This window comes from Stenotrophomonas sp. STEN022 (assembly GCF_056760155.1).
In genome coordinates, this window is record NZ_JBRREG010000022.1 from 1 (window position 1) to 52314 (window position 52314).

Below are 52314 nucleotides of genomic sequence, written 5' to 3' on the forward strand. Positions count from 1 at the left end.
GGGGGTGTGGGGGGGGGGGGGGCCTCGGGCGCCCCCCCCCCGCGCCGCCTCGCCCCCCCCCCCCCCCCCCCCCCCCCCCCCCCCCCCCCCACTACAGCGAAGCGTGTCCCCGCCGAACGTTGCAGGCGGATCAGTCGCGCTGCGGACGCTTGTAGGCCACGCAATCCACTTCCACCTTGCAGTCCACCACCATGCGGCTTTCGACGCAGGCGCGGGCCGGCGGGTTTTCGCCGAAGTAATGCTTGAACACGCCATTGAAGGCGTAGAAGTCGCGGGCGTCGTCCAGCCACACGCCGCAGCGCACGACATGCTCGGGGCCGTAGCCGGCCTCGGCCAGGATCGCCAGTACGTTGCCGATCACCACATGCGACTGTTCGGTCACGGTGCCGGCGACCAGTTCGCCGTCGCGCATTGGTACCTGCCCGGACACGAACAGCCAGCCATCGGCTTCGACCGCGCGCGAGAACGGCATGTGCTGCTTGCCTTGGCCAACGCCGCCTTCGGCGCCATAGCGTTTGATGTCACTCATCGGTATTCCTTTGTAATGGGTACAGCGGTTGCAACTCAGGCTGCCGGGGCAGCCTCGGGGCAGACAAAGCGGCCGGCGCGGGCAACGACCTGCTTGCCGTCGTAGCTCAGGCAGCCGTTGACCCAGACCGCGCTGATGCCCTCGGCAGCGCGGATCGGGTCGTGGAAACTGGCGGTGTCGCGTACCCGTGCCGGGTCGAACAGCACAAGGTCGGCGCACCAGCCCGCACGGATGAAGCCGCGCGCGCCCATCGCGAAGCGCGACGCGGGCAGGCCGGTCATCTTGTGCACGGCGGTATGCAGCGGGAACAGCTGCTCATCACGGGCGTAATGGCCAAGCACACGCGGGAAGGTGCCCCATAGCCGCGGATGCGGGCGCGGATCACGTGGCAAGCCATCGGAGCCGATCATGGTCAGCGGATGGGCAAGGATCTGGCGTACATCGGCCTCGTCCATGCCGTGGTAGACCGCACCGGCCGGTTGCAGGCGAATTGCGGCATCCATCAGTGAGACATTCCAGTCGGCGGCGATCGCGGCCAGCAAGCGGCCACCTTGGCTGGGTTCGGGCTCGGACCAGGTGATCAGAATGTCGAAGGCGTCGGTGACCTGTTTCAAGTCCAGTGTCGAAGCGCTGGCAGCGTACGGATAACAGTCGCAGGCGACATCCTGGGTGGCCGAAGCGGCGTGCAGGCTGGCCAGCACTTCGCCACTGCGTCCCCAGTTATCGACACCGGCACACTTCAGGTGCGAGACGCGCACCGCTGCCTGCGGTGCACGAGCGGCATGGAAGGCTTCTTCCATTGCATCGAGGATGCCGCCGAATTCGTCGCGCAGGTGGGTGGCATACAGGCCATCGCGCGGCAGCTCTGCTGCCAGCGCATCCACTTCCGACGACGGGGCGCTGAAGGCCGATGCATAGGCCAGGCCGCTGCTCAGGCCGAGTGCGCCTTGGGCGAGGCTGTCACGCAGCTGCGTGCGCATCGCGTCGATCTCGTCGTCGCTGGCGGCACGGTCCAGCCGGTCCATGTGGTTCTGGCGCAGGGCAGTGTGGCCGACCAGCGCGGCGACGTTCACGGCAGGGCCGGCGAGGTCCACCGCCTTGCGGTAGCTGGCGAAATCCGCATAGCGGAAATCCTCGGCATCGCCGAGCAGGTTCATCGGGTCTGGCACCTGATCGCGGATCTGCACCGGACTGGCACTGATGCCGCAGTTGCCGACTACCACGGTGGTCACGCCCTGCGACAGCTTGCTGAGCATGTCCGGATTGCGAATAACTTCCAGGTCGTCATGGGTATGCACATCGATGAAGCCCGGTGCCAGGGCCAGGCCCTGCGCGTCTATGACATTGGCGGCCGCCGTGTCGCCAAGCTGGCCAACCGCGACGATGCGCCCGGCATAGATGGCCACATCACCCTGCACGCCAGCCTGGTCGCTGCCATCGAAGATCAGGGCATTGCGTATCAAGAAATCATGCATGGATCAGTCACCCAACGGCAGACGTGAATCACCGCCGCGATGGCGGTCCAGCGCCAGCTTGATACGGCGCAGGTGCTCGTGGTTGGCGTTGGCATCGCTGAGTGCGGTGGTGGTGGCGAGCACGTCGATCGCCAGCATCATCGCGTAGCGCGACGCTGAAGGTTTGAACACGAAATCCGTTTCCTCGATCTGGATCGGCAGCAGCCAGTCGCTGCGTTCGGCCAGGGCGGTGCCGGCCTGGGTGATGGCGCCGATGCGGGCGCCGTAGGTACGGGCGATATCGGCGGCGGAGACGATTTCCGGGGTGATACCGCTGACCGACAACACCAGCACCAGGTCTTCAGGGCCCAGCGTGGCGCCGATGATCTTCATCATCAGCGCGTCGCTGCAGGCCGAGACCGGGCGGCCGAAGCGCACCAGACGGCTCTGCAGTTCCTGCGCGAACACGGTGGAGCAACCGCCCAGGCCGAAGATGTGGATCATCCGCGCCTTGCACAGCGCGTCGGCCAGGCCCTGCACCACGTCCTCCTTCAGGTTGGCGATGTTGTGGCGCAGGCTTTCCTGGATGTCATCGCAGATCTGCGCGTACAGCGCGGACACTGGCGGTGCGTTCTGCTGCTCCAGGAAGCGCTTGCCGACCGCGCTGGCCGAGGCCAGGCGCGCGCGCAGTTCGCGGACATGCTCGCAGCCCAGTGCCTTGGCGAAGCGCGAAATGGCGGCCGCGCTTACTTCGGCGCGTTCGGCCAGCTCGCTGACGCCGTACTGCGCGGCGGCATCCACGTCGGCGAGGATGGCTGCAGCAATGCGCGCTTCCACCGGGCTGAACTCGTGCTGGCGCTGGCGCAGCTCATAGACGATATCGAACGTATTCTGCGACATGTTCAAAGCACCATGGAGAGGGCCATCACCAGCGAGAGGGCGATGACGGAAATAAGGGTTTCGAGCACCGTCCAGGTCTTGAAGGTCTGGGCGACAGTCATGTTGAAGTATTCCTTCACCAGCCAGAAGCCACCGTCATTGACATGTGACAGCACCACCGAGCCAGCGCCGGTGGCCAGCACCAGCAATTCGGGATGGGCATAGCCCATGGCAGCGGCAATCGGCGCGACGATGCCGGAGGCGGTGGTCATCGCTACGGTTGCCGAGCCGGTGGCGATACGCATCAGGGCGGCCATGGTCCAGCCCATCAACAGCGGTGACAGCTCGAAGCGCTGCGACAGGCCGATGATTTCCGCGGCAACGCCGGTATGCACGAGGATGCCATTGAGGCCGCCACCGGCACCGACCAGCAAGGTGATGGCGGCGGTAGGTGCCAGGCATTCCTGGGTGAACTTGAGGATCTGCTCACGGCTGAAGCCGCGCATCAGGCCCAGGGTGATGAAGCTCATCAGGGTCGCCAGCAGCAACGCCACCACCGAATGGCCGATGAAACGCAGGCCGTGGTTGAGCGCCGAGCCGGGCGTTGCGATCTGGTCGGCCCAGCCGCCCAGCAGCATCAGCACTACCGGCAGCAACAGGGTGGCCAGGGTGATGCCGAAGCTGGGCAGCTGCTCGTCGGGAATGCGGCCATGGCCTTCGTCCAGTAGCGCCGCTTCCATCGGGTTGTGCGCGGGCAGTTTGACCCGTGGCGCGACGAACTTGGCGAATACCGGGCCGGCGACAGCGGCGGTCGGCAAGCCGATCAACAGCGAATAGAACACCGTGCGGCCGACATCGGCGCCATAGGCATTCACCGCCAGCATCGCCGCCGGATGCGGCGGCACCAGGCCGTGCACCACCGACAAGCCGGCCACCATTGGCAGGCCGACCAGCAGCAGCGGTACGCCGGTGCGGCGGGCGACATTGAGCACGATCGGGATCAGCAGCACGAAGCCGACTTCGAAGAAGATCGGCAAGCCCACGCAGAAAGCGATCAGCATCATCGCCCAGTGCACGTTCTTGGTGCCGAAACGCGCGATCAAGGTGCGCGCGATGCGCTCGGCGCCGCCGGACTCGGCCATCATCTTGCCGAGCATGGTGCCCAGCGCGACGATCAATGCGATATGCCCCAGCGTCTTGCCGACACCTTGTTCATAGGCCGGCAGGATCTCCGGTGCCGGCATGCCGGCAAACAGCGCCAGGCCCACCGATACCAAGGTGACGCTGATGAAAGGGTTGAGTCGGAAGCGGGCGATCAGCACGATCAGTGCAAGGATCGACAGTGCGGCGTAGATCAACAGCAGATTACCGTCGGTCATGCGTACAGGCTCGATGGAAGCGGTTAGAACTGCGTGGAAACAGCACCGACAACGCGGTGCGCGTCATCGACCACCAGCAGGTGGCGCCATTTGTCGAAGGTCAGGCAGGGGTGGGAAATATCGAAACAGAGCATGTCGCCCACCTGCAGGTCATCGTCGGCCTGCAGTTCGAGGAAGGCGTGCTGGTCCATCATCGCAGTGACCTTCCAATGCGCGGCGGCGTTGCTCGGTGCCGCGTCGCCAGGGCGATAGTGCAGCGCAGGCACGGGGAAACCGGCATCGAAGGCTGCATCGCGCTTGCCCAGGCCGATGATGGCCTTGCCCGGTTCCGGCCGCGACTGCACGTAAGCCCATAGCCGCAGCGCCGGCTGCAGGCTGCTGCCCATCTCGCGCGCGACCGGATTGCTGGCGTGGATGCGCTCGGCGGCCTGCCGGTAGATGCCAACGTCATGGCTGAGATAGCAGCCCGGGCGCAGCACGATCTGCGCATCCGCATCATTGGCCAGCACGGAAAATTCCTCAGCGACCACATCGAACCACGCGGAACCGGCGCCGCTGAGGATGGCTGGTATCTGGCTGAAACCACCATTGGCACGGATCGCCTGCCACTGCGCAAGGCTGCGCTGCAGCATGGCGCGCACGCCGGGCTCATCGCCAGCGACACCTTCATAGACTTCCACGCCGACCAGCGCGACCGCATCCGGCCAACGCGCAATTTCGTCCAGCACGGCCTGCGCCTGGGCGTCATCGCGCACGCCGGTACGGCCACCAGCCAGGCCAATCTCCAGCAACACCTTGATCTGCTGCCCGCGCGCACTGAAGTAGCTGCCCAGCGCAGCTACATTGGCGGCAGAGTCCACCACGCAGGCGAACCAGAAGCCGGGATCGCGCTGCTGTAGGGAGGCAATCAGCTCGAAGTTGCCCTTGCCGACCAGCTGGTTGGCCAGCAGTACGCGCTGCACGCCCTCGGCATGGGCGGCAACGGTCTGTGGCGCGGTGGCCAGGGTGATGCCCCAGGCACCGGCATCAAGCTGCATGCGGAACAGGGTCGGGCTCATGGTGGTCTTGCCGTGCGGCGCCAGCTGGCAGCCATAGGCCTGCGCAAACTGACGCATCCACTGCAGGTTGTGCTGCAGCGCCGAGGCGCTGAGCACGGCGGCGGGCAGGCTCAGCTGCTCTGCAAGAATCGATGGCGCGGCTGCGGCAATCGATGCCGGGGTCCAGCGGCCACCACTGGGGAGCCCCTTGCCGCCTAGAACTGCTTCGGAATGAAAGTAATTTTCCTGCACGAATCCTGCCTCTTGCCGTGGTCACCCGGGATTATGGGTGGCTATTGGGGCGAAAGGTGGAGAATACGTGAAAATTATTTTCTTGTAAGCCTGATGCCTGTCAGTCCGAATCGAGCTGGGAGTCGGACGCTGGGGTTTGGAAGGGGCAGCAAGGCACGGCCGGCGAGTACGCCGGTGTAGCGCAGCGTCCGCCAGTGCAGTTCATCACGGCGCCGGCTGTCGGTCCAGTCCAGTCGGCTACCCCGCAACAGATCGGAGTGCTGCCGGCCCTCCGAAGATCCAGCGTAGTGCCGAGCCATGCTCGGCAGAGGCGTTACCGGCAATGCCCCAGCCGAGCATGGCTCGGCTCTACAGTGAAGGTTCTTCGGCAATGCCTCAGCCGAGCATGGCTCGGCTCTACAGTGAAAGGTTCTTCGGCAATGTCCCAGCCGAGCATGGCTCGGCTCTACAGTGGAAGGTTGTTCGACAATGCCCCAGCCGGGCATCGCCCGGCTCTACAAGCGCAGTTGTGCTCTTTGTGGTTGCGTGCGGGCAGGCGGTGCCGCGAGTTTTCAGGCGTCCCGGGCTTGTCATCGTCAGGGTGGAAACTTGCGGAGCTGCAGGCGCGCTGGGTGCTCGGAATTGTGCGGTTGCAGCATGACTGCGACAGCATAGCGACAGGTCCAACTGCCTTAACGGCGTTATCATCTCCCGTCCTTCTTGCCCATTAGCGCTCACAACTCGATGTCCAACGAAGATTTCAAGCAGGCCGCCCTCGAATATCACCGGATGTCGCCGCCCGGCAAGATCAAGGTGGTGGCTACCAAGCCCATGTTGACCCAGCGTGACCTGTCGCTGGCGTATTCGCCGGGTGTGGCCCATGCCTGCGAAGCGATCATGGAAGACCCGGCCATGGCCAGCGAGATGACCGCGCGCGGCAATCTGGTCGGCGTGATCACCAACGGCACTGCGGTGCTGGGCCTGGGCAACATCGGCCCGCTGGCCGGCAAGCCGGTGATGGAAGGCAAGGGTGTGCTGTTCCAGAAGTTCGCCGGCATCGATGTGTTCGACATCGAAGTCAACGAGAACGACCCGGACAAGCTGGTCGAGATCATCGCCTCGCTGGAGCCGACCTTCGGCGGCATCAACCTGGAAGACATCAAGGCACCGGAGTGCTTCGTCGTCGAGCGCAAGCTGCGCGAGCGGATGAACATCCCGGTGTTCCATGACGACCAGCACGGCACCGCGATCATCGTCGGTGCGGCTGTCCTCAACGCCATGGTGATCACCGGCAAGAAGATCGAAGAGGTCAAGCTGGCCACCACCGGCATGGGCGCTGCGGGTATCTCCTGCGTCAACATGCTGGTTTCGTTGGGTTTGAAGCCGGAAAACATCCTGGCCTATGACCGCGATGGGGTTATCCACACCGGCCGTACCGATCTGGACCCGGAAAAGGCCCGCTACGCCCGCGATACCGACAAGCGCACGCTGGCCGAGATCGTCGATGGCGCGGACATCTTCCTGGGCCTGTCGGCTGGCGGCATCCTCAGCAAGGACATGGTCGCCAGCATGGCGCGTGACCCGGTGATCTTCGCCCTGGCCAATCCCTATCCGGAAATCCTGCCGGAAGACGCCAATTCGGTGCGTTCGGACATCATCATGGGTACCGGCCGTTCGGACTACCCGAACCAGGTCAACAACGCGCTGTGCTTCCCGTACCTGTTCCGCGGTGCGCTGGATGTTGGCGCTACCACCATCAACGAAGAAATGAAGGTCGCCTGCGTGCGCGCGATTGCTGCGCTGGCCCGCAAGGAAGCTTCTGATCTTGGCGCCGCCTATGGCGGTGACGTGCCCAGCTTCGGCCGCGACTATGTGATCCCGCGTCCGTTCGATCGCCGCCTGCTGGTTGAGCTGTCGGCCGCCGTGGCCCAGGCCGCCATGGATTCGGGCGTTGCTACCCGCCCGATCGCCGACATGGGTGCTTACCGCGACAAACTGGCCCAGTTCGTCTACCGCACCAGTCTGTTCATGAAGCCGGTCTATGACCGTGCACGTTCGGACAAGCAGCGCGTGGTTTATGCCGAGGGCGAAGAAGAAGTGGTGCTGCAGGCGGTGCAGAACGTGATCGACGAAGGTGTTGCCTTCCCGATCCTGATCGGCCGTCCGGACGTGATCGAGGCCCGCATCGAGCGGCTGGCGCTGCGCATGCGTGCCGGTGTCGATTTCGAAATCACCAACATCAATGACGACCCCCGCTTCAACGAATACTGGCAGTACTACCACGAGATGACCGGCCGCAAGGGCGTCACCGTGGCCGCGGCCAAGAACCTGATGCGTTCGCGTCCAACCCTGATCGCGGCGGTGATGGTTGCCCGCGGTGAGGCCGATGCGATGTTGTCGGGCCTGGTTGGCCGCTTCCACAAGAAGCTGGGCTATGTGCGAAGCGTGATTCCGCTGGAGGCCAAGGTCAGCTCGACCTCGGCGATGACCGGCGTGATCAACAACCAGGGCGTGTTCTTCTTCGTCGACACGCACGTGCAGGAAGATCCCAGCGTCGAGCAGATCGTCGAATCCACGCTGCAGGCGGCGTTCCGCATGAAGCTGTTCGGTATCGAACCGAAGATCGCATTGCTGTCGCATTCGAACTTCGGCAGTCACGATTCCAAGGACGCGCTGAAAATGCGTCAGGTGCGCGAAGCGCTGCTCAAGCGCAACCCGCGCTTGAATGTGGACGGCGAGATGCAGGGCGACACCGCATGGGATGAGGCACTGCGCGAAAAGCTGCTGCCAAACAGCACGCTCAAGGGCCGTGCCAACCTGTTCGTGCTGCCCAATCTGGAAGCGGCCAACATCGCCTACAACCTGGTGCGCGTGTTCACCAATGGCGTGGCGATCGGCCCGATCCTGATGGGCATGACCAAGCCGGTGCACATCCTCACCAGCAGTGCCAGCTCGCGCCGCGTGCTGAACATGACCGCGATTGCCGCGGTCGATGCGCAGATCCGCAAGCAGATGGAAGCCGACCGCGCGGGTTGATTACCAACCCGCATGCGTCAAAGCAGAGCCGGCCTTGTGCCGGCTTTTCTTTGGCAGCTGATGCAGGAGTTGCCGACTTTTGTGGGAGCTGTGCCAGCCGCGAAGCGGGCGCCCAGTCAGAAGCAAGAATTGCCTTGATACATCCGGGATGCCAGCTCCACGGTTTACACCGCTCCCACAAGAAGTGGCATGCCTATCGGAAAGGCGGCGCCGATTGAACCCTCGGTCGCCGCCGAAGATCAGAACTGTGGAATCTTCTGCGCCTCCACTATCTGCAATACCAGTTTGCGGGTGGCTGCGCGGCAGGATCGATACGCGAGCAACAGCCTCCGCTCCGATGGATCGTCCACCAGCTCTGCATTCTCGCTGGGTATTGCAGCAGAGGTCGCTTCCAGTTCACCTCGTCCCGTTGCCAGCCATTCAAACGAAACGTCGGTCACCAACGCAATGGTGATCAAACGCATCGTGCTGGGCGATATGCCTGTCGGACTTTCCCAGTTTCCCACCGCGCTACGACTTACTTTCAGTTGGCCTGCCAACTCCGCCTGCGTCATCTTCATCTTTCTCCGCGCCTTGCGGATACGGATTCCCAGATGGTCATGCATAAATTTCTCCTCGAGCGTTGACCATGAGAGCCGACTAAAAGCCTAAGCCATTGCGAGCTTGCGCAGTCGGCAAAGACTTATTGTCAATGTTCATTACGTCCGTGGATTATCGGAACGAAACTCGTCATCGATATTGACGATTTTTGCCAATGTAAATTGCACCCTCTGTTCTCGCGGCTCGATGCCGTTAGGCTGCAGCGGAGGCAGTAATTCATGATGGATAGTCGTTGGTGCAACGCTGACACATTGATGAGTTTTTTTCTTAGGCGTTGAGCTCTTGGTGCATGCGTGGCGCAAACAGAATCGAATGAAAAACTGCAGGCTGTCGATCATCGTTGGTGGTCATGTATGGAATTGAAGCGGCCCGCAAAACTGTGCCTGTATTCAGGGGGTACATTCGTGCTGTTGGTTGTCGTGGCGATGGCACTGGTCATTCGCGGCGGCAACGAAGCCGCTGTGGTGGGTGGCAGGCTGGTTCCGGTGCAGGGAATGGCAACGGTGTTGGCGCCAGTGGGTGGTGTTGTGCGTTGGCTGGATGCTGACGATGGCAAGCGTGTGGTCGAAGGCGATGCGCTGGCCTTGGTCGCCACGCCGCGCGCGATGCCCGAACTCGGTGACGCCAACCTGGCCTTGGAACATGGCCTGCAGCAGAAGCAGGACAGCTTCGTACTGGCGCGCGATGCGCTCAAGGAGCAGTTGGCGGCACAGGCCACCGGCTTGCATGAGCAGATGCAGGCAGCCCGCGCCGAGGCACAGCAGATCGCACTGGAGATCGCCACGCGGCGAGAACAGATACGGGTCGCCGGCGATGTGCTGACGCGGCGGCGAGGGTTTGAATCAGCGTCCGCCGCTGGCCTTGCAGCAGCAGAACAGCAGGAGGCGCTGGTGTTGGAGTACACCGTGCAGCTGCAATCGCTGCGCCGGCAGCAGGCCGCAACCCAGCGCCTGATCGCGCAGCTGAAACAAGCCATGCAGGAGTTGCCGGGGCGGCAGAAGGCCAACGATGCCACTTATGCGGAGCATCTGGCGCAGTTGCGCCTGGATCAGGTTGAGAACGAAGCCAGTGCTGCGTTGCTGGTAAAAGCGCCGGTAGATGGTGTGGTGGTCGCACGGATGGTCAAGCCAGGGCAGTCGGTGCATTTGGGCCAGCCGCTGCTCAGCGTATTGCCGGGTGATGGCCGGCTCGAGGCCGAGCTGATGGTGCCGGGGCGCGCGATCGGTGCAATGGCGCCTGGCGACAGGGTGGTGCTGCGCTATCAGGCATTTCCGCATCAGAAGTTCGGTGCCCAGCACGGCACCATCGCGCACATCAGCCGGACCGCGGTGGATAGTGAAGAGGCCAGCTTCGCACCGGAACTACCGGCGATGAAGGAGGCCTTCTATCGCGTTACCGTCGAGTTGGCCAACCAGACCATTGTGGCCCATGGCCGCTTGGAGCCGCTCAAGCCGGGCATGATGCTGGATGCGCAGGTTACCGGCGAGCGCGAGCCGCTGAGTGATCGCTTGCTGCAGCCCATGTATTCGTTCGGGGGCTGGCTGGGCGGGCGCTGATGGCTGGTGGTTGCCGCCGTTGCAGAATCGCCTCAGTTGGATGCATGCGGATGCTGGACTGGCTGCGCCGGCACACAGGCTTGTCAGCTTTTGCGATGATTGGCGTTGCTGCCTGGCTGCACTCGATGCGACATCGAGGATGCCGCGCGCATGGATTTGTGCGTTGATCTAAAACCAACGAGGACTGGATTCCGATGATGAAGCTTTCGTTTTGTGGCTTGGCTGTAGCGCTTTCGTTGGCATTGACGCCACTGGCGCAGGCAAAGCCGGGCGTGGCGACCACGCCTGGCAGTGTGCAGGCAGGTCCCTGCGTCGAGGGTGTGTGTGAGTACCGCCTGCAGAATGGCCTGCGCGTGCTGCTATTCGCCGATGCCAGCAAGCCAACCGTTACCGTCAATCTGGTCTACGGCGTGGGCTCGCTGCATGAGAACTACGGCGAGACCGGCATGGCACATCTGCTTGAGCACCTGATGTTCAAGGGCACGCCAAAGCACCCGGACATCCCCGCTGAAATGCAACGGCGCGGGGTCAGCAAGAACGCGACCACATCGCTGGATCGCACCAATTATTTCGCCTCGTTCCCGGCCAATGACGACACTTTGGACTGGTTGCTGGGGCTGGAAGCTGACCGCATGCTCAACTCCAAGGTGGCCAAGGCTGACCTGGACAGCGAGATGACGGTTGTCCGCAACGAAATGGAAGCCGGCGATAACAGCCCGATCGGCGTGCTGATGAAGCGCATGCGCTCGGTGGCTTTTGATTGGCACAACTACGCCAACATGCCGATCGGGGCGCGCTCGGACGTGGAGAACGTGCCGATCGGGAATCTGCAGGCGTTCTATCGCACCTGGTATCAGCCGGACAACGCCTTGTTGATCGTGGCTGGCCGCATCGACAGCGAACAGGTGCTGGCGCGCGTTGCCGCGCATTTTGCGCCGCTGAAGAAGCCCGCGCGGGCCATGCCCACATTCCATACCGTGGAACCAGTGCAGGACGGTGAGCGGGAAGTCACCGTGCGCCGTAGTAGCGATTTGTCCTTGATTGCCGCCAGCTACCACGTGCCGGCGCTGGCACAGGCTGATAGCGCGCCGCTGGCAGTGTTGGGCAATGTGTTGGGGGACAACCCCAATGGCCGCCTTTACAAGGCGATGATGGAAACCAAGCTGGCGGCCTTTGCCGGCGCCAGCAGCGAAACCCTGCATGATCCGGGTTTGTTCACCCTGGTGTCGGTGCTGCCCAAGGACGGCGATCCGGGCAAGGTGGAGGCAGAGTTGCTGAAGCAGGCAGAAGCGATCGCTGTGGCACCGGTCACCGAGGCGGAAGTGAGCGCTGCCAGACAGCGTATCGACAACGCCATCGACAAGCGTGCCAGCGACGTCAACGCGATGGCGATGGCCTTGTCCGAGTACCAGGCCGCCGGTGATTGGCGTTTGTTGTTCGTGCAGCGCGACGCGATAGAGAGAGTGACTGCTGCCGATGTGAATCGCGTCGCGGCGGCCTATCTGAAGCCGCAGAACCGTACCTTGGGCCGCTTCGTGCCTACCGCCGTGCCGGACCGCGCGGTGATTCCGGCAGCACCTCCAATTGCAACACTGGTGGATGGCTACAAGGGCCGTGCTGCGGTCAGCGCAGGGGAAGCGTTTGATCCCAGCGTTGAAAATATTGCAGCGCGTACCGAGAGTTTTGTCATCGGTGACGGTCTACGGGTTTCATTGCTGCCCAAGCGTAATCGCGGGCAGACGGTGACGTTGACTGCCACGTTCCGCTTCGCCGATGAGCAGGCCATTACCGGGCGCAGCGAGGCCGGTAGCTGGGTGGGACCGATGCTGATGGCGGGCAGCAAGCGTCTGGATCGTGGCCAGATCGCGGCCCGCTTTGATGCGCTCAATACCCAGGCGCAGGTGAGTGGCGGTATGCAAGGTGCCAGCATCGGCCTCAACGGAAAGCGCGAGAACCTGATCGAAGCCCTGCGGCTGGCAGCCGACGTGCTGCGCAACCCCGCATTCCCGCAGGCCGAGTTCGAGCAGCTACGGCTGCAGGCGATCACTGGGCTGGAGTTCCAGCGCAAGGAGCCGGGCACCTTGGCGTCGCTGGCACTGAGCCAGTACTTCGATCCGTGGCCGATCGGGCACCCGCTGCACGTGCAATCGATCGATGAGTCGCTGGCACGGCTGAAAGCGCTCAAGCTGGAGGACGTGCGTGCCTATCATCAGGACTTCTACGGGACCGCCGTAGGGGAGATCGCGGTGGTGGGCGATTTCGATCCGGTGGCATTGAAGGCCGAATTGCAGTCCTTGTTTGCCGACTGGAAGTCGCCCAAGACCTACGCGCCGATCAGCACCCATTACCGGGATGTGGCCGCCACGCACGAACGTTTCGTCACCCCGGACAAGCCCAATGCGGTGCTGCTGGCACGGCAGAACATCTCGATCAACCTGGCCGATGCGGACTTCCCTGCGCTGAACATCGCCGTTGCCATCCTCGGTGGCGATCCGCTCAAGGCGCGTCTGGGCGAGCGCATCCGGCAGAAGGACGGCCTGAGTTACAACGTCGGCGCCGGGCTGAGTGCCGATGAAAGTCGCGTAGGCCGCGATGACAACGGCAGCCTGAGCATCCAGGCGATCGCCGCACCGGAAAACATGGGCAAGCTGGAGACCGCGCTGCGTGAGGAGCTGGCCCGGTTGGTTGCCGACGGCATCAGCGTGGAGGAGCTGCGCAGCGCGGTGGCCGAAAAGAAGGTGGCACGTGAACAGTCACGGGCGGCCGATGGCGCCATCGCCGGACTGTTGAGTGACCATCTGTACTACGGCCGCGACATGAGCTTTGAAGCGCAACGTGATGCTGCCTACCAGGCGCTGACGGTGGAGCAGGTCAATGCTGCCATCCGCAAGCACCTCAAGCCGGAGCGGCTGAGTGTGTTTGTCGCCGGTGACTTCAAGTAACGGCGGCTTCAAGTAGCCAGCCAACGGGGCGGCCGGTTGCCGCCCCGTTGCTGACAGCCATCAATGTTACCCAGGGCTGCTGGCCGGCCACCGCGGCGGTTGTGATCGTTTTGGGCTTCTTTTGCATTCTTCTTCTGGTGCAAAACCCAGCAAAATCAATGCGTTAGACTCAACCCCCTTACCTTACCTTCTCATGGAATCCGGCCCCGAAACACGGGACAAATGATGGGGCAGATTTCATGGCAAGACCTATCCACCGCCTGAGCGCCAGAGCGGTTCAGATCCTGACGAAGAAAGGTTACCACCCTGACGGTGCCGGCCTGTATCTGTTGGTGGGCCCCACTAGCGCCAAGTCCTGGGTGCTTCGATACCAGAACGCCAGCGCCGCCGCGAGAGGGGATTGCGGTCCGCCTCCCTCGTCAGCGTGGCTGAAGCGCGTCAGGCAGCCATGGCACAGTGCCGGATGCTCGTTGCCGACGAGGACCCGATTTCCACCCGCCGCGCCTCCCGGGCTGCAGGCGCCACCTTCGGTGATGCCGCGGACGCCTACATTGAATCTCACAGGACAGGCTGGAAGAACGACGCGCAGGCTGCCTAGTGGACCCGGTCCCTGAAGGACTACGGTCCCGCCCGCTCGTCCAAACCGATTGGTGACCAACGACGCGCCATTCGACCAGGACGAGGGTGGGCCACTGCGCTAGAACTTCCGATACTGGTCTGCGCTCAAGCCAGTGGTGCTTTGATATGTGATTGCGGACAACAGGCGCGTGCCTGTCGCGTCTTGCGCTTCTATCACAACGTAGTACATCGTGCTGTCCGCCACCACGGATCGCGTTAGCGGGACATTGGTTGGCGTCATTGACGACGAGCCCGGCACGATGCTGGCGTCATCCACTGCAAGCATGGCGCTGGCGATCAACACGTCACCGGTAAAGCCAGGCGCCTGCGCTTCCCAGGTTGCACCTAGGTGCCGAGCGTAGAACCAGGCGGTTACCTGCACGGTTCCAACGTCGTCGATGAGCGGGATAGTGACGCCGTCGACGGCCTTGCCTGTTGGAATGTCCTCCCCGCCAATTACACCGGTGGCCCAAGTGCAGTGCCCGTTGGCAATAGCGAACTCCAACTCGCCCGGAACACCAGCTACAGAGACGGGCGCACGAGAAATTACGAGGTTGATCGCCTCCTCGAAGGACTCAAGCGCGCTGGCGGGTGCGGCTAGGTCCGAAGATAGCACAAGGGTGGCAGCACCAATGCTCATAGCCATTGCTGAGCCTGCGCCAAGTTTTCTCCAGAATCCATAACTTGGCGAGGAACGGTAGTAACCCATGCGACGCTGCGACATACCAACTGCATTGAAGTAGCCCATTCCAAGTGCGATGGGTGTGTCTGCAGACGTGCGCGCATCAACAGTAATCAAGTGAGTGAACTTGGCATCAGCGACCAAGACCGGAATGGGCACCCACACCGTTGCAGCTACGCCAACAATCAGGTCAGTTTCGGCAATCGGAACGCTTCGCGTCGCAATGAGCAGATCACCGGCCAAGCTGGGGTCGGTACGATCCTGCATGGTGCTGGACAGCTGGCGGCGCCATACCTCCACATTCAAGTGGCTGGTGCCCGTCACCGCAGCCGGCTGGCTCCAGCGCTGATATGGGTCAGGCGAGAGTGGACAGGCATGGAAGAACCGCTCACCGCCGCTTCCTGGTGCCAACCCAGTCATGGCGGGTTGGAGCAGTACGGCAGCAAACGCTTCACAGCGTGCGACGGGCGTTGCGGTGCGGCGATGATCGGAGTTGAAACAAGAAAGCCCGGCTCTTGGCCGAGCTTGGCCTCACGTTGTTAGGAATATAGAGGCAAACGTGCGCAGGCGTCACCCGCGCACTACGGGGCAGTCGGCGGCAGACCTAGCTTGAGCCACGCTCTGGCACTTCTTGCCGAATCGCCTTCACGACAACAGAAGTCCTATGGTGCCAAGTCTGCCGACGCATAGCACTGCACCGGAGAATCGACATTGATGGGGGCTTGTCCAGAGAAGTCTCGCCTGAAAGCTTCTGCCGCCCACCGATCTGCATCAGCAATCTCGGCCGGGGAAAGAATTTCCTTCTTTTCGAAGTCAGAAAGGTAGCTTTCAAGGCGTGCGCGTTGTTCAGGAATAGCCCGCAGCGATGCCAAACGAGCAGCACGCCGAGTCAGAAGTGGATCATCCTTCGCCAGGTCATCTATGGGCGACGGGTGCACTGGAGGAGATGCGACATATCTGAAGAGAGCCCGAGCCGCCACACGTGGATCGGCACGTTCCAAGGCCTTCTGACTGAAAGCCGGCGCATACTTTAGATACCGGTTCAACTGAGACTCGGATTCCGCACTTGAATTAACCCCAGGAGTATCCCAAGGCGTTGGGCCGGCCAAAACAAAGCAAGCCTCCGCGTCGTGATTGCCTTGTAGCGCTGCCTCGAAGAGGGCACTGTTGAAGGCTGCGGCCAACCGCTTTTGGTCCGAGCCGTCGCAGAAGTCCTTCATCCGCTGTACAACCAATGCACTTCTGGCGGATGAAGCATCCATTCGCTTCAACGCCTCAGGAGTCAGGCTGGAGAGGTTGTTCCACTGCTCGTCACTCAGCATGTCCCTGACATCACCAAGCACCGTGTGGTAGACAAGACAATCGTTAGCCTCCTTGAAGGTAGCGACGACGGAGTCCAGGTCTTTTTTGCTCCCTGTTACAGTCCAACGACGTGACCATTCACTGGAATCTACGCTGTCAGCAACAGCGGCTCCATCATCTTTACTGCCGGAAGCCCCGCCGCTCTCATTTGATACGACATCAGGTGAAACAACCGCCTCTTTATCTTGCTTCTTCCACAGCCATACACCAATAGCCACAACGGCAACCGCGAGCAACCCTGCGCAGATCTTCTTGTACTGCATGTTTCGGACCTCAAGGATTCAATGGAAATAGTGCCACTTCCAGGCTAACTAGTTCACTTGTTGCTTTCGCATCGTGACCTAGTCCGACTTTCCGGCACACTTCGCGCCGCCGTCAGCCCGGTACTTCAACACGGCGTTGATACCGTACCAATCTGCCTTCGCTTCGTCGTTTTCATTGCCAAGCAGATGACTTGCCTCATGTGCTGCGGCATAGAGGGACTTCTCGAAGTCCGTGAGAATCCCACTAAGCGAATTTGGCGACGCGCCAAGCCTAGAACCTTGCAGCGAATAGTTTCCGCCTGTAAAAGCAAGCTTGTAGAGACGACCATATGCCGTTCCCGGCGTCGTACTGCCCGCAACGGGCACCCATCCAGAGCCTGCGGGCGGTGTATTTGTTGCACTAAACTCGTAACCCCAAACACCATAAACGTTCTTCTTCCCGAACGCGTAAACGTTGACTTTCTTCATCGTGCGACTAGCGCCCAACTTGATATCTTCATGCGAGTAATTGCTGAGTGCACACTCAAGCTTGGCTGATATGTTGCGATCGGTCTTGTCCAGCTGGGGAGCGGCACCTCCGCCGCCGTACCCCCAATCGTTGCCACCTTCGTAGCCACCAAGCCCATCGTCGAAGAAGTCACAATCAACCACATCGGGCATTTGATGCACAACGCCGTCCACTGTGACCTTTCCGCCCGGAGAGCTGCTGCAACTCACAGAAGTTCCAGCGTGAGTCCCACTGAAGAACACCGTGCCAATGAACACCAGAACTACCCCAAACCATATCTTTCGATCCATGAACTAGTTTCCCGCCTGGTCAAGAAGAAAGAAGACAAGAAGAAGAAAATCCGTGTGATCAAGCTCTCGTGCACCACCCCCAAGTTCCAATTGGACAGGAATTCAAAACCTCACTGGACAGTCCAGAAAGTTGCTTGGTCAATCAAAGCGAACGCATGCGCGTGAGGCGCTTTCTAACAAGATTGATTCAATGCACCAAAGATTCTGGCGAGAGAGTTCGGCGTTCCCCGAACGTGCATTTGCGACACGCTGCGCCCGCCCCCTGCCGCTGCAGCAGTTTAACCGCGCGGCGCTGGAAGGAGGGCAACATGGCTGACGGAATCGCGCTGTTGCTGAAGGAAGTGGGCAGAAGGTCGGCATCAGCACGGCCACCAATTATCGCATGATGGCGCGCGGGCAGTTCCCCAAGCCGCGCAAAATCGGGGCCAAGTCGCTCCGGTTCCAACCCTAAATCGACGCCTTCATCATGACTGTGGCGCATGGAACAAACTGGTCCCCAATGATGGGGAAAAGCATGGGGCAGGATATTGCGGCACGAAAAAACCACTGAAAATAGCGGCTTACACTAGTTCTTGGCGGAAAGAGTGACCGGCAGGGTCGTTGCCTGCTCGGCCCAATCCGGCCGTGGAAGCAGGGCAGGGAGCAGGACAGGGGGGTGTAACCGGCTTTTTGCCGTCCACGCTGCATCGAAGCGGCCGCATCGGCCCGGCGCTGCTAGAATTGCGCCGACCTGTTTTTCTGTGAATGACGCCATGAGCCATACCGCCACCGCGCCCGCCAACGCCGAGAAGCGTTACACCGTGCACCGCGCTGACCTGCCGCTGAGCTGCCCGACGCCGGAAATGGCGCTGTGGAACTCGCACCCGCGGGTTTACCTGCCGATCGAGAACGAACCCAATGGCGAGGCTGCCTGCCCGTATTGCGGTTCGGTATTCGTACTGGCCGATTGATCGCTGACCGATGCGCCGTTTGACGGTGGTGCAGTTGCTACCGGCGCTGCATTCCGGTGGCGTCGAGCGTTCCACGCTGGAAATTGCAGCGGCACTGGTGGCTGCCGGTCACCGGGCCATCGTCGTGTCCGCGGGCGGGCGCCTGCTGCAGCCGCTGCTGGACAGCGGTGCCGAACATCTGACCCTGGACATCGGCCGCAAGTCGCTGCTGACCCTGCGCCATGTGGCTTCGCTGCGGCGCCTGTTCAGTGAAACCGGCGCCGACATCGTGCACGCCCGTTCACGCTTGCCGGCCTGGCTGGGCTGGTATGCGCTGCGTGGCATGCCGGTCAGCAAGCGCCCGCATTGGATGACCACCATGCACGGGCTGAACTCGGCTGGTCGCTACAGCGGCATCATGGCCGGCGGTGAACGGGTGATCTGCGTATCGCAGACCGTGCGTGACTATCTGCTTGAACATTACCGGCACACCGATCCGGCCAAACTGCGGGTGATACCTCGTGGTGTGGATGTGGCCCAGTTCCCGCGCGTGGAGCGCAGCGACCGGCGGCCGCGTCTGGCCGTGGCCGCGCAGCATCCGCAGTTGGGCACGCAGGCGCCATTGCTGTTGTTGCCCGGGCGTGGCACCCGCCTCAAAGGGCACGCGCACGCCTTGCAGTTGCTGGCAGCGCTTCAGCGCGAAGGCCAACCTGCAATGTTGTGGATGCCCGGCGTGCGCGAGCCAGGACGCGAAGCCTATGTGCGCGAGCTGGAACAGCTGGCGCAGGCGTTGGGTGTGGCCGATCAAGTTGTCCTGAGTGAACCCACCAACCGTATTGCCGAGGCTTACGCCGCCAGCGATCTGGTGCTGCAGCTGTCGGACAAGCCAGAAGCATTCGGCCGCACCGTGCTGGAAGCGCTGTCGGTGGGGCGCCCGGTAGTTGGCTGGAATCATGGCGGGGTGGGCGAGCTGCTCAACCAACTGCAACCTTCAGGCGCGGTCGCGCAGGGTGACCTGCAGCAGTTGACGCAACGCGTGCTGCAGTTGCTGCAGAATCCGCCGTCGCTTCCGCGAAAAATTCCCTATACGTTGCAGGCCATGCAGCGTGCGACCCTGGATGTCTATGCAGAATTCGGTTAATGATCGGTCGTATGTAGCGACACCACGGCAGGCGGGCTGGTGGGCGCCGATCTGGGTGATCGCCTATGTCGCCTTGTTGCCGTTGCCAGGCATCGCCGAGTCGGTGTTGGTGCTGGGCGCCTTGTTTACCGTGCTGCGCTTGTTGCTGCTGCGGCTGAAAGAAGGCGACGGTATCCGCACCCTGTTGGGCGTGCCGGCATTGGCACTGACCAGCGTACTGTTCTGTGCGTACTGGTTGCCGCAGCTTGGCTCGGCGGTAGGTGCGGAGGATCCGGGCAAAGTCTGGGGCAAGGTCGCGGCGGGGCTGCGCTACCTGCCCTTCATGTGGTTGGTGGCGATAGCGGTGGGTAGCAGCCAGCGACGCCACACCACCTTTGCCGGGCTGGCGGTGATCACCGCGCTGTGGACGCTTGATGCTTTGCTGCAGGCGGGTATTGGAACCAGTCCCTTGTTCTGGAGCCTGGATCAGCTCAAATGGCTGAGCAGTGGGCACGGCCTGTGCACCGTGCAGGAAGTTGCCGCGGCCGATCGCCTGCCAGGTGTCTTCGGGCCATGCAATCTGAAATTCGGCCAGGTGCTGGCCAGTCTGTCGCCGTTCCTGTTGTTCTTTGTCGGCGCACGCTTTGGACATTGGGGTTGGTTGTTGAGCGCCGCTGCAGTCGGCGTGGTGCTGGTGCTTGCTGGTTCGCGCGCTTCACTGATTACCTATGCGCTGGTCCTGCTGATTTCGGGTTGGCGCCTGCTGGGGGCCAAGTGGCTGCTATTGGTGATGCTGGCCGGCATTGTCGGCATTGGCGCACTGGCGGCGGGCTCGGCGCAGGTGCGTGAGCGTTTTGCACGTACTGCGATGGCGTTCAGTGGCGGTGCAAGCGGGGTCAATGAGGCCTTGTCCGGGCGTAGTCAGATCTGGTCGGCTGCGCTGTGCATGGTGCGTGAGCACCCGATCAATGGCGTTGGCGCGCGCGGTTTCCGCGATGCCTATCCGGGCTGCAATCCGAGCCCGGAGCAGCATCCGGTCTGGGGCGAAGGCCCGGCCCTGCACGCCCACCAGATCGTGCTGGAGATCCTCGCCGAGACCGGTGTACTTGGCCTGTTGCTGTGGATTGCCGGTGCGGCGATGGCGCTGCGGGCCTGGATCTATTCCGGGCCGCAGGCGCGTGATCGGGCACGACCGGCGGCGCTGGCTTTGGCGGTAACGGTATTCCCGCTCAATACCCACCTTGCCTTCTATTCCGCCTTCTGGGGCGGGCTGACGGTGCTACTGGCGGCGCTGTACGCCGGTGCTTTGCTGGCCGAACCAAGCGAGCGCAACATCTGAGACGGCGGCCGCTTCAGTCGTAGAAGTGACTGCGGCCTTCGGGCTGGCGCTTGAAGCGGCGATGGATCCACAGGTACTGCGAAGGCGCTTCGCGCACCATCTGTTCGATGGCTGCGTTGACCTTGGCGGTATCTGCAACCGCGTCGTCGGTGGGGAAATCGGGTAGGGGCGGCGCAATCTTCAGCACATAGCTGCTGCCTTCGCGCCGATGGAAGTAGGGCACCACGGCACAACCGGTCATCCGCGCGAACTGATGGGTGGCGGTGATGGTGGAGGCCTGCATGCCAAAGAACGGCACGAACACCGAATCCTTGCCGCGCATGTCCTGGTCCGGCGCGTACCAGAGAAAGCCGCCCTTCTTCAGATGGCGCACCGTGGCGCGGATGTCTTCGTTGGCAAACATCGCGCAGGCGTACTTCAGCCGGCCGCTCTTCACCGCCCACTCCATCACCGGGTTGCGGTACTTGCGGTACATACCGGCCAACGGCACGTGATCGCAGAGCAGGCGGCCGCACATTTCCAAGGTCATGAAGTGCCCGGATACCAGCAGCACGCCGCGGCCTTCGGCCTGCAGTGCCTTGAGATGCTCCAGCCCTTCCCATTGCACCTGCGGGCGGATCACGTCGATCTTGCCCCACCAGGCCCGGGCAAATTCAAAGATCCCGACCCCGAGTGCGTCGAAGCTGTCGCGCAGCAGACGTTGCCGCCAGGCCTCGTCCTGCTCCGGGAAACACAGCCTGAGGTTGACCTCAGCTGCATGGCGGCGGCTACGGGCCAGGTGCAGGGCCAACCAGCCGATGCCGCGTCCTAATGCCCGCTGCAGCGTCCATGGCAGGCGCGCGCCGATGAGGGCGATGCCGAGCCAGGCAAAGGTGGGCCAATGACGTGGCTGCAGCAGCGAGGGCCGGGTCGCGGTGGAGGGTGAATCGGACATGGGTCGATTCTAAGCCACGCGAGTGACCGCAGGAGCACGGCAGGGTTTGCTGGAGTGGGTGGGGATGTGGAAGCTGGACGAGGGCGGGGACCTTGGAGGCGAGGGCGAACAAGCAAAAGCAGAGGCAGCCTTCCTCGATCCTCCTTCGCGTTGTGCGCAAGGGAGGAGGCGTAGCGAAGGCAGTGCGACAGCTCGGTTGGCAGGCGTTCGTCTCACGCAATTCCGGCGTTCTCCCGTATCCTTCGCCGATGCGTAAGGATCCAGTCGAATTTCTGCTGCGCGGCATCTATTCCGTCGTGCTCTATCTGCTGCTGCCCATCACCGTGTACCACCTGGTGTGGCGGGGGTTTCGTGTGCGCGAGTACTTCCGGCGTTGGGACGAGCGCTATGCCTCCTATCCGGAAAGTGGTGGCCAGCCGCGGGTCTGGTTGCATGCGGTATCGGTGGGCGAGGTCAATGCGGCGGCGCCCCTGGTCAATGCCTTGCGTGCGCAGCGCCCGGACATCCGCTGGATCATCACCACCATCACCCCGACCGGTTCGCAGCGCGTGCGCGCGCTGTGGGGCGATGCGGTCGATCATGTGTATCTGCCGTATGACGTGCCCGGCAGTGTCAGTCGTTTTCTGGGCCACTTCCAGCCCAGCCTGGCGCTGATCCTGGAGACCGAGCTGTGGCCGAACATGTTGTTCGGTTGCCGCGACCGTGGCATTCCCGTGTACATCCTCAATGCGCGTCTGTCGGCGCGTTCGCTCAAGGGTTACCGGGCGTTGAAGGCGCTGGTTGGGCGTGCCCTGCGCACGGTGACTTGTGTGGCGGCGCAGTCGCAGGCCGATGCCGATCGCTTCATCGAGCTGGGGGCGTTGCCCGAGCAGGTGCAGGCCTTGGGTAATTTGAAATTCGATATCCATCCACCGGACCCGACGGCGGTGTTGCAGGCATTCCATCAGCACGTGGCGGCGACGCGGCCGATATGGATTGCTGCCAGCACCCATGAAGGTGAAGAACAGGCGGTGATTGAAATCCATGCGCGCTTGTTGAAGAAGCATCCGGATGCCTTGCTGCTATGGGCGCCGCGTCACCCCGAGCGCTTTGCCAAGGTCGAGGCAGTGGCGCGCGAGGCGGGCTGGCGTGTGGCCACGCGCAAGGCGCAGCAATGGCCAGGTGCCGACGCCCAGGTATTCGTGATCGATACACTGGGTGAGTTGATGGCGTTCTACGCCTGCGCACAGGTGGCGTTTGTCGGCGGCAGTCTGCAGGCCATTGGCGGCCACAATCTGCTGGAGCCGGCAGCGATGGGTACGGCGGCGGTTACCGGTCCGCACCTGCACAATTTCGCCGAGATCTCGGGACGGATGGATGAGGCTGGAGCGCTGTGCATCTGTGCTGATGCGGCCGAAGTGGGTGTAGCCGTGTCACGTCTATTGCAGGACCAGACCGAGCGGGAGCGCATGGTGCAGGCCGGACGTGCACTGGTCGCCAATGGCCGTGGCGCGCTGGAGCATACGATCGCGTTGATCACGCCGCAGTTGCCGCCGCCGAGTGAGAGCGCTGCGTAGCCGAGGTAAGCGAAGCGCTGGGGCCTGTTTGTAGGAGCGGCTTAACCGCGAAGCTGATGGTGCATGAGTCCTCTGCACCCGTGCACGCTGATACGGTGCTTGCTTCGCGGCCTGCTCCGCTCCCGCAAAGAAGCAATGCTGTGCTGCACTGATGGTGCATCGATTGGGCGGTGGTGCTCGCGAGCAATGTCCCGGAAACAAGAAAGGCGGGCCGAGGCCCGCCTTTCTGCTTTGCGTTGCTGCGCGGCTTTACTGCGCGTTGTTCGGCTGCAGCTTTGCTGCGGCATCCACCGTCAGCAGGCGGTTGATGTCCTGGACCTCAGCGATTTCCAGATCACCCACGGCCTGGCTCAGCTGCAGGCGGCTCAGCAGGAAGTTGTAACGCGACTGTGCGTAGTCCAGCTGCGCCTGGAACAGGGTCTTCTGGTTCTGCACAACGTCCAGCACGGTACGGGTACCGACTTCCAGGCCTACCTGCGATGCGTCATACGCGCTCTGTGCCGAAACCACGGCCAGGCGACGCGCTTCTACTTCACTGATACCGGCAACCAACGCCTGATAAGCATTGCGGGTGTTGCGATCCAGTGCGCGCTTCTGCTGCTCGAAGGTGTCCTGGGCGATGTCACGGCGGGCCAACGCCTGACGCACGCCTGACTGGGTGGCGCCGCCGGCAAAGATCGGCACGCTCAAGGTCAGGCCGATGCTGTTGCTGGTGGTGTCGGGGGAGAGCGAGCTGCCGCCGATGCTGTCACCCCATTTGGCGCTCTTGCCCCAATTGCCACCCAGCGAGAGGGTCGGGTAGTGGCCGCCGCGGGCAGAGGAGACGTTGGACTCAGCGGCGCTGACCTGAAGTTCCTGTGCCTTCAGCGCCGGGTTGCGCGAAACCGCATCGCTGACCAACTGGTCGACGCTGGCACGGTTGGCCGGCACTTCCGGACGGAAGTCGACCGGCAGGCCGCGGACGTCACGCACCGGCTGACCGGTCAGCTCGGTAAGCGCCTGATAGGCGTCCTCCAGCGAGTTACGGGTCAGGATGGTGTTGGCGCGGGCCTGGTCGTACTGGGCACGGGCTTCATGCACGTCGGTGATCGGTGCCAGGCCGACTTCCAGGCGCTTGTCGGCGTAGTCGAACTGCTTCTTGGCAGCGGCTTCGTTGGTCTCGGCAGCGGTAAGCGATTCAATGCCGACCAATACGTTGAAATAGGTGGTCGCAGTGCGCACCACCAGGTCATCGTTGGCCGAGTCCAGGGTGAAATCGGCGGCCTTGCTGATATCGCGCTGCGCACGCAGATTCGCAAACTGCGACCAGTTGAACAGCGTCTGGCTGCCGGTGATGCCGTAGCTGCGGGTCTTGGTGGTAGCGCTGCCGCTGACGCCGTCAGCCTTGGAGTGGGCCCGGTCCAGCGAGGCCTCACCGCCGATCTGCGGCAGCAACGCGGCCCGTGCCTGTACCGCGCCTTCCTTGTCGAACAGGCGCGTGGATTCAGCCGCAGCCAGCTGCGTGTCACCGTTGCGGGCCATTTCGTAGACCTGCAGCAGGTCGGCGGCATGGGAAGTCAGCGGAGTGAGGGCGACTGCCAGCGCAAGGGTGAGGGATCGGCGGATCATTGCGGCTTCCTTGGACGGTTTTAGAGTTGGAATTGCGGTGCGGGCGCAGCGCCCTGCAGGTAATCAAGATCGGTTTCGAACAGCGAGGCGGTGCTGCCATCGGCCTGGACCAGCACCGCTTCCATCACCGGCGAGACGCCGCGGATGGCAAACAGGCGGCCGCCAGTGCGCAGCAGCTTCAGCAGTTCCACCGGAACAGTTTCTACCGCACCGGTGATGCAGATGGCGTCGAACTGACGCTGGCTCTGCCAATTCAGGCCGTCGGCCACTTCAATGCGGACATTGCTGCCCAGCTTGGCGGCGTCCAGGTTCTGGCGGGCGCGCTCGGCCAGTTCGGGCTGGATTTCCAGGCTCAGCACTTCGCGGGCCAGTTCGCCCATGCAGGCGCTCAGGAAGCCGCTGCCGGTGCCGATTTCCAGCACTTCGTCGGTCGGCTGCAGATCCATCGCCTGCAAGGTACGGCCTTCGATGACCGGCTTCATCATCTTCTGGCCATGACCCAGCGGCAGCTCGATATCGGCATAGGCCAGAGCACGGTGCGATTCGGCGACGAAGGCTTCACGCGGCAGGCGGGCCAGCACGTCCAGCACGCGGACCTCCAGCACATCCCAGGGCCGGATCTGCTGTTCAACCATCATTTCGCGGACGTGGGAGTAATCGATCGTCATGGGAAGCTCATCATTCCAGCGCAGTGGGCCGGCTATTTTACCGGTTACCAGACACAAAGTACGGGTCCAACATTGCGGCGAGGGCCGCGTTGGACGCAGTGCCGGAAGTCATTCGCACCTCCGGTTCATTCAGCTTGCGGGCGCGGGCCGTAGGCGCGCAGGAAAAAATCAACGCTGGCGGCAATATGCACGTCCACATTGAGCTGATCCGGGGCGGTGCACAGGCCACACATCATATGTGCATGAACCTCGCCCTTGATCAGGCAGAAGAACTGGCGGGATGCCAGGGGCAGGTCGTCGATGTCCAGCTGGCCACGGGCAACGCGGGCGCCGAGGAACTCGGTGAGCGCGGATTCGGTACGGGCCGGGCCTGCCTGCCAGAACATCTGCCGGACCCGGTCATCGGTATCCGGGGTCATCATCATGCGCTGGGTGGCAATGGCCGCATCACTGCTGATCAGGGCGAAAAACGCATGACCGATGCCCTGCAGCTGGCCGCGCAGCGGCGCCTCGTTGTCGGTGACAAATAGTTCATCAGGCATCATTTCCACGCACTTGGCCTGGATCGCCTCGCTGAACAAGGTGTCCTTGTCGCCAAAATGGCTGTAGACCGTCAGCTTGGAAACACTGGCGCGGGCGGCAATCTCGTCCATGCTGACGCCGTTGAAGCCCTGTTCGATGAATAACTCCTTGGCTGCGTCCAGGATGGCCGCACGCTTGCCCAGGTCCTTGGGGCGACCCGGACCGGAACTGCGTTGCGCCGCTGTGGCGGGGGCTGGGGAGGGTTTTTTCGGAGACATCCGGTAATACTAGACCAGCTGGTTCGATATTTATACTATACCGATGCGTTTAGTAATGGCGGTGAAATCCCGTCCCCTCTTTCCCTTGCGTCAGCGACCTTATTTATGACCCACCTTCGATGGATTGGCTGTTGCCTGCTGTTGCCCTTGCTTGCTGCCTGCGGCAAGCCCGAAACCGCGCCCGTACATGCTGTACCCGTGTTGGTGGAGCACCCGGCCGGCGACGGCGGGGTAGCGGTCGGCGCCTATCCGGGCGAGGTGCGTGCGCGCGAGGAAACCGCGCTGTCCTTCCGCGTCGGTGGCAAGCTGCTGCGGCGTGAGGTGGATGCCGGTCAGCGGGTCAGCAAGGGACAGTTGCTGGCCGAACTCGATGTTGCCGACTACAACCTGCAGGCGCGTGCGGCGCAGGCACAGTTCGCTGCCGCCGAGGCTGACCTGGTGCGGGCCCGCGACGAGCATAAGCGCTACCAGGCGCTGGCCAGCCAGCAGCTGGTCAGCCAATCCGCGCTGGACGCGCAGACTGCAGCATTGAAAGCAGCGCAAGGTCAGGCCGATGCGGCGCGGGCCAATCTCGATGTTGCGCGCAATCAATCCGGCTACGCCCAACTGCATGCGCCGGAAGGCGGCATGATCGCCAGCCGCGAGGCGGAGGCCGGGCAGGTGGTTGCTGCTGGCCAGACCATTTACACGCTGGCTGCAGACGGCGCGCGCGAGGTTGCGATTGCGCTGCCGGAAAGCACGATCCGCGATTTCAGCGTCGGCCAGGCGGTCGAGGTCGAGTTGTGGAACCAGGGAGGTAAGCGTCTGTCCGGCAGCATCCGTGAGATCGCGGCCGCTGCCGATCCGCAGGCGCGCACCTATGCCGCACGGGTCAGCCTGGCAGCCGATGCGCTGGATGCGGTTGAACTGGGCCAGAGCGCGCGGGTGTTCATCGCCCACGGCAAGCAGGGCGTGATGAGCGTGCCGCTGGCGGCGGTGCAGGCGGGCAAGCAGCCGCAGCAGGGCAGCGTCTGGGTGGTGAACCCGGCCGACGGCAAGTTGCAGGCGCGCACGGTGACGCTGGGTGCCTATGGCCCGGAGAGCGTGCCGGTGTTGGCGGGCTTGAAGGCTGAGGATTGGGTGGTCGCCGCCGGCGGACATCTGCTGCGCGAAGGCCAACAGGTGACTGCGGTTGATCGCAGCAATCGGCCGGTGCTTGCGCCTGCCGCTGCAGCCGCAAAGAAAGGGGAGTGAGGCGTGAAACGCTTCAATCTCTCCGAATGGGCGCTCGGTAACCGCCCGCTGGTGCTGTTCATGATGATCGCGATGGCGATCATCGGTGCCTGGTCGTACAAGCACCTGGGGCAGTCCGAAGATCCGCCGTTCACCTTCAAGGCGATGGTGGTGCAGACCATGTGGCCGGGGGCCACTGCCGAGCAAGTGTCCAAGCAGGTCACCGAGCCGATTGAAAAAGCATTGATGAACACCGGCGAATTCGAGTTCATCCAGGCCTATTCGCGCCCGGGTGAGTCGCAGGTGATCTTCATGGCACGCGACTCGATGCCGTCCAAGGACGTGCCCGAGCTGTTTTACCAGGTGCGCAAGAAGGTCGGCGACATCCATTCACAGCTGCCGGCCGAAGTGATCGGGCCGTTCTTCAACGACGAGTTCGGCGACACCTTCGGTAATATCTATGCGCTGACCGGCAAGGGCTTCGACTATGCGCTGATGCGCGACTATGCCGACCGCATCCAGCTGCAGCTGCAGCGCGTGGATGATGTCGGCAAGGTCGATCTGCTTGGCCTGCAGGACGAGAAGGTGTGGATCCAGCTGTCCAACACCAAGCTGGCGACGCTGGGCGTGTCGATGCAGCAGGTGCAGCAGGCACTGGCGCAGCAGAATGCGATTGCCCCGGCCAGCTGGTTCGAAACCCCGACCGACCGCGTGCAGCTGCGTGTCAGCGGTCAGTTCACTTCCGTCGAAGACATCCGCAACTTCCCCATCCAGGCCGGTGATCGCACCGTGCGGCTGGGCGACATCGCCGAGGTGAAGCGTGGTTTCGCCGATCCGGCCTCGGCCAAGATGCGCTTCATGGGCGAGGACGCCATCGGCATTGCGGTGGCGATGAAGAACGGCGGTGACATCCTCAAGCTGGGCAAGACCCTGGACAGCGAGTTCGAGCAGCTGCAGAAGACGCTGCCGGCCGGCATGCAGCTGCGCAAGGTCTCCGACCAGCCGCATGCGGTGAAGGAATCGGTGGGCGAGTTCGTCAAGGTGCTGACCGAGGCGGTGGTGATCGTGCTGCTGGTGAGCTTCTTCTCGTTGGGCTGGCGCACCGGCCTGGTGGTGGCGGTGTCGATCCCGCTGGTGTTGGCGATGACGTTCTTCGTCATGCATCAGTTCGACATCGGCCTGCACAAGATCTCGCTGGGCGCCCTGGTGCTGGCGCTGGGCCTGCTGGTGGACGACGCGATCATCGCGGTGGAGATGATGGCCACCAAGATGGAGCAGGGTTATGACCGCCTGCGTGCGGCCAGCTTTGCCTGGACATCCACCGCCTTCCCGATGTTGACCGGTACGCTGATTACCGCGGCCGGCTTCCTGCCGATTGCCACGGCTGCATCGAGCACCGGTGAATACACACGTTCCCTGTTCCAGGTGGTGACCATCGCACTGGTGGTGTCGTGGATTGCCGCGGTACTGTTCATTCCGTATCTCGGCGACAAGATGCTGCCGGACCTGCACAACCCGCAGCCACCCAAGCCGGGCAGTATTGCCGGGCGCTGGCACGCGCTGCGGCTGCGTTGGGCTGACCGCAATCCGGCCGTGGCCAACCTGATCAAGCCGAAGGAACTGGCGCACGATCATGACCCGTACAAGAGCGCGTTCTACCAGCGCTTCCGGGTGTTCCTGGATGCCTGCCTGCGTCGCCGCTGGCTGGTGATCCTGGCCACGATTGGGCTGTTTGTGTTCTCGCTGGTGATCTTCCGCTTCGTGCCGCAGCAGTTCTTCCCGGATTCAACCCGGCCCGAGTTGATGGTGGATATCGAACTGGCCGAAGGCGCGTCGCTGACCGCCACCCAGGCACAGGCGCAGAAGTTCGAAGCGCTGATCAAGGGGCACAAGGGCGTGGCCAACTTCGTCGGTTATGTCGGCAATGGCTCGCCGCGCTTCTACCTGCCGCTGGACCAGCAGTTGCCGGCCACCAACTTCGCCCAGTACGTGGTGCTGGCCGAGGACACCAAGGCGCGCGAGGAACTGCGTGACTGGCTGTTGAAGGAGGTGGTGCCGAAGTTCGGTGACGTGCAGCTGCGCGTGACCCGGCTGGAGAACGGCCCGCCGGTTGGCTACCCGGTGCAGTTCCGTATTTCCGGCGAGCATATCGAGCGCGTGCAGGCGATTGCCGCGCAGGTGGCAGATAAAGTGCGGCAGAACCCGCATACCACCAACGTCAACCTCAACTGGAGCGAGCCGAGCAAGGTGGTGCGCCTGGTCGTGGACCAGGACCGTGCCCGCGTACTGGGCGTGAGCAGTGCGCAGATCGCGCAGTTCCTGACCAGCTCGCTGTCGGGCATGAGCGTGAGCACCTACCGCGAAGGCAATCGCCAGATCGGTATGTTGCTGCGTGGCCCGGATGACGAGCGTGCGCGCCTGGACATGCTGGGCAGCCTGGCCATCCCGACCGCCAGCGGCAAGTCGGTGTCGTTGTCGCAGGTGGCCAAGCTGGAATATGCCTTCGAGGACGGCATCATCTGGCACCGCGACCGCCTGCCGACCGTCACCGTGCGTGCCGACATCGGCGACAGCATGCTGCCGGTGGGCGTGGTCGAGCAGATCGTGCCGACCTTGAGTGAAATCCGCGATGCCCTGCCCAGCGGCTATCTGCTGGAAACCGGCGGTACCGTCGAGGACTCGGCGCGCGGGCAGAACTCGATCAAGGCTGGCATGCCGCTGTTCCTGGTGGTGGTGGCGACCCTGCTGATGGTGCAGCTGCGCAGCTTCTCGCGGGCGGCGATGGTGTTCATCACCGCGCCGCTGGGCATCATCGGCGCGACCTGGTTCCTGCTGCTGTTCCAGGCCCCGTTCGGCTTCGTGGCGATGCTGGGCACGATTGCCCTGGCCGGCATGATCATGCGCAACTCGGTGATCCTGATCGACCAGATCCAGCAGGACATCGACGCCGGCCACGACCGCTGGCACGCGATCATCGACGCCACGGTGCGCCGCTTCCGGCCTATCGTGCTGACCGCGCTGGCGGCGGTGCTGGCGATGATCCCGCTGTCGCGCAGTGCCTTCTACGGCTCGATGGCGATCTCGATCATGGGCGGGCTGATCGTCGGCACGGTGTTGACCCTGGTGTTCCTGCCGGCGCTGTACGCGGCCTGGTTCCGGGTGCGCCCGGACGAAGCCGGCCACTGAGGGCAGGCTTCGGGTGATCCGTCGTCGGTGTACATGGCGCCAAGGCCGGTCGTACGGCCCGCCGTAAGATTCGACGACGGATTTCACGTTTGAGATGGTAAATTGGCGCGTCGGCGGGGGAGCCGGCGCGACCTGCGGAGGCGGGTTTGTACAGACGCCAGAGGATTGCTGACGCCACAGCTGCATGGTTTGCAGGCCGGAACCGGCTGGCGGCCGGGCTGTGCGCCTTGCTTGTAACCGCGCTGCTATGGACTGTGGCCTTGCCGCCGGCACAGGCCTCGCGGCATACCGTGGCCGGTTGGGGGATGGAACAGGGGCTGCCGCACAACCTGGTGCAGTCGGTGGCGCAGGGCAGTGACGGCTTCATCTGGCTTGGCACCTGGGAAGGCGTGGTCCGCTTCAACGGCCGCAGCTTCACCGTTTTCGATCGCCAGAACACGCCGGGCGTGGAGCTGTCCGGGGTGCTGAGCATCCTGCCCGAGGCCGATGGCGCAGTGCTGTTCGGGACGATCTCTGATGGCGTTTACCGCTACCACCGCGGGCGCTGGGAAGCCTTGGGTGGTGCCGATGCACGGCACTTGTCGGTTACCGCACTGCTGCGGGATCCGTCCGGGGACCTGTGGATCGCCGCCAAGGACAAGCTGCTGTGCCTGCTGCCGTCCGGGCAGCTGCTCGATGCCGGCGCCACGCTGGGCTTGCCCGAGGTGCCGGTCACCGCACTGCGCCTGATGGCCGACGGAGCGGTGCTTGTGGCTACCGAAAAAGGTGTCTACCAGTTGCAGCATGGACGCTTGGTGCCATGGAACGATACTGCTGGTTGGGTGGTGCGTGACCTGGTCGATGATGGCAACGATGGTTGGGTGGTTGCTGCCGACGACGGTGTTCATTGGCTGCATGGTGATGGTCAACGGCAGCATCTGCTGCCTGGCGAACGCGTGGATGCGGTGCGGCGTGATGCCAAAGGCGCGTTGTGGCTGAGTCTGTCAGCTGGCCGTTTGGTGCGCCTGGAGGGAGGCAAGACCGAGCGGATCGGGGTTCCCGGGCAGGTCAGCCCGGCCTTGTTGATCGACCGCGAAGGTCTGGTCTGGGCAGGCAGCACCGATGGCTTGTTCCGCATCGATGAGGGCGCCGCGCGCGGCCTGACCACTGAGGATGGCTTGGGTTCGGACTATGTGCGGGCACTGGTCCAGTCCGACAACGGCGATGTCTGGATTGGGCATTCCGAAGGCCTGAACCGCATGCGTGGTGATGCAATCAGCGCGGTGCGATTGTTGCCTGGTACAGGCCGTGACGCCTCGGTGCTGGCCTTGGCCGGGCGTGGCCAGGGCGTGTGGGCAGGCACGTACAACCAGGGTGTGCTTGGCCTGGATGTGGCCGGCCGGGTCGTGCAACGGATCAGCTTGCCCGGGACCGTGCAGCCATTGATCCGTAGTCTGTTGGGCGAAAGCGATGGCGGCCTGTGGATAGGCAGCTCGGAAGGACTGTTCCACTACCAGCAGGGCAAGCTGCATCACTACGGATTGGAAGAGGGTCTGCCGGGACTGGCGGTGCACGCGCTGTACCGCGACGCTGCGGGCGTACTCTGGATAGGCACCAACGGTGGCATGGCGGGGCTGGACAAGGACGGCAAGCTGCAGGCGTGGTCGCCTGATGTAGGGTTCCCGGGGCGCTATGTCTTCGACTTCCTTGGCGATGACAATGGTGATCTGTGGATTGCCAGTGACCATGGGCTGCTGCGCAAGCGTGGTTTGGACATTGTTGTCTTCGACCATCGCAATGGACTGCCGCGCGACAAGGTATTCCGGGTGATCGACGATGGTGCCGGCCATCTGTGGTTGCCCAGCAATCAAGGTGTGTTCCGGCTCGACCGCACTGACCTGATCGCCGTGGCTGCGGGCGCACGTACGCATCTTGCCGTGCAGGTGCTGGACCATACCGATGGCATGCCCAGCAGTCAGGGCAATGGCGCCTCGTCCCCTGCAGGATGGCTCACCCGCGAAGGTGAACTGTTGTTCCCAACCGGCGGTGGTCTGGCGGTGATCGATCCGCAGCGGGTCGATGGCAATACGCGCTTCCGCAAATTCCCTGTGGCCATCGAGAACGTGGTCATTGATGGTGATCCACAGCCGTTACGCAGCGCTTACTACCTGCCCGCGGGAGTGGATCGCATTGCCGTGGCCTACGCCGGCCTGGGCTTCCGTGCGCCGGACAAGATGCGTTACCGCTATCGACTCGAAGGTTTTGATGCCGATTGGGTGGACGCGGGCAGTCGCATTGAAGCGATCTATACCAATCTGCCGCCCGGGAAATATCGTCTGCGTATCCAGGCGATGTCCTTGCCATTGGATTGGGAAAACACAAGTCGTGGCGGCGAAGCATTGTTGGACCTGGAGATCGCTGCGCCGCTATGGCAACGCCCCTGGGTACGCTGGCTGAGCGCTATTGTCGCGCTCGGTCTGATTCTGTTGCTGGCAGGTTGGCGGGCGGCCAGCTATCGACGCGGGCAGCAGCGCTTGAGCAGCGAGATCGCTGCACGTACCCAGGAATTGAGCGAGAAGAACCGCGCGCTGGAACAGGCCGATTCCGAGCGCGCCAGTCTCTTGCGACGTCTGGAACATCAGGCGATGCACGATGCGCTGACCGGTCTGCCCAATCGGCGAGCGGGCGACGCCTATCTGCAGCAGGCGCTGCAGCGTGCCAGCGCCGGGGGAACGCCCCTGAACGTGGCGCTGGTGGATGTGGACCACTTCAAGCAGATCAATGACCGCTACGGCCATGATGCCGGCGATCAGGTGTTGCGCGACATTGCCAGCCTGTTGCAGCTACGGCTTGGCAAGGAGCAGTTCGTGGCTCGGCATGGTGGTGAGGAGTTCCTGGTGGTGATGCACGGCATATCGCTGCAGGAGGCAGTAGCAGCACTACAGGAGCTGCGCATCCGCCTGGCACGGCTGCGCTTCGAGGACGTGGATGCCGGGGTTAGTGTCACCGTCAGTATCGGCGTCGCAGCACTGGGGCCAGGTCAGGCTGACGGACGCACGTTGCTGGCGGCCGCTGACCGGCAGCTCTATCGCGCCAAGCGCGAAGGCCGCAATCGGGTGCTGTCGTAACGACGGCGCCCGCAGGCGCCGTCACTTTCAAACCCTGCGCGGGCAGGATGGCTCAATACAGGCCCTGCGCCAGCATCGCATCGGCAACCTTGACGAAACCGGCGATGTTGGCGCCGTCCACGTAGTTGACGCTGCCATCGGCACGTACGCCGTGCTGCACGCAGTTGGCGTGGATCTCTTTCATGATCACGTGCAGGCGCTCATCGACATCGGCATGGCGCCACGACAGGCGCAGCGCGTTCTGGCTCATTTCCAGACCCGAGGTGGCCACGCCGCCGGCATTGCTGGCCTTGCCAGGTGCGTACAGCGTGCCGGCCTGCAGGAATACATCCACCGCCTCCAGCGTTGATGGCATGTTGGCCCCTTCGGCCACGCACAGCACGCCGTTGTGGACCAGGGTGCGTGCGTCGGTTTCGTCCAGCTCGTTCTGGGTGGCGCAGGGCAGGGCGATATCGGCCGGGATATGCCAGGGGCGACGATCGGCGAGGAACTCGAAGCGGGCATCGTCGCCGAGCTCGGACAGCCGACCGCGACGTTCGTTCTTCAGCGCCATCACTTCCTGCAGGGCTTGTTCGTCGAAGCCATCACGCGCATACAGGGTGCCCTCGGAATCGGAGAAGGTCAGTACCTTGGCGCCGAGTTCGCTGGCCTTGATCGCAGCGTACTGGGCGACGTTGCCGGAGCCGGACACCAATACCTTGGCACCGTGGGTCTGGCGCTTGGCGTGGTGCAGCATCTGCTCGACGAAGTAAACCGTGCCGAAGCCGGTGGCTTCCGGCCGCATCAGGCTGCCGCCATAGGCCAGGCCCTTGCCGGTGAACACGCTGGAGGCATCATTGCTGAGCTTCTTCATCATGCCGGCCATGAAGCCGACCTCGCGTGCACCCACGCCGATATCGCCGGCCGGCACGTCGGTATCCGGGCCGAGGTGGCGGTACAGCTCCAGCATCAATGCCTGGCAGAAGCGCATCACTTCACCATCGCTCTTGCCCTTGGGGTCGAAGTCCGAGCCGCCCTTGCCGCCGCCCATCGGCAGCGTGGTCAACGCGTTCTTGAAGGTCTGCTCGAAGGCCAGGAACTTGAGGATGGACAGATTCACCGAGGGGTGGAAACGCATGCCGCCCTTGAACGGGCCAATCGCCGAGCTGTGCTGCACGCGCCAGGCGCGGTTGACGTGGGTTTGCCCCTTGTCATCGGCCCAGGCGACGCGGAACTGGATGACCCGCTCCGGCTCGACCAGACGCTCCAGCAACCCGTATTGCGTGTACTTCGGGTTCTGCTGCAGGAACGGCCACAGGCTGTGCGCCACTTCCTTGACTGCCTGCAGGAACTCGGATTGGTTGGGGTCGCGCTTGGCCACATAGGCCAGGAAGTCGTCGGGAGTGCGGTAGTTCAAGGTCATTCCTTTGTTGATGCGGGACCTGAAGTGACAGGTCCAATGAAGAAACGGCGTGGTATCCACCTGGCGGGAACAGCCCGCAAAAAAAAGACGCGGCCAAGGGCCGCGTCTGTCTACATCAGTTCAGCTGCGCAAGCACGGCTAGCCCGGCTTGCTGGGTGTTGAGTGCCTGTCCTTGTGCGGCCAGGTCGGCGGTGAAATGACCACTATCGAGTGCGTTGCTGACCGCTTGTTCGATCGCGGCTGCTTCCGTTTCCAGCCCCAATGAATGACGCAGCAACATCGCCGCGCTCAAGATGGTGGCGTAAGGATTGGCGATGCCCTTGCCGGCGATGTCCGGTGCCGAGCCGTGGATCGGCTCGTAGATGCCGACCTTGCCTTGTTCGCCCAGCGAGGCCGATGGCAGCAGGCCAAGCGAACCGGCCAGCATCGAGGCCTCATCGGTGAGGATGTCGCCGAACATGTTCTCGGTGACGATCACGTCGTAGACGCGCGGCTTGGCGATCAGGTGCATGGCCATGGAATCGACCAGCTGGTGCTCCAGTTCCACGTCCGGGAATTCCTCGCGGCCGATACGTGCGGCGATGTCACGCCACAGGCGCGAGGTTTCCAGCACATTGGCCTTGTCCACCGAGGTCAGCTTGCCGCGGCGCTGCTGGGCCAGGCGGAAGGCGCTGCGCAGCACGCGCTCGATCTCGACCACGGTGTAGCGGCACAGGTCGCTGGCGCTGTCGGCATCGCGGGTCTTGTCGCCGAAGTAGATGCCGCCGGTCAGCTCGCGCACCACCACGAAGTCCACGTCCTTGAGCAGTTCGGGTTTGATTGGCGAGGCGTTGAGCGCAGCCGGGTGGGTGCGTACCGGGCGCAGGTTGGCGTACAGACCCAGTGCCTTGCGGATGGCCAGCAGGCCTTGTTCCGGGCGCACCTTGGCGTTCGGGTCGGACCACTTGGGACCACCGACGGCGCCGAGCAGGACCGCATCAGCTTTGCTGCAGGCGTCCAGCGTGGCTGCCGGCAGTGGCTCGCCATGGTTGTCGATGGCGATGCCACCGATGTCGTGTTCGCTGAAGCTGAAGCTATGGCCGAATCGGGCAGCGATGGTCTTGAGCACGTCGACGGCAACGGCGGTGATTTCTGGACCGATGCCGTCACCCGGCAGTACGACGATGTTGGCTTGCATGTAAGGGTTCCAGTTGCTGTTTGTTTTGTTTGAAGCCCCTCTCCCTGCGGGAGAGGGGTTGGGGTGAGGGCAGGGAGCTACGGTGCACTACTTAACTGCGTGGCTTCGCCCCTACCCTCATCCGCCCCTTCAGGGCACCTGCATTCGGCACATCCATGTGCCTCACCTTACGGGCGGCTGCGCCGTGCAGTCCGGCAATCCTGCCGGACTGTCTCCCGGAGGGAGAAGGATTGAAGCATCACGCTGCGCGCGCAGCCTCATACCGCTCGATCTCATCCACCCGGCCCAGCAGCCAGCCCAGTTGATCCACGCCCTCCAGCAGGCAGGTCTGCGAGAAACCATCCAGCGGGAAGCTATAGGTCTTGCCGCTGGAAGTACGCAGCTCACGCGCCGCCACATCCACGGTCAGTTCGTCATCCGGATGCTGCATCAGTTCCTGCACGTCGGCTTCGTCCAGCACGATCGGCAGCAGGCCGTTCTTCAGCGAGTTGTTGCGGAAGATGTCGGCGATCTCGCTGCTGACGATTGCCTGCAGGCCCAGGTCGGTCAGCGCCCACGGCGCATGCTCGCGCGAGGAGCCGCAACCGAAATTGCGCCCGGCCAGCAAAATCGCGCGGCCCTGGTTGTGCGGCTGGTTGAAGGCGAACTCTGCATTTGGTGAACCATCGGCCTGCCAGCGCCAGTCATTGAACGCGTTCTTGCCCAGGCCTGCACGCTCGGTGGTGGACAGGAAACGCGCCGGGATGATCTGGTCGGTGTCGATGTTGGTCTGGCGCAGCACCACGCTGCACGAAACGATGCGGGTCAGTGCGGCCATCAGTACAGCTCCAGTGCGTAGCCCTTCTCCCACCGGGAGAAGGTGGCGCGCAGCGCCGGATGAGGGTGTGCTTGTGTAATTTTCATCACGCCACCTCCTTGGCAAACAGATCGCGGGTATCGGCAACACGGCCATTCACCGCTGCCCACGCCGCACTCATCGGCGAGGCCAGCAGGGTGCGCGAGCCCGGGCCCTGGCGGCCTTCGAAATTGCGGTTGCTGGTGCTCACCGCCAACTGGCCGGGTGCGACCAGGTCGCCGTTCATGGCGATGCACATCGAGCAGCCCGGCTCGCGCCACTCGGCACCGGCGGCACGCACGACCTCGTGGATACCTTCGGCCTCGGCGTCGCGCTTGACGATCTCCGAGCCCGGCACCACCAGCATGCGCACGCCATCGGCGACGTGGCGGCCGCGCAGCACCTGCGCTACTTCGCGCATGTCGCTCAGGCGGCCATTGGTGCAGGAGCCGACAAACACCACATCCACCGGCGTACCGATCAAACTGTGGCCGGCTTCGAACTTCATGTAGTCCAGGCCCTTCTGCGCGGCGGCATCGTTGGCGGCCGGGATCGGCGCATCAACCGCAATCGCGGTGCCCGGGTGCGTGCCCCAGGTCAGGGTCGGACGGATATCAGCGGCGTCGATCTGCACTTCGACATCGAAGCGAGCGCCTTCGTCGCTGTTCAACGAGGACCAATACGCAACGGCGGTGTCGAAGTCGGCACCCTTGGGGCCGCGCGGGGTCTTGGCGACCCAGTCGAAGGTGACCTGATCCGGTGCCACCATGCCGGCGCGGGCACCGGCTTCGATCGACATGTTGCACAGGGTCATGCGCTGTTCCATGTCCATCGCGCGGATCGCCGAGCCACGGAATTCCAGCACATGGCCGGTGCCACCGTTGACGCCGATCACGCCGATGATGTGCAGCACCACGTCCTTCGCACCCACGCCCGGCGCCAGTTCGCCATCGACGGTGATTGCCATGGTCCTGGCCTTGCGCTGCAGCAGGCACTGCGTGGCCAGCACGTGGCCGACTTCGCTGGTGCCGATGCCGAAGGCCAGCGAACCGAATGCGCCATGCGTGGAGGTGTGGCTGTCACCGCAGACGATGGTCATGCCGGGCTGGGTGAAACCCTGCTCCGGGGCGATGACGTGGACGATGCCGCGGTTGGCCGAAGACAGGTCGAACAGCTCGATGCCGTACTCGGCGCAATTCTTCGCCAGTGTTTCGACCTGCGCTTCGGAGGCCTTGCTGGCATACGGCAGCTTGCCGTCCGGGCCGGCCGGCAGGGTCGGCGTGGAGTGATCCATCGTCGCCTTGGTGCGATCGGTGCGGCGCGGCTTCAGGCCGCGCTCGCGCAGCTCGGTGAAGGCCTGCGGCGAGGTGACCTCATGGATCAGGTGCAGGTCGATATACAGCACGGCCGGCGCGTTGTCGGATTCGGGGACGACAACGTGGGCGTCCCACAGTTTGCCGTACAGGGTTTTGGGTGCGGAGCTCATTGGTTCGTTCCGTTGCCTATGTTCTGCCGTCGCGCTCAGGCGCTGACGGCTTCCTCGGTGGTGCTGCTTTCACGCTGGCGCAGCAGGCGGTTGGTGACATCCAGCCAGGCAAGCGCGCTGGCTTCGATGATGTCACGGCTGGTGCCGGTGCCTTCGAGGATTTCGCCTTCGTGACGCACGCTCAGGTTGGCTTCGCCGCGCGCATCGGCGCCGATGCCGACACTGTGCACGTGGTAACTGTCCAGGGTCAGCTGCACGCCGGTGGCGGCCGACAGCGCCGAGAACAAGGCATCGACCGGGCCATCGCCCTGCGCGGTCTCAGCGACGCGGTTGCCCTCCGGATCGGACAGCTCGACCAGCGCATTGGCACGGCTGCCGACGTCGCTGATGGTCATCGAAGCCAGGCGGTAGCCGTCGCTGCTGGAGGTGCCCTGCATCAGGGTCTGCAGGTCGGCATCGGTGACCACGCGCTGCTGTTCGCACAGTGCCTTGAACTGCTCGAAGATCAGCTTCAGTTCTTCTTCTTCCAGCCAGTAGCCCAGCGCACGCAGGCGTGCCTCGACCGCGGCACGGCCGCTGTGGCGGCCCAGCACCATCTGCGAGGACTCCCAGCCCACGTCTTCCGGACGCATGATTTCGTAGGTGTTGCGGTTGCGCAGCATGCCGTGCTGGTGGATGCCGGACTCATGCGCGAATGCATTGGCACCAACGATGGCCTTGTTGCGCTGCACCGGCATGCCGACCAGGCGCTGCAGCAGCTGCGAAGTGGGCACGATGCGGCGGGTGTCGAAGCCGGTGTCGAAGTTGTTGTAGAAGGCGTTGCGCACCTTCAGCACCATCGCGATTTCTTCAAGCGCGCAATTGCCGGCGCGCTCGCCGATGCCGTTGATCGAGCCTTCCACCTGGCGTGCACCACCTTCGATGGCGGCCAGTGAGTTGGCCACGGCCAGGCCCAGGTCGTTGTGGCAGTGGGTACTGAAGATGACCTTGTCGGCACCGGCGGCGTTGGCGATCACGTGCTGGAACATCGCGCGGATTTCCTCCGGCGTAGTGAAGCCAACCGTGTCGGGCAGGTTGATGGTGCGTGCGCCGGCGGCGATCGCGACCTGGGTGACTTCGGTCAGGAAGTCCAGTTCGGTGCGGGTTGCGTCTTCAGCGGAGAACTCGACATCGTCCAGGTAGCCGCGCGCCATGCTCACATGCTTGTGCACCGATTCCAGCACCTGCACCTTGCTCATGCGCAGCTTGTGCTCGCGATGCAGGGGGCTGGTGGACAGGAAAACGTGCAGGCGCGGGCGCGCTGCGGCTTCCAGGGCCTTGACCGAGGTTTCGATATCGCCGGCCAGGCAGCGCGACAGCACTGCCAGGACCGGCTGTCGTACCTCGCGGCCGATCAAGGCCATGGCTTCGCGGTCTGACTGCGAACTTGCGGGGAAACCGGTTTCGATCACGTCCACGCCCAGTTCCGCCAGCGCCCTTGCCATCACCAGCTTCTGTGGTGGCGTCATGCTGCAGCCGGGTGATTGCTCACCGTCGCGCAGGGTCGTGTCGAAGATGGTAATTCGCGGGGTGTTGTTGGTTGGAGTATTCACCAGAGGGTCTCCTCGACTGCGGCGGTAACGGAAATTTGGGGGGATTCGGATTTGGAGCTGCGCTGTGTCGATGCAACGACACGGCTTCTAAGTCGTTCGGCGTTACGCCGTCGAGGTTTGCGTGGTGGACTGGGGCGTACTTCAGACAACAAGGTCGACAATACCGTGGCATCGATGTTGCCGCCGGATACCACCGCACACTTGCGCTTGCCGGACACGCGGCGGCCCGCGGCCAGCGCCAGCGCGCCAGCCCCTTCGGCGATGACGTGTTCCTCCAGTGCCAGCCGCACCAGGGTTTCACGCAGCTCGGCTTCGCGCACGATGACCACATCGTCTAGCAGGCTGGCGCACAGGCGGCGGGTGAGGAAGCCTGGGATCTTGACCTTGACGCCATCGGCCAGGGTCGGCACCGGATCAACTTCGCGCACATCACCCTTGATCGCGCGTGCCATCGAGTCCACGCCTTCAACCTGCGCGCCGATGATGCGTACACCCTGTGATTTCAGGGCCAGCGCAACGCCAGAGGCCAGGCCACCGCCGCCGATCGGCACGATCACCACGTCCGGTGCATGCGGCGCCAACTCGATGCCCAGCGTACCCTGGCCAGCGATCACGTCAGGGTCGTCGAAGGCGGACAGGAAACGGTAACCGTTCTGCTCGGCCAGCTCGCGGGCGAAGGCGAATGCCTCGTCGTAGCTGTTGCCGTGCTGACGCACGGTGGCGCCCCAATGCTGGACGCCGGCGATCTTGGTGGCCGGTGCACCATGCGGCATCACCGTGATGGCCTGCACGCCCAGCCGGTGCGAGGCCCAGGCCACGCCCTGGGCGTGGTTGCCGGCCGAGGCGCAGATCACCGGGCGCTCGTCGCCGCGTTCGAGCGCTGCCAGCATCGCGTTCAAGGCGCCACGCACTTTGTAGGAGCCGGTGCGCTGCAGGTTTTCGAGCTTGAGCCAGGTGCCGAAACGCTCGGCGTAATGCAGCGGGGTAGGCGGCAGGAAACGGCGCAGGCGTGCCTGCGCGGCCAAGACGTCGGCAACGCTGACGTTCAAGGCGTCAGCGGGTGTTGCAACTGCGACGGTGCGGCCACGGTCAGGCATGTACGTGGCCGTCACCGGATACAAGCGAACTGCCTGCAGGCTGTTCGCGTTGAAGAAGACGCCTCCGTTGCTTGCGGCGGCGTACTACCGGTACGCCACTTACATCGCTGCTCATACGCTGGCACCTGCTACCGGTACCAGCCGCACGGATTCGCAGTCGTAGACTTTCTGCAGCTGGTGGCACAGGGTTTCCGGCGGGCGCGTGCCATGGATGTCCATCTGCACGTGCCAGCGGCCGGCATCGTCGGCATTGCGATTGCCGGCAATGTTGCTGAAGGCGAAGCCGCGCCGTTCAACCATGCCGATCACGCGCACCAGCGCGCCTTCGGCAGGCTTCAGCACCAGGTCAAGCCGGTATTGCATTGGAACTCTCCTGCGCTGCCTTGGCATGGGCTGGGTTGCTGTCCAGCATGGTGCTGTTGGCGTTGTTGGGTGGCACCAGCGGCCACACGTTGGCGCGCGCATCGATGGATACGTGCAGCAGCATCGGGCCGGCGGAATCGAACAGCTCGGCCAGCCCGTCTTCCACATCATTGCGGTCGACGATGCGCTTGGCCTTGATGCCGAAGACCTGTGCCAGTGCGACGAAGTCCGGATTGTCGGACAGGTCGATCTCGCTGTAGCGCTCGGCGTGGAACAGCTCCTGCCACTGCCGGACCATGCCCAGCGAGGAGTTGTCCAGCAGCACGATCTTGATCGGCAGCTTGCAGCGGGCGATGGTCACCAGCTCCTGCACGTTCATCATGAAACTACCATCACCGGAGACCAGCACCACGGTGCGATCGGGACAGGCGAACTGCGCGCCCATCGCCGCCGGCAGGCCGAAGCCCATGGTGCCCAGCGCGCCGGAGGTCAGGTGGTTGCGCGGGTGGTTGAAGCGGCAGTGCTGGGCAACCCACATCTGGTGCTGGCCGACGTCGCAGGCGATGACGGTGTCCGCCGGGGCCACTTCGCTCAGCCGCTTCAACAGGCGCGGGGCGTAGATCTGCTCGCCTGGTGCATCGTAGCGGGCGCTGAACTTCTCGCGGTTGGCGGCACAGCGGGCACGCCAGGTATTGCAGTTGGCGCGCTCGCCGGTCAACGCCAACAGGCCGTCGCGGACATTGCCGGGCAGCGAGATGTCGGCGCCGCGCAGCTTGGAGATTTCATAGATGTCGGCATCCAGGTGGATGACGCGGGCAAACGGAGCGAATTCGGCCAGTTTGCCGGTGGCACGGTCGTCGAAGCGCGCGCCGACCACGATCAGCAGGTCCGAATCCTGCACTGCCATGTTGGCGGCGCGGGTGCCGTGCATGCCCAGCATGCCCAGGTATTGCGGGTGGTTTGCGGGCAGCGCGCCCAAGCCACGCAGGGTCAGCACGGTGGGGATGCCGGTGGCTTCGACGAACTGGCGGAACTCGCCAACCGCATCACCCAGGGCAATGCCGCCGCCGCCGTAGATCACCGGCTTTTCGGCTTGGGCGATTGCCGCCAGTGCAGCGGCCAAGGCTTCGGCCGCCGGTGCCGGTATCGGGTCGACCGAGGCCGGCACGTGATCGGGCAGATGCGCGGCATTGGCCAGCTGCACGTCCTTGGGCAGGTCGATCAGCACCGGACCGGGCCGCCCTTCGCGGGCGACGCGGAACGCTTCGGCAACCACGTGCGGCAGTTCATCGACGCTGCGCACCAACCAGCTGTGCTTGACGATCGGCAAGGTCATGCCGAACACATCCAGTTCCTGGAACGCATCGGTACCCAGCAACGGCGTACCGACCTGGCCGGTCAGGCACACCATCGGTACCGAGTCGAGCATGGCGTCGGCGATGCCGGTGACCAGGTTGGACGCACCCGGGCCGGAGGTGGCCACGCATACGCCTACCTTGCCGCTGGCGCGGGCATACCCGTTGGCGGCCAGCGCCGCGCCCTGCTCGTGACGTACCAGGATGTGCTTGAGGCTGGAGTCCACCAATGCGTCGTAGAACGGCATGATGGTGCCGCCCGGGTAGCCGAACAGCGTTTGCACGCCTTCGGCTTCCAGAGCCTGCGTCAGCCAGCGTGCGCCATTGCGTGGCGCACCGGGGGTGGATGTGTTCATGGAGCGACCTTTGCCTGTTGCGGGTGGGGGACCGCGCGGTTACGCGTTCTGTGCTTGCAGCCAAACCATCTTGGCGCGGAGCTCCTTGCCCACCTTTTCAATCGGATGTTCCATGTCGGCCTGCTGGAACTTCTTGTAGTTCGGCAGGCCGGCGTCGTACTCGGCTTCCCAGTTCCTGGTGAAGGTGCCGTTCTGGATGTCGGTCAGCACGTCCTTCATGCGTGCCTTCACCGAGGCATCGATGACGCGCGGGCCGCTGACGAAATCGCCGTACTGCGCGGTCTCGGAGATGAACTCCAGCATGCGGGTGATGCCGCCTTCGTAGAACAGGTCGACGATCAGCTTCAGTTCGTGCAGCACTTCGTAATAAGCGATTTCCGGCTGGTAGCCAGCTTCGACCAGGGTTTCAAAGCCGGCCTGCACCAGCGAGGAAGCGCCGCCGCACAGCACGGCCTGCTCGCCGAACAGATCGGTTTCGGTCTCTTCCTTGAAGGTGGTCTTGATGATGTTGGCGCGGGCACCGCCCAGGCCAGCCGCATAAGCCAGCGCGAACTGCTCGGCCTTGCCGCTCTTGTCCTGGTAGACCGCGTAGATGCACGGCACGCCGCGGCCGATTTCATACTCGCGACGCACCAGAGCGCCCGGGCCCTTCGGCGCGACCAGCACCACGTCCAGATCGGCGCGCGGCTCGATCATGCCGAAATGCACGTTCAGGCCGTGCGCGAACAGCAGGCAGGCGCCCTGCTTCATGTTCGGTGCCAGCACCTCGTTGTACAGCTTCTTCTGCACCATGTCCGGGGTCAGCACGGCGACCAGGTCGGCGTCCTTGACCGCTTCGGCGGGGCTCTTGACGGTGAAGCCATCGGCCTGGGCCTTGACTTCAGTGGGGCCGCCAGCGCGCAGGCCGACAACCACGTCGAAGCCGGATTCACGCAGGTTCATGGCATGGGCGCGGCCCTGGCTGCCGTAACCGACGACGGCGATTTTGATCTGGGGCAGTTCGTTGGTGCTCATGGTGCTTGGTTTCCTTGCAATGAAGAGAGTCAGGCAGAAATAAAAACGGCCGTTGCGTCAGGACGCAGCGGCCGGGGCGGGCGGGGCAGGCACCATGCAGGCGGCAGCGCTGCGGCAGGCAGCGTTGGCGGTGTGTTTGTTGGAGGTGTCTGGGGTCGGGTACATGGTTTCAGATGAAATAGAAGCTGGAAACGAAAAACCCCGCGCCGGGGCCGGTGCGGGGTCTTTGTTCGAATCTGGCATTTTCTGCTACGCGCCAGCTCGCCCCGCCCCTGTAGGTTCGGTAATAAGTACGAGTACGAGCAGCGACGCCGCGGCGTGAGCCGGGGTCGAAGGCGTGTTGGCGGTGGCGTTGTGGCGTTGCAGCATCAGTCGAGATAACCACCGCCGCTGCGCGCTGTCAACGCTTGCAGGTGTGATTTTCCGGATTCGGTGCGTAAGCCCCGTCGTGGCGGCATGGTTGCGGTTGAAACCTACACGTACAAGCATCCGCTGAGGCTGGATTGCGCGGATTCGGGCCAGTCCGGCACCTTGGATTGGCGTGGGAGAGAAATTTTGTCCGCTGGTGATTGGATTGCGCCGCTTTCGCCGGTTTAGGAAGTAAGAGGCTCTTTTCTGGGCCGGCCGGAGGAAGGAAGCCATGATGCATTCAACAGAACAGGGCATCACGTGCGCAGGCGCACACTGCTGTGACGGCCCCAGCGGCGAGCCGACGACAGGCCTGGTGCAGCTGATGGGCCAGGGGGTTGGCCTACCGGCACCGCTGATCTATCGAAAGGGTTGGACCCTGCTCGGCTACCTGGCAATCGAGTCCAACCGGATGCATTCGCGGGCAGCGCTGGCGGCGTTGTTGTGGCCAACCCTGGGTGAGACCAGCGCCCTGACCAACCTGCGTCAGGTGCTGAGCAACCTCAATCGCTTCTGCACCCTGGCACTGGGGGAGGGCATTCTGCGCATCGAGCGCTCGGCGGTTGGTCTGATGCGTGGCAGTGAGCCACTGTTCGATGTCGATCTGCTGCAGCAGATGCCGTGTGAGTCGGCCCAACTGATGACCGAGCAACGGGTGTTCCTAGATGGAATGGAGGACATTGCCGATTCCAACTTCCAGAGCTGGCTGGCGAGCACCCGGCAATTGCTGGATGCGCAGCTGATCGACGCGGCGGCACGCTGCTGCGATGAAATGCTGGATACAGCGCGTTGGGAGCCTGCCGTAAAGCTGGCCAATGCCTTGAGCCAGCGCGACCCCTGGAATGAGGCACATACCCGGCGGGTGATGCGGGCCCATGCCGGCACCGGTATGCGTGCTGCGGCGCTGAAGGTCTACCAGCGATTCGAATCGGTACTGCGGCAGGAGCTGGGCCTGGATCCAGGCCAGGAGACGCGCGGCCTGCTGGAGCAGATCAGCGGCGGACACGAGGCAGCAGGCTTGATCGGAATGGCGTCTGCGCGGATGTAGGGCTTGGTTGCCAGTGGTGATCTGCGGGTCTGCTGTTTGTCTGTGGGAGCGGCGTGAGCCGCGAAGCTGAGCTTGCTCGAACCACTTCATCTGAAGATACCCCTGCTTCGCGGCTGACGCCGCTCCCACAAGGACAGCACGGTGCCCGCGGTCCAGCTCGGCTGGCTTGAACGCTTGGGTGAGGGGGAGTGAGTTGCGAGGCGCATGTGCAAGGCGTGCGTCAGCGCGGTGGCTGAGCTATCGTCCAGCCATTCCCTTGCTGGTTGTCCACCATGCTGCGTACCGCGTTGCTGCTTGCCTTATCTACTGTGCCGGTAACGGCGTTTGCCGCAGACCGCATCACCGGCCATGAATTTGCCACCCGTTCGGAAGTCATCGCGCCGCATGCAATGGCAGCCACCTCGCAGCCGCTGGCCACGCAGATCGCGCTGGACGTGATGAAGGGCGGCGGCTCGGCGATGGACGCAGCCATCGCTGCCAATGCTGCGCTGGGATTGATGGAGCCGACCGGCAATGGCATTGGCGGTGACCTGTTCGCGATCGTCTGGGACCCGAAGACGCAGAAGCTCCATGGTTACAACGGCTCGGGCCGTTCACCGCGTTCGTTGACGCTGGCGGAGTTGCAGCGGCGTGGTTTGAAGGAGATTCCTGCGACAGGACCACTGCCGGTGTCGGTGCCTGGCGCAGTAGATGGCTGGTTCGCATTGCACGAACGCTTCGGGCGCAAGCCCATGGCTGAAAACCTGGCGCCGGCAATCGCCTATGCGCGAGAAGGGCATCCGGTATCCGAGGTCATTGCCTACTACTGGGATCGCTCGGTGCCCAAGCTGTCGCAGTATCCGGGCTTCAAGGAGCAATTCACCATCGATGGGCATGCGCCACGCAAAGGGCAGATGTGGCGCAATCCAAACCTTGCAAACACCTTGCAGCAGATTGCTGACGGCGGCCGTGATGCGTTTTACAAAGGTGACATCGCTCGTGGCATCGGTGACTACTTCAAGGCCAATGGCGGCTATCTGAGCTACGAGGACATGGCAGCGCATCACGGCGAGTGGGTCGAGCCGGTCAGCAGCAACTACCGTGGTTATGACGTGTGGGAGCTGCCACCGAACAGCCAGGGAATCGCCGCACTGCAGATACTCAACGTGCTTGAAGGCTACGATTTCTCGAAGATTCCATTCGGCTCGGCCGAGCACATCCATCTGTTCGTTGAAGCCAAGAAACTGGCCTTCGCCGACCGTGCCCGTTTCTATGCGGACCCGGTGTTCTCGCCGGCGCCGGTGCAACGACTTGTTTCCAAGGAGTACGCCGCGCAGCGCCGCAGCCTGATCTCGATGGACAAGGCCTTAAAGGAAGTTCAGCCGGGCACGCCCAGGCAGCTGGAGGAGGGCGACACCATCTATATGACCGTGGCTGATGCCGACGGCATGATGGTGTCACTGATCCAGTCCAATTACCGCGGCATGGGCAGCGGCATGGCGCCGCCGGGGATGGGCTTCATCCTGCAGGACCGTGGCGAGATGTTCGTGCTGCAGAAGGATCATCCCAATGGCTATGCGCCGGGCAAGCGGCCATTCCAGACCATCATTCCTGCTTTCATCACCAAGGATGGCAAGCCGTTCGCCAGCTTCGGGGTGATGGGCGGCGCGATGCAGCCGCAAGGACATGCGCAGATCGTGATGAACCTGGTCGACTTCGGCATGAACCTGCAGGAAGCCGGCGATGCGCCGCGCATCCAGCATGAAGGTTCGATCGAACCGACCGGACAGGCCACGGCGATGCGCGACGGTGGCGAGGTCAATCTGGAAACCGGGTTTTCCTATGAAACGGTACGCAGTTTGATGCGCAAGGGGCATCGCGTGGTGTTTGCCGACGGACCTTATGGCGGCTACCAGGCGATCATGCGTGACCCGGAAAGCGGCGTTTACTACGGCGCTTCGGAGAGTCGAAAGGATGGGCAGGCGGCGGGGTACTGATCTTTGCTTCTTGTGGTTGTAACCGGGGCAAAGTCAAAGTTAAAGCCAAAGCCAAAGCCAAAGCCAAAGCCAAAGCCAAAGCACCCCTCCCCAACCCTCTCCTTCGCTGCGCGAAGGGGAGGGGGTAGAAGCGGCTCCGTCGCCGTCTTGTAGATCGCCAAGAACAGCCCCCTCCCTTTCGCGCAGCGAAGGGGAGGGTTGGGGAGGGGGAGTTCTCCGCTGCCGTCCTTGCCGCCCAATTGTTCAGCCACATTGCGCAGCTGGATGCCAAACCAGCCAGATGCGCCGCGGCGATTCACAGCTCCCGCAGCTCCTGCCTACTTGTCCAGACCTGACGAACGCTCAGTGACTGCACGTGCTTCTTCCTGTGCTGCCTGCTCGCGCTCGATCCATGCTTCGATCATGTGCCGTGCGCGCTGCGCGAGCCGACGTTGCCGGTTGTGCTCGGCGTCCAGTACGCGATACAGCGATACCATCACCAGCACCATCAACAGCGCGAACGGCAGTGCGGCAATGGTGATCATGCCCTGCAGTGCATCCAGGCCACCTGCGAGCAGCAGTGCTGCGGCGATCAGTGCAATGGCGATGCCCCATACCAGCTTGCGTGACAGCGGTGGATCGCCGGCCTCATCGGTCGACATGCTGGCCAGCACCAGTACCGCGGAATCGGCCGAGGTGACGAAGAAGATGATCAGCAGGATCAAGGCCAGGCCCGACAGCAGCAACGAGGCCGGCATGCCATCGAACAGCGTGAACAGCACCGTTTCATAGCCTTTGCCCAGCGCCTGGACCAGATCGGCCTGGCCGAACAACTGTGCCCACAACGCGGTGCCGCCGAAGACCGAGAACCACAGGAAGCCGAGCAGGGTTGGCGCAAGCACCACCCCGACCACGAACTCGCGCACGCTGCGGCCGCGTGATACCCGCGCAATGAACGAACCCACGAACGGCGCCCAGGCAATCCACCAGGCCCAGTAGAAGATGGTCCAATCGGCGACCCAGGTGCTGCCCGAGAAGGGCGACATGCGCAGACTCATCGTCACCAGCTGGTTCAGGTAGGCGCCCAGGGTGGTGGTGAAGGTATCGAAGATGAAGCCGGTGGGGCCGAGCACCAGCACTGCGGCCATCAGCACTGCCGCCATTGCCAGATTGAAGTTGGACAACCATTTGATGCCACGGTCCACGCCGCTGGTGGTGGAGATCATGTAAAGCACGAAGGCGATGGCAATGACGGTCATCTGCAGTGGCACGCCTGCGGTGACACCGAACACACGTTGCAGGCCGGCAGCGATCTGGATGGTGCCGAATCCCAGCGTGGTGGCGACACCGATTGCGGTAGCGACCACGGCGGCGATGTTCACCAGCTTGCCGATCCAACCGCGATGATGGCGGCCGATCACCGGTTGCAGCATGTCGCTGATCAGACCGCGGCCGTTGCGGTTGTATTGGAACCAGGCCATTGCCAGCCCTATCAGCGCATAGATCGCCCACGGGTGCAGGCCCCAATGGAAGAACGAGTAACGCATCGCGGCGCGGGCGGCATCCATGCTTTGCGGCGGCAGCCCTTCGGGTGGGGTAACGAAATGCGATACCGGTTCGGCCGCGCCCCAGAACACCAGGCCGATGCCCATGCCGGCGGCGAACAGCATCGACAACCAGCTGGCGCGGGAAAAATCCGGTTCGGCATCTTCGCCGCCGATGCGCAGGCTGCCGAAGCGTCCGAACGCCAGATACAGCAGGAAGGACAGTGTCAGGAACACGATCAGCAGGTACATCCAGCCAGCGCCACGCACCACCTGGGCCAGCGCGGCCTGTACCACGTCGTTGAAGGGGCCGGGCGCGAGGCCGGCAATCAGCACCAGTAGCGCGACCAGTGCAATGGAAATGCGAAACACCATGAAGGAGCTTCTCCGATCAAGTGAGCGATTGAGGGGAGCGAGCCTGAGCTTGCAGGACAACCGGCTGGCACCTTGGCACCGGGCCGGGAAAGGAGGGGCGGCAAGCGCCGCAAGGCAGTCATTCGAAACGAGCCTGCGCGGGATGTTACTGAATGGCGCGTCACGATTACGTTAGTGGCTTGTGACGTTGTGCAAGGCAAGGTCTGCTGGTAGCAGCTACAGCCTTTTGACCGGTGTTCCTGCTGGCTTGGCTTTCCCCTCGATTGCAGGTCTAATGACGCCCGAAGCGGGGGTACCGCAGCCTTTGGGCTACGGTTGAGACATACCCTTCGAACCTGATCCGGCTCATACCGGCGTAGGGAAGCTTCGTGTGCCGCCGGTCGCTGTGCCCGCAACGGGTCAGGACCGTGTGGTGTGCGCCTTCGCTTCGTTCCGTCATGCGAATCCCTCGCGTGGCCTTCGCACCCCGCGTGTGGATAGACCAGGACGAATGCCAATGAACGCACAGCCCAGCCTGCAGCAACAGGCCCAGCAACTCTCCGAATCCGTGACCCGGCCGATTCCCGGTTCGCGCAAGATCTTCGTCGCTGGTTCGCGCCCAGACCTGCAGGTGCCGATGCGCGAGATCGCGCTGACCCGCACGCCCACCCTGTTCGGCGGCGAGGAGAACCATCCGGTCACCGTGTACGACACCTCCGGCCCGTACACGGATCCGCGGGCCAACATCGATCTGGCAGCGGGGCTGGCGGCGGTGCGCAGCGCCTGGATCGAGGAGCGCGGGGATACCGAGCAGTTGGCCGGTCTCAGCTCCGAGTTCGGCCGTGGCCGCCAGCACGATGGCAGGCTTGATGCCGTGCGCTTTCCCGGCCGCACGCTGCCGCGCCGCGCGATTGGTGCCGCCAACGTCACCCAGATGCACTATGCGCGCCGCGGCATCGTTACCCCGGAGATGGAGTACGTCGCCATCCGCGAGAACCAGCGGTTGGATGCGGTGCGTGATGCAGGACTGCTTGCCCAGCATCCAGGGCAGAGCTTCGGTGCCAGCATCCAGCAGATCATCACCCCGGAATTCGTGCGTGATGAGATCGCGTGCGGCCGCGCGGTGCTGCCGAACAACATCAACCACCCCGAGTGTGAGCCGATGATCATCGGTCGCAATTTCCTCACCAAGATCAACGCCAACATCGGCAACAGCGCGGTGTCGTCTGGTATCGCCGAGGAAGTGGAGAAGCTGGTGTGGGCGATCCGCTGGGGCGGCGACACGGTGATGGATCTGTCCACCGGCAAACATATCCATGAGACGCGCGAATGGATCGTGCGCAATTCGCCGGTGCCGATTGGCACGGTGCCGATCTACCAGGCGTTGGAGAAGGTGGATGGCCGGGCCGAAGCGCTGACCTGGGAGATCTTCCGCGACACCTTGATCGAGCAGGCCGAGCAGGGGGTTGATTACTTCACCATCCACGCCGGGGTGTTGCTGCGACACGTGCCGCTGACTGCGAAGCGTGTCACCGGCATCGTCTCGCGCGGCGGTTCGATCATGGCCAAGTGGTGTCTGGCGCATCACAAGGAAAATTTCCTCTATACGCACTTCGAGGACATCTGCGACATCATGAAGGCTTACGACGTGTCCTTCAGTCTCGGTGACGGCCTGCGCCCTGGCTGCATTGCCGATGCCAACGACGCGGCGCAGTTCGGTGAACTGGAAGCGCTGGGCGAGCTGACAAAGATTGCCTGGAAGCATGATGTGCAGACCATCATTGAAGGTCCCGGTCATGTACCGATGCAGCTGATCAAGCAGAACATGGACAAGCAGCTGCAGGAGTGCGGCGAAGCGCCGTTCTATACGCTTGGGCCGCTGACCACCGACATCGCACCGGGTTACGACCACATCACCAGTGCGATCGGTGCGGCGATGATTGGCTGGTATGGCACCGCGATGCTCTGCTACGTGACGCCGAAGGAACACCTGGGCCTGCCCAACCGGCAGGACGTGCGCGACGGCATCATGGCGTACAAGATCGCCGCACACGCCGCCGATCTGGCCAAGGGCCATCCGGGTGCGCAGGTCCGCGACAACGCCTTGAGCAAGGCGCGCTTTGAGTTCCGCTGGGAAGACCAGTTCAACCTCGGTCTGGATCCGGAGAAGGCCAAGGAATTCCATGACGAGACGCTGCCCAAGGATGCGCACAAGTTGGCCCACTTCTGCTCGATGTGCGGCCCGCATTTCTGCTCGATGAAGATCACCCAGGATGTGCGTGAGTACGCCGCCGAGCAGGGGCTGGATGAGGCGCAGGCGCTGGCGATTGGGATGGCCGAGAAATCGGCACAGTTCCGCGAGCAGGGCGCGCAGGTCTATCGCGTCGAATAAGCTGGTGAGTCGGGGCGCGGGCGACCCCCCGGAGCACCCCCCCCCCCCAAAAACCCACCCCGGGAGCGCACGCGGGGAGAGGAGCCGCCCCCCCCCCCCCGAGACCAAGAA

General features: G+C 63.4%; 38 protein-coding genes and 1 riboswitch. Of the genes, 14 read left to right on the plus strand and 24 right to left on the minus strand.

Translation table 11 applies throughout. The annotated features are described in order from the left end of the window. Positions 1-130 precede the first annotated feature (130 nt). The 5 genes from ACVOMF_RS06770 to ACVOMF_RS06790 are packed head-to-tail and all read right to left on the minus strand — an operon-like array spanning position 131 to position 5530. Complete coding sequence (locus tag ACVOMF_RS06770; protein ID WP_481508577.1) at positions 131-529, minus strand: RidA family protein; 399 nt, start codon at positions 527-529, stop codon at positions 131-133. A gap of 35 nt (positions 530-564) precedes the next feature. Beyond that, on the minus strand, positions 565-2004 hold the full coding sequence (locus ACVOMF_RS06775; RefSeq protein ID WP_481508578.1) for an N-acyl-D-amino-acid deacylase family protein: 1440 nt from the start codon (positions 2002-2004) through the stop codon (positions 565-567). Between the two features lie 3 nt (positions 2005-2007). Continuing rightward, positions 2008-2883, minus strand: a complete 876-nt coding sequence (locus tag ACVOMF_RS06780; protein ID WP_481508579.1) for a MurR/RpiR family transcriptional regulator — start codon at positions 2881-2883, stop codon at positions 2008-2010. Positions 2884-2885: 2 nt separating this feature from the next. Beyond that, on the minus strand, positions 2886-4241 hold the full coding sequence (locus ACVOMF_RS06785) for a GntT/GntP/DsdX family permease (RefSeq protein ID WP_282267156.1): 1356 nt from the start codon (positions 4239-4241) through the stop codon (positions 2886-2888). Positions 4242-4264: 23 nt separating this feature from the next. Next, positions 4265-5530 carry an amino acid deaminase gene (locus ACVOMF_RS06790; RefSeq protein ID WP_481508580.1) on the minus strand — a complete coding sequence of 422 codons (1266 nt, stop codon included), beginning with the start codon at positions 5528-5530 and terminating at the stop codon, positions 4265-4267. 723 nt (positions 5531-6253) lie between these two features. Between ACVOMF_RS06790 and ACVOMF_RS06795 the strand changes: the two genes are divergently transcribed. Further along, a complete protein-coding gene (locus ACVOMF_RS06795) occupies positions 6254-8545 on the plus strand; it encodes an NADP-dependent malic enzyme (RefSeq protein ID WP_481508581.1) in 2292 nt (763 codons plus the stop codon). A gap of 239 nt (positions 8546-8784) precedes the next feature. Here the strand turns inward: ACVOMF_RS06795 and ACVOMF_RS06800 are convergent, their stop codons facing one another. Both ACVOMF_RS06800 and ACVOMF_RS06805 read right to left on the minus strand, forming a co-directional pair. Continuing rightward, a complete protein-coding gene (locus ACVOMF_RS06800; RefSeq protein WP_481508582.1) occupies positions 8785-9150 on the minus strand; it encodes a helix-turn-helix transcriptional regulator in 366 nt (121 codons plus the stop codon). Positions 9151-9243: 93 nt separating this feature from the next. Continuing rightward, on the minus strand, positions 9244-9483 hold the full coding sequence (locus ACVOMF_RS06805) for a hypothetical protein (RefSeq protein ID WP_481508583.1): 240 nt from the start codon (positions 9481-9483) through the stop codon (positions 9244-9246). 66 nt (positions 9484-9549) lie between these two features. On the opposite strand from ACVOMF_RS06805, the gene ACVOMF_RS06810 reads away from it, so the two are divergent. Together ACVOMF_RS06810 and ACVOMF_RS06815 are read left to right on the plus strand one after the other, a co-directional pair. Next, positions 9550-10701, plus strand: a complete 1152-nt coding sequence (locus ACVOMF_RS06810) for an HlyD family secretion protein (protein ID WP_481508584.1) — start codon at positions 9550-9552, stop codon at positions 10699-10701. A 197-nt stretch (positions 10702-10898) separates the two neighbouring features. Then, complete coding sequence (locus ACVOMF_RS06815; RefSeq protein WP_481508585.1) at positions 10899-13643, plus strand: M16 family metallopeptidase; 2745 nt, start codon at positions 10899-10901, stop codon at positions 13641-13643. A gap of 697 nt (positions 13644-14340) precedes the next feature. Here the strand turns inward: ACVOMF_RS06815 and ACVOMF_RS06820 are convergent. From ACVOMF_RS06820 to ACVOMF_RS06830, 3 genes are all read right to left on the minus strand, one after another. Continuing rightward, entirely contained in the window at positions 14341-15210 is an 870-nt protein-coding gene (locus ACVOMF_RS06820; protein ID WP_481508586.1) for a hypothetical protein, read from the minus strand. Positions 15211-15605: 395 nt separating this feature from the next. Continuing rightward, on the minus strand, positions 15606-16568 hold the full coding sequence (locus ACVOMF_RS06825) for a hypothetical protein (protein WP_481508587.1): 963 nt from the start codon (positions 16566-16568) through the stop codon (positions 15606-15608). 78 nt (positions 16569-16646) lie between these two features. Then, the gene (locus ACVOMF_RS06830; RefSeq protein ID WP_481508588.1) at positions 16647-17366 is read right to left on the minus strand and encodes a hypothetical protein; all 720 of its coding nucleotides are present in this window, start codon (positions 17364-17366) and stop codon (positions 16647-16649) included. 358 nt (positions 17367-17724) lie between these two features. Between ACVOMF_RS06830 and ACVOMF_RS06835 the strand changes: the two genes are divergently transcribed. The 4 genes from ACVOMF_RS06835 (at position 17725) to ACVOMF_RS06850 (ending at position 20754) form a co-directional block, all read left to right on the plus strand. Continuing rightward, positions 17725-17817 carry a helix-turn-helix transcriptional regulator gene (locus ACVOMF_RS06835; RefSeq protein WP_481508611.1) on the plus strand — a complete coding sequence of 31 codons (93 nt, stop codon included), beginning with the start codon at positions 17725-17727 and terminating at the stop codon, positions 17815-17817. A 301-nt stretch (positions 17818-18118) separates the two neighbouring features. Next, the gene (locus ACVOMF_RS06840; RefSeq protein WP_282267169.1) at positions 18119-18316 is read left to right on the plus strand and encodes a zinc-finger domain-containing protein; all 198 of its coding nucleotides are present in this window, start codon (positions 18119-18121) and stop codon (positions 18314-18316) included. A gap of 10 nt (positions 18317-18326) precedes the next feature. Next, positions 18327-19436: a glycosyltransferase gene (locus ACVOMF_RS06845; RefSeq protein WP_481508589.1), complete on the plus strand. Its 1110-nt coding sequence runs from the start codon at positions 18327-18329 to the stop codon at positions 19434-19436. Next, positions 19420-20754, plus strand: coding sequence for an O-antigen ligase family protein (locus tag ACVOMF_RS06850; protein ID WP_481508590.1), 1335 nt, complete (start codon positions 19420-19422; stop codon positions 20752-20754). The genes ACVOMF_RS06845 and ACVOMF_RS06850 overlap by 17 nt, the downstream gene beginning before the upstream one ends. A gap of 13 nt (positions 20755-20767) precedes the next feature. On the opposite strand, the gene ACVOMF_RS06855 is transcribed toward ACVOMF_RS06850, so the two are convergent. Further along, positions 20768-21688 (minus strand): LpxL/LpxP family Kdo(2)-lipid IV(A) lauroyl/palmitoleoyl acyltransferase, encoded by a 921-nt coding sequence (locus ACVOMF_RS06855; RefSeq protein WP_481508591.1) that lies wholly within the window; start codon positions 21686-21688, stop codon positions 20768-20770. Between the two features lie 248 nt (positions 21689-21936). On the opposite strand from ACVOMF_RS06855, the gene waaA reads away from it, so the two are divergent. Further along, positions 21937-23244: a lipid IV(A) 3-deoxy-D-manno-octulosonic acid transferase gene (gene waaA, locus ACVOMF_RS06860; RefSeq protein ID WP_481508592.1), complete on the plus strand. Its 1308-nt coding sequence runs from the start codon at positions 21937-21939 to the stop codon at positions 23242-23244. 249 nt (positions 23245-23493) lie between these two features. Here waaA and ACVOMF_RS06865 read toward each other — a convergent pair whose 3' ends face one another. The 3 genes from ACVOMF_RS06865 to ACVOMF_RS06875 form a co-directional block, all read right to left on the minus strand. Continuing rightward, positions 23494-24852 carry a TolC family outer membrane protein gene (locus tag ACVOMF_RS06865; RefSeq protein WP_481508593.1) on the minus strand — a complete coding sequence of 453 codons (1359 nt, stop codon included), beginning with the start codon at positions 24850-24852 and terminating at the stop codon, positions 23494-23496. A 20-nt stretch (positions 24853-24872) separates the two neighbouring features. Continuing rightward, complete coding sequence (locus ACVOMF_RS06870) at positions 24873-25520, minus strand: protein-L-isoaspartate O-methyltransferase family protein (protein ID WP_481508594.1); 648 nt, start codon at positions 25518-25520, stop codon at positions 24873-24875. Between the two features lie 125 nt (positions 25521-25645). After that, the gene (locus ACVOMF_RS06875; RefSeq protein WP_481508595.1) at positions 25646-26320 is read right to left on the minus strand and encodes a TetR/AcrR family transcriptional regulator; all 675 of its coding nucleotides are present in this window, start codon (positions 26318-26320) and stop codon (positions 25646-25648) included. Positions 26321-26425: 105 nt separating this feature from the next. Here ACVOMF_RS06875 and ACVOMF_RS06880 point away from each other — a divergent pair, with 105 nt between their 5' ends. The 3 genes from ACVOMF_RS06880 to ACVOMF_RS06890 all read left to right on the plus strand — a co-directional run bounded on the left by ACVOMF_RS06880 (position 26426) and on the right by ACVOMF_RS06890 (position 33825). After that, positions 26426-27553 carry an efflux RND transporter periplasmic adaptor subunit gene (locus ACVOMF_RS06880; RefSeq protein ID WP_481508596.1) on the plus strand — a complete coding sequence of 376 codons (1128 nt, stop codon included), beginning with the start codon at positions 26426-26428 and terminating at the stop codon, positions 27551-27553. Positions 27554-27556: 3 nt separating this feature from the next. Continuing rightward, positions 27557-30718: an efflux RND transporter permease subunit gene (locus tag ACVOMF_RS06885; RefSeq protein ID WP_481508597.1), complete on the plus strand. Its 3162-nt coding sequence runs from the start codon at positions 27557-27559 to the stop codon at positions 30716-30718. Between the two features lie 227 nt (positions 30719-30945). Next, complete coding sequence (locus tag ACVOMF_RS06890) at positions 30946-33825, plus strand: ligand-binding sensor domain-containing protein (protein WP_481508612.1); 2880 nt, start codon at positions 30946-30948, stop codon at positions 33823-33825. 52 nt (positions 33826-33877) lie between these two features. Here ACVOMF_RS06890 and gdhA read toward each other — a convergent pair whose 3' ends face one another. The 9 genes from gdhA to ilvC form a co-directional block, all read right to left on the minus strand. Next, on the minus strand, positions 33878-35221 hold the full coding sequence (gdhA, locus tag ACVOMF_RS06895) for an NADP-specific glutamate dehydrogenase (RefSeq protein WP_481508598.1): 1344 nt from the start codon (positions 35219-35221) through the stop codon (positions 33878-33880). A gap of 121 nt (positions 35222-35342) precedes the next feature. Then, positions 35343-36404 (minus strand): 3-isopropylmalate dehydrogenase, encoded by a 1062-nt coding sequence (gene leuB, locus ACVOMF_RS06900; protein WP_481508599.1) that lies wholly within the window; start codon positions 36402-36404, stop codon positions 35343-35345. A gap of 238 nt (positions 36405-36642) precedes the next feature. Then, on the minus strand, positions 36643-37221 hold the full coding sequence (gene leuD, locus ACVOMF_RS06905) for a 3-isopropylmalate dehydratase small subunit (protein WP_481508600.1): 579 nt from the start codon (positions 37219-37221) through the stop codon (positions 36643-36645). An 85-nt stretch (positions 37222-37306) separates the two neighbouring features. Next, a complete protein-coding gene (gene leuC, locus ACVOMF_RS06910; RefSeq protein WP_481508601.1) occupies positions 37307-38725 on the minus strand; it encodes a 3-isopropylmalate dehydratase large subunit in 1419 nt (472 codons plus the stop codon). A 35-nt stretch (positions 38726-38760) separates the two neighbouring features. Further along, positions 38761-40317, minus strand: a complete 1557-nt coding sequence (locus tag ACVOMF_RS06915) for a 2-isopropylmalate synthase (RefSeq protein ID WP_481508602.1) — start codon at positions 40315-40317, stop codon at positions 38761-38763. Next, positions 40314-41414, minus strand: a complete 1101-nt coding sequence (locus tag ACVOMF_RS06920; RefSeq protein ID WP_481508603.1) for a threonine dehydratase — start codon at positions 41412-41414, stop codon at positions 40314-40316. The genes ACVOMF_RS06915 and ACVOMF_RS06920 overlap by 4 nt, the downstream gene beginning before the upstream one ends. 111 nt (positions 41415-41525) lie before the next feature. Next, positions 41526-41777, minus strand: coding sequence for an ACT domain-containing protein (locus ACVOMF_RS06925; RefSeq protein WP_481508604.1), 252 nt, complete (start codon positions 41775-41777; stop codon positions 41526-41528). Then, positions 41761-43488, minus strand: coding sequence for an acetolactate synthase 2 catalytic subunit (gene ilvG, locus ACVOMF_RS06930; protein WP_481508605.1), 1728 nt, complete (start codon positions 43486-43488; stop codon positions 41761-41763). Before ilvG ends, ACVOMF_RS06925 begins: the two co-directional genes overlap by 17 nt. Positions 43489-43527: 39 nt before the next feature. Then, complete coding sequence (gene ilvC, locus ACVOMF_RS06935; protein ID WP_481508606.1) at positions 43528-44502, minus strand: ketol-acid reductoisomerase; 975 nt, start codon at positions 44500-44502, stop codon at positions 43528-43530. A 643-nt stretch (positions 44503-45145) separates the two neighbouring features. Here ilvC and ACVOMF_RS06940 point away from each other — a divergent pair. Both ACVOMF_RS06940 and ggt read left to right on the plus strand, forming a co-directional pair. Next, the gene (locus ACVOMF_RS06940; protein WP_481508607.1) at positions 45146-45958 is read left to right on the plus strand and encodes an AfsR/SARP family transcriptional regulator; all 813 of its coding nucleotides are present in this window, start codon (positions 45146-45148) and stop codon (positions 45956-45958) included. Positions 45959-46230: 272 nt separating this feature from the next. After that, positions 46231-47934: a gamma-glutamyltransferase gene (gene ggt / locus ACVOMF_RS06945; RefSeq protein WP_481508608.1), complete on the plus strand. Its 1704-nt coding sequence runs from the start codon at positions 46231-46233 to the stop codon at positions 47932-47934. Between the two features lie 317 nt (positions 47935-48251). Here the strand turns inward: ggt and ACVOMF_RS06950 are convergent, their stop codons facing one another. Beyond that, a complete protein-coding gene (locus tag ACVOMF_RS06950) occupies positions 48252-49832 on the minus strand; it encodes a BCCT family transporter (RefSeq protein WP_481508609.1) in 1581 nt (526 codons plus the stop codon). A gap of 278 nt (positions 49833-50110) precedes the next feature. Continuing rightward, a riboswitch (TPP riboswitch) is annotated at positions 50111-50212 on the plus strand. 116 nt (positions 50213-50328) lie between these two features. Between ACVOMF_RS06950 and thiC the strand changes: the two genes are divergently transcribed. Further along, positions 50329-52203 carry a phosphomethylpyrimidine synthase ThiC gene (thiC, locus tag ACVOMF_RS06955; RefSeq protein ID WP_481508610.1) on the plus strand — a complete coding sequence of 625 codons (1875 nt, stop codon included), beginning with the start codon at positions 50329-50331 and terminating at the stop codon, positions 52201-52203. The last annotated feature ends 111 nt before the right edge of the window (positions 52204-52314 follow it).

Coding starts and splice junctions, on each gene's coding strand:
- ACVOMF_RS06800 (WP_481508582.1), bottom strand. CDS start 9,150: ATGCATGACCATCTGGGAATCCGTATCCGCAAGGCGCGGAGAAAGATG.
- ACVOMF_RS06920 (WP_481508603.1), bottom strand. CDS start 41,414: ATGCCTGACCGTGGCCGCACCGTCGCAGTTGCAACACCCGCTGACGCC.
- ACVOMF_RS06805 (WP_481508583.1), bottom strand. CDS start 9,483: ATGATCGACAGCCTGCAGTTTTTCATTCGATTCTGTTTGCGCCACGCA.
- waaA (WP_481508592.1), top strand. CDS start 21,937: ATGCGTAAGGATCCAGTCGAATTTCTGCTGCGCGGCATCTATTCCGTC.
- ACVOMF_RS06815 (WP_481508585.1), top strand. CDS start 10,899: ATGAAGCTTTCGTTTTGTGGCTTGGCTGTAGCGCTTTCGTTGGCATTG.
- ACVOMF_RS06940 (WP_481508607.1), top strand. CDS start 45,146: ATGCATTCAACAGAACAGGGCATCACGTGCGCAGGCGCACACTGCTGT.
- ACVOMF_RS06770 (WP_481508577.1), bottom strand. CDS start 529: ATGAGTGACATCAAACGCTATGGCGCCGAAGGCGGCGTTGGCCAAGGC.
- ACVOMF_RS06820 (WP_481508586.1), bottom strand. CDS start 15,210: ATGCAGGATCGTACCGACCCCAGCTTGGCCGGTGATCTGCTCATTGCG.
- ACVOMF_RS06880 (WP_481508596.1), top strand. CDS start 26,426: ATGACCCACCTTCGATGGATTGGCTGTTGCCTGCTGTTGCCCTTGCTT.
- ACVOMF_RS06865 (WP_481508593.1), bottom strand. CDS start 24,852: ATGATCCGCCGATCCCTCACCCTTGCGCTGGCAGTCGCCCTCACTCCG.
- ACVOMF_RS06840 (WP_282267169.1), top strand. CDS start 18,119: ATGAGCCATACCGCCACCGCGCCCGCCAACGCCGAGAAGCGTTACACC.
- leuB (WP_481508599.1), bottom strand. CDS start 36,404: ATGCAAGCCAACATCGTCGTACTGCCGGGTGACGGCATCGGTCCAGAA.
- thiC (WP_481508610.1), top strand. CDS start 50,329: ATGAACGCACAGCCCAGCCTGCAGCAACAGGCCCAGCAACTCTCCGAA.
- ACVOMF_RS06850 (WP_481508590.1), top strand. CDS start 19,420: ATGCAGAATTCGGTTAATGATCGGTCGTATGTAGCGACACCACGGCAG.
- ACVOMF_RS06780 (WP_481508579.1), bottom strand. CDS start 2,883: ATGTCGCAGAATACGTTCGATATCGTCTATGAGCTGCGCCAGCGCCAG.
- ACVOMF_RS06855 (WP_481508591.1), bottom strand. CDS start 21,688: ATGTCCGATTCACCCTCCACCGCGACCCGGCCCTCGCTGCTGCAGCCA.
- ACVOMF_RS06870 (WP_481508594.1), bottom strand. CDS start 25,520: ATGACGATCGATTACTCCCACGTCCGCGAAATGATGGTTGAACAGCAG.
- ACVOMF_RS06950 (WP_481508609.1), bottom strand. CDS start 49,832: ATGGTGTTTCGCATTTCCATTGCACTGGTCGCGCTACTGGTGCTGATT.
- ACVOMF_RS06775 (WP_481508578.1), bottom strand. CDS start 2,004: ATGCATGATTTCTTGATACGCAATGCCCTGATCTTCGATGGCAGCGAC.
- ACVOMF_RS06825 (WP_481508587.1), bottom strand. CDS start 16,568: ATGCAGTACAAGAAGATCTGCGCAGGGTTGCTCGCGGTTGCCGTTGTG.
- ACVOMF_RS06785 (WP_282267156.1), bottom strand. CDS start 4,241: ATGACCGACGGTAATCTGCTGTTGATCTACGCCGCACTGTCGATCCTT.
- ACVOMF_RS06845 (WP_481508589.1), top strand. CDS start 18,327: ATGCGCCGTTTGACGGTGGTGCAGTTGCTACCGGCGCTGCATTCCGGT.
- ACVOMF_RS06830 (WP_481508588.1), bottom strand. CDS start 17,366: ATGGATCGAAAGATATGGTTTGGGGTAGTTCTGGTGTTCATTGGCACG.
- ggt (WP_481508608.1), top strand. CDS start 46,231: ATGCTGCGTACCGCGTTGCTGCTTGCCTTATCTACTGTGCCGGTAACG.
- ACVOMF_RS06925 (WP_481508604.1), bottom strand. CDS start 41,777: ATGCAATACCGGCTTGACCTGGTGCTGAAGCCTGCCGAAGGCGCGCTG.
- leuC (WP_481508601.1), bottom strand. CDS start 38,725: ATGAGCTCCGCACCCAAAACCCTGTACGGCAAACTGTGGGACGCCCAC.
- leuD (WP_481508600.1), bottom strand. CDS start 37,221: ATGGCCGCACTGACCCGCATCGTTTCGTGCAGCGTGGTGCTGCGCCAG.
- ACVOMF_RS06795 (WP_481508581.1), top strand. CDS start 6,254: ATGTCCAACGAAGATTTCAAGCAGGCCGCCCTCGAATATCACCGGATG.
- ACVOMF_RS06875 (WP_481508595.1), bottom strand. CDS start 26,320: ATGTCTCCGAAAAAACCCTCCCCAGCCCCCGCCACAGCGGCGCAACGC.
- ilvG (WP_481508605.1), bottom strand. CDS start 43,488: ATGAACACATCCACCCCCGGTGCGCCACGCAATGGCGCACGCTGGCTG.
- ilvC (WP_481508606.1), bottom strand. CDS start 44,502: ATGAGCACCAACGAACTGCCCCAGATCAAAATCGCCGTCGTCGGTTAC.